Genomic DNA, 57038 nt, shown 5'->3' with positions numbered 1-57038 from the left:
GGCGTACCGGCTCCTGGAGCAGGCCGGTCTCGTCCAAGGCCGTCGGGGCCAGGGGACTTTCGTACTCCGCTCCCTCGGCGCCACCCCCGTCGGCAGTCCCCTGCGGGACGAGCTCGACGACTGGGGGCGCCGCGCGACTGCCGCCGGCCTCGGCCGTGACGATGCCTCGGCTCTGTTCAAAGCCGTACTCGACACGCACTTCCCCATCAAGGAGCAACAGTGACCGCCCTCCAGGCCACTGGCCTCACCCACCGACACCGCCGCCGCGGCCCGGCCGCACTCGACTCCGTCGAGTTCTCCCTGCCCCAGGGCAGCATCTGCGCTCTGGTCGGACGCAACGGCGCAGGCAAGTCCACCCTGCTGGAGCTCGCCGCAGGCGTCGACCGCCCCAGTGCCGGCAGCCTCACCGTGCTCGGCGGACCGGTCGGCGCCACCCGCTCCCGCGTCGGATACCTGGCACAGGACCAACCGCTCGACCCCCGCTGGCGCATCAGCGATGTGCTCCGGATCGGCGCCCAACTCAACCCCGGCCGCTGGGACGCCGCGTGCGCCGCGGGCATCGTCGAGCAGGGCAACCTGTCGACGCGTACGCGCCTCGGCGCGCTGTCGCGCGGCCAGCACACCCGCGTCGCCCTCGCCCTGGTCCTCGGCAAGCGGCCCGACCTGGTCCTGCTCGACGAGCCGATGGCCGACCTCGACCCGCTCGCCCGCCACGAACTGACCGGGACACTGCTCGGCCACGCCACCGAGCACGGCGCCACCGTCCTGCTCTCCTCGCACCACACCGGCGAACTCGCCGATGTCTGCGACCACCTGCTGTTGCTCGACGGCGGCCGACTTCGCCTCTCAGGCTCCATCGACGACCTGCTGGAAGCCCACCTCAATGCCACCGGCCCCGGCGGCATCGACGAACTCGCCCCGCACACCCTGGTCACCCACCAGCGCTCGGGCCGCGGCACCGCCGCCCTCCTGCGCCCGGGAGGACCGCTGCCCCGTACCTGGCACGGCACCGCCCCCACGCTGGACGAACTGATCCTCGCCTACCTGGGCAGCCCAGACGCCCCCGCGCTGCACCTCAGCCCCGCCGCCGACCCCGGCCCACGCGAAAGCCAGCCCACGCCATGACCCTCGCCCTCGACCACCACCAAGCCGACACCGCCGTCCAGCGCCGCATGCTGCGCCTGACGCTGCGTCAGCACCGGCTTGGCCTCACCCTGCTGGCGGTAGCCCTGCTGCTGCCCTCGCTCGCCGTGATGCACTGGCTCCGCACCGGCGAGTACGCCCTCACCCAACTCCCGCCCGCGCTGTACGGCAAGGCTTCCCCGAACTCCTACTGGGACACCCACTGGGACCACGTCGCCGGCTTCGACAACGGCCTCTACGACCTGGTCTACGCCGCCGACGCCGTCTGCCTCCTGCTGCTCTTCCCCGTCACCTCCATGGTCCGCCGCGACCTGGCAACGCGGGTGCACGTCACGCTGTGGACGCAGGGCGCCTCCCCCACCCAGTGGCTGCTGGCCAAGGTGGCCGTGCTCGCCGCTGTCACCGTCGCCTGTTTCGGCACCGTCACCGCCCTCGCATGGGTGCTGCTGCGCTGGGCGACGGGCCGGCAGGTGGTGTTCGACACCACCCACGACGCCTGGCTGCTGCGGAACGTCGGCCCGTCCATGGTCACGACTGCCCTGATCTTCGTCTGCCTGGGCGCACTGTTCGCGGTCGTCCCCGGCAGCCTTCCCACCCGCATCCTCAGCCGCCTCGGCCTGCTCGTCGCCCTCGCCGGACTCGACTTCATCGCAAGGGACCTCTTCAGCGGCACCGCCGGCCTGAGCCGCACCCTGGTCACGGACCGCTTCTCCGGCACCAGTCTCTCCAAGTCCGTCCTCACCGGCATCAACAGCACGGACTACTGGCAGGGCCAACTCATCACCTGCACCTACGATCTGGCCATCGCCGCCGGCGCCCTCCTGCTCGCACTCCACCTGCTGCGCCGCCGCACCGCCGACCGTGCCGGATGAGGCTCCGGCCGACTCGCGGTGTCCAAGGCCCGGCGGAGCGCGGGAGTCAGCTCGCCTGCTGGGCTGTGCGGGTCCGGGAAGCACAGGCTGCCGTGGTGTCAGGGGCGAAGCCGAACACCGCGGCGGTCGATGTGAGGTCGAACAAACGGCGGACCTCGTGGGGCAGGGGTCCGGCCAGGACCAAATGTCGGCGCGAGCGTGCCAGCAGCAGGGTGTTGAGCAGGGAGCAGTCGGCGAACTCCACGCCGCTGAGGTCGCCACGCCCGGTCAATCGATCCGTGAGCGACTGCTGACCGTCTGCCCCGTCGTCGAGGCCCCATGCCCCGGCCATCGGGGTGGCCGGGGGCGGGGGTGCCGTGCGCTGCCGTTGTAACGCTTTGCGGCATCTGACACTAGAACGCTCTGTAAGGCATCGCACCTGTGATCAATCGTGAGGAGTCGTCTGTGCCAGCGGAGCGTGCGTCAGCGCCGCCGACCAGGGATCCGGCCGGGTTCGCCGTGTTCTACGAGCAGCAGTTCGACACTGTGCTCAGCTTCGTCACCCGGCGCGTGGACAGCGCCCACCAGGCCGCGGATCTGACCGCGGACATCTTCGTGGCAGCCCTGGAGGGAGCGCACACCTACGACCCGCGGCGCGGTGCGCCCACCGCGTGGCTGTACGGCATAGCGCGCAGCGTCCTCTACGCGCACTACAACGGCACGGCGCGGGAGCGGAGCACGCTTGCCCGCATCAGCGGGCAGCGGCTGTTGGGCGAGGAGGCGATCGGCGCCATCGAGGCCCGGATCGACGCCGCCCGGACCGCCCGTCAGCTCGGGGCCGCCCATGCGGCGCTGTCACCGCCGCTGCGCGAGGTGCTTGATCTGGTGGCCCTGGACGCACTGTCCGTCAGCGAGGCGGCGCAGGCGTTGGGAATCACCGCGGCCACCGCGCGCGTGCGGCTGCACCGTGCTCGCAAGGCCCTGCGCAGTGCCGCCTGGGGCCACCGCGCCCCCCGTGAGACCACTCTTCTGGAGACTGCCCCGTGAACGCTCTGGACGACTTCAAGAAGCAGCTCGCCGACGAACTGCTCGACCACGCCACCTCCCTGCCCCCCATGCCCGGCGGTCGCCGCATGCGGCCTCGCCCGGCCACGCACCGGATCGCTCTCACCTTCGCCCTGGCGACGGCAGCCGCTGCCGCTGTCGTTGCGCTGCCGCTGTCAGCGCCGACGCACGGCCCCGGCCAGGCCGCCCCCACCCCGCGCGGCAGTGCGTACTCGGCCGCGCCCTCGACCACGCCACGCCCCTCGCACAGCACGGACTTCGGCGGCCTGGACATCGTCACCGCCGACTACGCGGTGCGGTCCAGGCCCGGCGGTGTGGTCACCGTGCAACTGTTCACCCTCAAGGGCCAGGCCGGACTGCAGGCCACCCTCAACCGGGCCGGAATTCCCGCAGCCGTGATGGTGGCCTCGCCCGCGTGCCACGCCACCGGCCCCGCGCCGAAGAGCACCGGGAAGGACACACTCCGGCGGCTGCTGAAAGTGCTGCCGCCGCCAACCCCGGGCAGCTACGACTCCAGCCACGGCATCCGCGACATCCACCCCGCCGCGATGGCCCCCGGCGATCACCTGCTGTTCATCGCCCCTGCCGAGGGCACCCCCCTGAACTACCTGGTGGTGAGACTGGTCCGGCAACTGCCCAGCTGCATCGCCTCCACCCTGCAACCCGTCTACTAGACACCCTCCCCCGCACGGCTGCCCGGCCGGCGGGCGTCGAACACACCACAGAACCAGAGGCTGAGCTACACCGTGACATCTGTGCCCAAGACAATCGCAACGGCGGTGCTGGCAGCCACGACGGCGTGGGGCCTGTGCGCCTGCACCAGCCAGTCCGCCTCCGCGTCAGCGTCGGCAACGTCAGCGGCTGCCGCGACAAGCGCAGCCGGGCAGGTCCCGGGAGCAGGTTCCCCACCCGCTCCCGGCGCGAGCGCGAGCAAGACAGCGCCCCACGGGCCCGCGATGCTGCTCGACAGCATCGCCCCCCAGAGCGGGAGCACGGTGGGGGTGGCGATGCCGATATCCGTGGTCTTCAGCAAGCCGGTCGCCGCCTCCGCCCGCGCGGAGATCGAGAAGCACCTGAAGCTGACCACCTCCGTCCCGATCACCGGCGCCTGGCACTGGTTCAGCTCCAGCCGGGTGGACTTCCGTCCCAAGTCCTACTGGCCCACCGGCACCAAAGTCACTCTCGACGCGCAGCTCACCGCGGTCGCGGACGGCAACGGCCGCTACGGCGTCCACTCCTACCTGCACACCTTCACCATCGGCGCGGACGACGAAGCCCACGTCTACGCCGACCGGCACCTGATGAAGATCTACCGCAACGGAACGCTGGTCAAGACCTTCCCCATCGACGCAGGCAGCGCGGCCTACCCCTCATGGAGCGGCACGATGGCGGTCATCGACAAGTCCCGCGAAGTCCTCATGGACTCCTGCAGCGTCCACATCGCCTGCAGCAAGAGCGACCCGAACTACTACCACGCCTACTACCCGCTCGCCGTCCACCTGACAGCCTCAGGCACCTACGTGCACTACTCCGACGGCGACCCGCAGCCAGGACACAGCGCTGGCTCCCACGGCTGCATCCACCTCTCCATGACCAACGCCCAGTGGTTCTACGACTTCGCCCGCGAGGGAGACCCGGTCACCATCACCGGCACACCCCGGCAAGCCGCCCCGGCCTACAACGGCTACGCCGACTACAACATCAGCGACTGGACCACCTGGACCTCCCCCACCAGCAGCGGCTTGGGCCAGATCACCACCACCGTCACCCCGCCGGCTTGACATGCAACTGATCGACATCGCCGTGCTGGACGACCTCTGGTTCGAGGAACCGGTCTCCTCCGACGACCTGCCCTACTCCGGGCAGCTCCCCGCACGCCCACCGTGGGAAGGCACTCCCCGGGCCGCAGGCACCGGGCCGATCTGGGTGCCAGTGGCCGGAACCTCGCCCGTGCGACCGACCTCCCACGATGGTGCTGCGGGGTGGGCCGTCAGTCCTTGAGTGCGTCCTTGGCTTTTTCAACGGCCTGCTTGGCGTCGCCCTTGACCTGGTCGACCTTGCCTTCGGCCTGCAGGCGCTCGTTGCCGACTGCCTTGCCGGCCGCTTCCTTCACCTTGCCCTTGAGCTTGTCCGCGGTGTTCGCTGCCTTGTCGTCGGCGCCCATGGTCATCTCCTTCGTCGGTGTGAGGCAGGTCCTGCCTCACAGGCTCGCCTACCCCGTGTTGCGTCACCTACGGGTGGAATGCACCGGGCACCCGTGTGCCGCGGGCCTCAGGCCCGCACGGCGCTCAGCGGAGCGGCGAGCGATTCCAGGCTGCGCCGTTCCGCCTTGACCCCGATGGCGGCCTCCACCAGTCCGGCGGCGACCATGAGCGCGGCGCCTATGCAGAACGCGAGCGTGGTGTCACTGGGTTTGCCGCTGTTGACCAGGTCGTTGAAGACGAGCGGTCCGGTGATGCCGCCGAGTGCGGTGCCGATCGCGTAGAAGAATGCGATGCACAGTGCCCGGGTCTCCAGCGGGAAGATCTCACTGACGGTCAGGTACGCCGAGCTTGCTCCGGCGGAGGCGAAGAAGAGCACCGCGGTCCAGCAGGCGGTCATGGTGGTGGCGCTCAGTGAGCCGTTCTGGAACAGCGCGGCGGTCCCGAACAGGAGCACACCGGAGAGGATGTAGGTGCCCGCGATCATGGGTTTGCGGCCCACGGAGTCGAAGAAGTGCCCGAGCAGCAGCGGGCCCAGGAAGTTGCCTACCGCGATCACCGCGAAGTAGTAGCCGGTGCTGCCCTGCGGAACCTTGAAGAAGGTGGTCAGGATCACCGCGTAGCCGAAGGTCACCGAGTTGTAGAGGAAGGCCTGTCCGACGAACAGCGACAGGCCGAGCACGGTGCGCTTGGGGTAGGTGCGGAAGACCGTTTTGGCGATGGTGGTGAAGCTGATCGGGCCCAGTTCGCGGACCTTGATCCGGTCCGCGGGGTCCACCGCGGGGAGTTCTTCGCCGGTCTGCTCGCGCACGGTCCGCTCGACCTCGGTGACCAGGTCCTCCGCTTCCTGGACCCGGTTGTGGGTGAACAGCCAGCGCGGGCTCTCCGGGACGTGCCGGCGGACCAGCAGGATCACCAGGCCGAGCACCACACCGATGCCGAAGGACAGCCGCCAGCCGATGTCCGTGGCGAACAGCGAGGTGTTCAGCAGCGCGATCGAGGCGAACGCGCCCACCGCGGCGCCGATCCAGAAGCTGCCGTTGATGACCAGGTCGATCCGTCCGCGCACCCGGGCCGGGATGAGCTCGTCGATGGCCGAGTTGATCGCGGCGTACTCCCCGCCGATGCCGAAGCCGGTGAAGAACCGGCACAGGAAGAAGAACCACGCGGTCCAGGCCAGACCGCTGACCGCGGTCGCCGCCAGGTAGACCACCAGGGTGACCATGAACAGCTTCTTGCGCCCGTACCGGTCGGCCAGCCTGCCGAAGAAGAGGGCGCCGGCACAGGCGCCCGCCACGTACAGGGCCGCAGCCCAGGTCGTCACCTGACCCGTGCTGATCGCCAGACCGCTGCCGTGCTCCGACAGCCGCCCGGCGATGTTGCCGACGATGGTGACCTCAAGCCCGTCCAGGATCCAGACCGTGCCCAGGCCGATGATGATCCGCCAATGCCACCGCGACCACGGCAACCGGTCGAGCCGTGCTGGAACGTCCGTCTCCACGACTTCGCCGCCACCGCCGCCGACCGCTGCGCTGGTGCTGCTCATGGCACGCCTCCCGGTGGGCTCCGCTTTCCACGACCGCCCCGTCCCTTCCGGGCGGCTTTGGATTCGTCTGCCCGGGTGGCCGTGACTGAACCCAAGCGGCCGGGAAAGATCGACATCCGCATCAGCTCAGCCCGTGCGCCCGTGCGCCCGTCGACCGTCGCATCGAGACGTAGCACCTGCGCCACGGCCAGGCACACCGGTGCCGAGTCGGACCGGCGCGGCGGACAGCCCAGCCACCGCGTTTTCGGATCGTGCCCCGTCGCGGTGGCGGTCAGTGATCACCGGATCACCGTCGAGCACTGACCGCCGAACCGACGTGGGCCAGGGCCAGGGTTCAGCCGAGGCCCAGGGTGCCGGCCACCTGGGCGGCCATCTTGGACTCGCCGAGGGCGTTGGGGTGGACGGGCACGTAGTTGGTTCCGAACAGCAGCGGTTCGATCCAGCGGGTGCCGACCGGCTGGCAGGCGTCGTGGCCGTTGGAGGCGGACGACACGTCGACGTAGGTCGTCCCGGTGGCCTGGGCGGCGCGCTGGATCGCGGAGTTGAGGTGTCCCTCCAGCTCCCGCAGGTAGGGGATGTCACCCGAGGCGATCGGCATCTTGGCGAAGCAGCCGGGGACGGCCGCGGCCGGCACGATCCACGGGTAGCCGATGATGGCGACCCGCGCGTTCGGCGCCTTGGCCTTCACCGCGTTCAGCGCGGCCACCAGGGCCGGGTAGGTGGTGGAGTCGATCTGGTTGTCGAAGGTGGAGCCGTAGAGGGACGAACACGGGTGGCCGAAGCCGAGGGTCACCACGCCCGCCGAACCGCAGGCGAGGATCGCGTCGATGAAGGTGTTGTTGTCATTGCCGCCGATGGTCATCGTGACCAGGTTGGTGCTGCTGCTCAGCGCGTTCAGCTGCGGTGCGACGCCGGGGTACTGCGATCCGGCGAAGTCCTTGGTCTCCGCGCCGCCGCAGGTGACGTCGGTGAGCTTGGCCCCGATCTGGGCGGCGAGGTCGTGCGGGTAGTTCGCCGTCGATCTGGCGCACTCGAGCGGAGCACTCAGGTCCAGCGGGAGCACGCCCGAACCGGCGCTGTAACTGTCGCCCAGAGCAACGTAGTTGACGGTGGAGGCGGCGGACGCCTGGACCGGCGCGGCGATCGCGAGACCGCTGGTCACAGCGGCGGCGACGGCGAGGGCGGCGAGCCGCCAGGGACGGGAGGCAGCACGGATCGACATGGGGGTCTCCTGATTCCGGGGGTGGTCCGTACAGGGGGTGCGGGGGGGTGCGGGGGAGGTGCGGGCATAGCGGATCGACGCCGGGCACAAGGAATGCCCGGCGTCCGGCAGCTGTCAGGGACGCTTCGGCGAAGTTACCGATCGGAAAGTTACTCACGGGTCAGAACATTGACAAGGCTTCTGACACGAATGGCGCATGCCGCTCGCACGGTCGATCCGACACCCCGGAATTGACCCGGGACAGCCGATCAGGCCGAGGTGGTCAGGGCAGCAACACGTCCAAGAGGTGCCGGAGTGCCGGCCTACGCCACGTCCGGGCGTGTCATCAGCGGTGACCGCACGTGCAGTTCCAGGCTGGGGCCGGTCAGGGGCACGGTGCTCCAGGTCGCTGTCGCGGTTCCCGCGTCGGCGTCGACGCTCAGCCGAACGCGGTGGGGGGTGGTGATGACATACAGGTCGGCGACGTAGGTGCTTCCCTGCCACGCGCCCGCGCTGACGATCGGTCGGCCGAGCGGAGCGCTCTCCCGCCAGTCGCCGTGACCGACCTCGACCTCGAGGAGCGATTCGAACCGCACGAGCCATCCGCCGTCGGCGGGATCGACCGTGACCGTGGTGCCGTCGGGCAGTGCCGACCCCTCGGCCGAGGCGTCGAGTCTCGCGCTGACCGCACGTCCCGGTGCGGCCGAACCCGGCACCGGCTGCAGCGACAGTCGCCGCAGCCGGTCGGCGAGGACAGCGTCGTCCTGGGCGCTGTCCGGGTGACCCACACCGGGCAGCAGGCACTGCCACACCGCGTCGAACACCTCCTGGGACTCTCCTTCGGCGGTCACGGCGACGACGAGACCGTGCGACGGGACCACCATGCACTGCTGCCCGTAGGAGCCATGGCCGTGGTAGCCGTGACGCGACATCCAGAACTGGTAGCCGTAGCCGTAGGAGAAGTCCCTCTGGTCCGATCCGTCCAGGATCCACTCACTGGCGATGTGCCGCCTGGTCGCCCGCTCCACCCAACCGCGGGGGACGAGCTGCTGGCCGCCCCACGCGCCTGCGCACCGCAGCAGCTCACCGAAGGCGGCGACGGCCTCGGTCGTCAGATGCAGCCCGTGGAATCCGAAGGCGGCACCGCTGCCCACCCGGTCCCACTCGGCGTGCTCGATGCCCATCGGCGTGAACAGCCGCGCGTCCAGGAACTCCGGAAGACCACGACCCGTGACCCGCTCGACCATCCGGGCCAGGAGGTAGGTCGTCGAGTTGTCGTAGACGTGCCGCGTTCCCTCGACCGCAGCGAACGGCAGACCCAGGAAGCCCTTCGCCAAGTCGTCGGGTTCCCGCTGCCACGCCTCGGCGAGGCTGTCGGCGCGATGCCCGGCCGTCATCGACAGCAGGTGGTGAACCGTGATGCGGCGTCCCTGTTCCGAGACGTCGGCCGGGACGTGGTCGGGCAGCACGTCCACCACGCGGTCGTCCAGCGAGAGCAGTCCGTCGCCGATCGCGAGCCCCACAGCGGTCGAGGTGAACGACTTGGTCAGCGAGTAGAGAAGGTGCGGCCGGTCGGCCGAGTATGGCGCCCACCACCCCTCGGCCACCACGTGACCGCGGTACACGACCATGACGGAATGGCTCTCACCCGATCGCGCTTCGAGCATGTCCAGCATCGCGGCGATCGCACGAGACGATATCCCCGACGCAGACGGCGCCGAACGCGGAAGCAGGATGCGCTGAGACGACATCCCGGCTTTCTAACACACCCGCACAGGGACGCTGAAACGAGTTTCGGCGACACCGCCGCCCGACACCACGTCTGTCGCGGCGATCGGAGGGCAACTCCGACGCCGGGGCCGCCCTCCCCCGCGCGCCCGGTCCCACTCCCCGGCTCGGCGCGCCGGGGAGTGGTGGGTTCCGGGGCGGGTGCGGGGCGGTTCAGTACGCTGTCCGGTGTCCCCCAGCCGTACCGTCCGAGCCCGGAGTCACCTTGGCGCTGTTCCGCCCGCCCTTCCGCCGACGTGCGGACGACGAGCGCTGGAACACGCTGCCCGTGGACGGGGAGGTCCTGGCCGTGGCGCGGACGCTGACCTCGGCGACCCGGGTGCTGGACGCCCTGCTGGTGCTCCCGTCCCGGGTCAGCCTCTACTTCACGGTCAACCCCGGCTCCGCCTTCACCGCCGGTCTCGACGCCTACGCGCAGGCGCTGGAACGGGAGGGGGTCACCGTCCTGCCCTGGCCGGACGCCGTCGCCCGGAGCTTCGACGTGGCGGTGGCCTGCGCGGTGCACCGTTCCATGAGCCGGCTGCGGGCCCCGCTGGTGATCATGCCGCACGGGGCCGGCTACAACCGGCTGGTGCGCCAGTCCACCGGGGACGGCTCCTCCGCCGCCGGGCTGTCGCGGCGCGAGCTCACCCACCGGGGCAAGGTGTTCCCCGCGGTGGTCGGGCTCTCCCACCCGGGGCAGTTCGAGCAGCTGCGGCGCTCCTGCCCGGAGGCGGTGACCCGGGCACAGGTCGTCGGCGACCCGTGCTTCGACCGGATCAGGGACAGCCTGCCGCAGCGCGACCGCTACCGCGCCGCGCTGGGCGCCCTGGACGGGCGCAAACTCGTGGTGGTGAACTCCACCTGGAGCGGGCACTCGTTACTGGGACAGCACCCGGACCTCCCCCTGCGGCTGGTCCAGGAACTGCCGGCCGACGAGTTCGCGGTGGCCCTGGTGCTGCACCCCAACATCTGGGCCCGGCACGACCCGCACAAGCTGATGCGCAGCGCCGAGGCGGCCGGGCTCATGGTCATCCCGCCCCAACGCGGCTGGCAGGCAGCACTGGTGGCCGCGGACTGGGTCGTCGGAGACCATGGATCGGTCAGCTTCTACGGGGCCGCCCTGGACCGGGTCACCCTGCTGGCGGCCACCGGGGAGGCGGAGTTGGACCCGCACTCCCCCACCTACGCCTTCGGGCGGACCGCCCCGCCGCTGGACCCGGGCCGCGACCTGCACGCCCAACTGCTGCTGGCCGCCGAGCAGTACGACGGGGCGGCGCTGCGCGCGGTCACCGACCTGTCGCTGGGCGAGCCGGGACAGGCCACCCGGAACCTGCTCAGGATCCTGGGCCCGTTCGTGGGAGCCGTCTCCACCCCCAAGGACCAGGACTCCCCCGTCCCCTACCCCGACCCGCGTCCGGTCACCGGCCGTCCGACCGCCTACGACGTCACCGGCGAGCGGGACGGACGCGCGGTGCGGATCCGCCGCTACCCGCTGAGCACCGAGCCCGTGGCGGCCCGCGGCTTCTACACCGTCACCTCCGAGGAACCCCGGCTGGGGCTGCGGGCGGTCGCCGAAGTGGTGGTGCGCGAACACCCGCACGGAGAGCTGCCGCCGGCGGCCTGGCTCGCCCTGACGGCGGATCAGCTCCCCGGACTCAACCTGGCGGTCACCGCACTGGACCGGGACTGCGCCCTGGTCCGGCTGCGCTCGGGACTGCTGCTGGAGGCCACCGCGGTCAGGCCCTGGGGCTCCCCGGAGACCGCGCTCGACCCGACGCTGCTGGGCGCGGCGCTGGGTGTGTGGCTGACCCGGGGCGGGTCCGGAGCCGAACTCACCGAGCAGGAGCTGACGGTACACACCGGTGATCGGGTGGCGGTGCGGGTGCGCTTCAGCGCCCGCCCTGGAGACCGGGACTGTCGACCCATCAGCTGACCGATCATCAGCTGGGATTCGGCGGTGCCGGGTCGTCTCGGGGTGCCACCCCCGCCTCCCGGCGCAGTTGCCGCCGCCTGGTCTCGGCGGCCTCCCGGACGGCCGTGTCCCCACTCCCCGTCGCCAGTTCGAGCACCAGCTCGACCGCCTGCGCCTCCTTCGCGATCTGGCCCAGCTCCGCGGCGATCGCGACCGCGTCCCGCGCAGCCGCCAGAGCCTCCGCCGACTCCCCGGTGGCGTGCAGGACCCGGGCCCGGACCAGGGCCAGCCGCATCAGCATCGGCTCGTCGGCCCCGTCCTCGGCGGCGGCCACCGCGCCGTCCAGGACCCGCAGGGCCTCGGCGTGGCGGCCGGCCGCCAGCAGGGCCTGGGCCAGGTTGTAGCTCTGGACCACCAGGCCGTGCGGGTCCCCGGCGTTCGCCGCCAGCGCCTCACCGAAGTCCCGTACGGCCTGCTCCGGGTCGCTCTGGGCCAGGCGCAGCAGGCCCTGCGACTCCCACAGCACCCCGGCCAGGCGCGGGTCGCCCACCAGGCCGAGCTTCTCCTGGGCCAGGTCCAACTGCTCCTGGGCGGCCGGGTAGTCGGCCATCTCGTAGTGGGCCCGCGCCAGTTGGTTGCGCATCCGGATCTCGGCGTCGGCCCGGCCCTCCCACTGGGCCGCCTCCACTCCCAGCCGGTGCGACTCGATCCAGTCCGCGAAGTGCTTGCGGGAGTGGTAGAGCGCCCACAGCGACTCGCACAGCTGCCAGACCTCCTCGTGCCAGCCCCGGTCCGCGGCCGTGTGCAGCACCGCCAGCAGGTTGCCGCGCTCGGCCTGGAGCCAGGCCAGCGCGGCGGCCCGCCCGGTCGGCGCCCGCTCCACCGACCCGGCGTCGGGGGCGGGCTGCAGCCGGAACCGCTTCCCCAGCACCTGGCGGTCCGCCGCGGCTGCCTGGTCGCGGTAGAACGCCACGATCTGACGCAGCACCAGCTCGCGCTGCTCCGGCGGCCAGGCGTGGTGCGCCCGGCGGCGGGCGTGCAGCCGCACCAGGTCATGGGCGCGGTAGCGGTCCTCTCCGCTGTCGTCGTCGACGCTCTCGTCGATCAGGTGGGCGTGCAGCAGCTCCTCCACCGCCTGCTCCACCGACCGGACCCCGGCGGCCCGAGCCAGCTCCGGGGTGAACAGCGGACCGGGGTGCGTCCCGATCACGTAGTACAGCTCGCGGGCCGGATCGGACAGGTGCGCGTAGACCGACTCGAACGCCTCCTCCACCCCGGCCTCCCTCCCTCCGACCTGCCCCGCCTGCCCCGCCTGCCCCGCCTGCTCCGCCGACACGGGCCCGGCCGACCCGACGCCCCCAACGCCTCCGGCCGCTCCGGCCTCCCCCGCCGAGAACGGCTCCGGATTCCGCTGCCGTTCCGCGAGTTCGGCCACCACCCGGCCCATCCGCATCCGGCTACGGGTGATCATCTGCGCGCCGACCGCCTGCAACGCCAGCGGCAGCCCGCCGCACAGCCGGACCAGCTCCAGCAGCTCGCCCTCGCTACCCCGCTCCTCCCCCAGCCAGCAGCGCACCAGCTCACTGCCCGCGTCGGCGCTGAGCGGGCCGACGGCCACCGGCCTGGCGCCCTCCAGCACCAGGGCCTCCAGCCGGGTCCGCCCCGCAGCCACCACCAGCCCCGAGGAGGGCGTCAGCGCCCTGGCCTCGGCGGCGTGCTCCACCCCGTCCAGGAAGACCAGCAGGCGCCGGTCCGCGGTCACCGTCCGGTACAGGTTGGCGCGTTCGCCCAGCGAGGCGGGGATGAAGTCCTCGCGCACGCCCAGGGCGCGGACGAAGCCGCCCAGCACCTCGCCCAGGTCCACCCCGCCCGCCCGCCGGACCGCCCCCAGGTCCGCGTACAGCTGCCCGTCCGGGAAGCGCTCCCGCCGCTGGTGGGCCCACTGGGCAACCAGCTCGGTCTTGCCGACCCCGCCCAGCCCGGTGCAGGTGACCACGACGGGCCGGTCCGCACTGCGCTCCAGCGCCTCGTGCAGGGCCTCGTTCAGCGCCGCGATCTCGGCCTGCCGGTTGACGAACACGGCGCGCGGCGCCCGGATCTGGCGCGGTGTCAGCGGCGCCGGCGGCGGGGCGGGGGCCGGGGCGGCGTGGACGTGGACCTGGTCGATGGAGCCGGCCTGGACGAAGGCCCCCTCGAACACGCCGCCGGAGACGGTGTTGTCGACCGCGCCCCGACCCACCGCCCCCAGACCCACCGCGCTCCCACCCGCATCGCGGCCCACGGCCATCCGTTGTCTCCCTCCGGGCGGCGCGGCGCTCCCCGCACAGTTCACCAGCAGTCAGCCTACGGTGTCGGCACGGCCGGACGGCTCCCTTGGCGAAGACCCGACACGCGGTGTCCCGGGCGGCGGCCCGACGCGGCAGAACGGGCCCGATGGCCTAGGTTTGGCCTTTGGTAACCTGCTCCGGTCCCGTCGGGGCCCCGAATCGAATGGTGACGGCTCAGCTGTATGGGTGCTGGAAGCATGGCCGCGAGCCGCGAGCGGGCCTGATGTCGACACCTCCCCTGATGCCGACACGTCCGCGGGGCCGCTGTGCGCGCTGACGTCGCCGAGTGGAGGGGCCTCGGCGCCGACGCGCCGCGGTGGCGCACGTTCACACCCGAACGCCGACTGCTGGTCGCCGCCCGGACGGTGACCTCCGCGGTCCGGGCGCTGGAGGTGCTGCCGCTGCTGGTGCGCGGCGATCCGCGGGTCGACGTCGTCTTCGCCTACGACCCGGGGTCGGCGTTCCACCACGGCGTGCTGGACCTCCTGCACGAGCACCGCTGCCGGGTGCTCCCCTGGCACCAGATCGGTGAGGCGGACCCGCACCTGGTGCTGAGCGCCAGCGAGAATCTGGACCTGCCGGACGGCGACTGCCCGCTGCTGGTGCTCCCCCACGGCATCGGCTTCCAGAAGCAGGTGCCCGACTCCCGCGGGCCGCTCACCCGGCTCTCCGGGCTGGTGCCGGAACGGCTGCTGCCGCGCACCTGGCTGGCCGTCTCGCACCCGGACGAGCTGCGGCAGCTGGCCGCGCTCGACCCCCGCGCCGCCGAACGGGCGGTGGAGCTGGGTGATCCGTGCTTCGAGCGGCTCCGGGCCGGCTTGGGCAGCCGACCGGCCTACCGGGCCGCGCTCGGCGTCCAGGACCGGCAGCGGCTGGTCGTGCTCAGCTCGACCTGGGGCCCCACCTCGCTGCTCGGACGCGACCCGGCCCTGCCGTCCCGGCTGCTGGCGCAGCTGCCGCTGGACGGGTACCGGGTCGCCCTGGTCACTCATCCCAACGTCAGCTCCTGGCACGGCAGTTGGCAACTGGACTCGCTACAGGCCGACGCCGTGGCGGCGGGCCTGGCGCTGGTGCCGCCCACCGCGGGCTGGCAGGCCGCGGTCACCGCCGCCGACGTGCTCGTGGGCGACCACGGCTCGGTGACGCTGTACGGGGCGGCCCTGGGCCGACCGGTGCTGCTGGCCGCCTTCGGCAGCGACGCGGTCCCCGGCACGGCCGGCTCCCTGCTCCGGCACACCGCGCCGCACCTGGACCCGGACCGTCCCCTGGCCGGACAGCTCGCCTCCGCCGTCCACGACCACCGACCGGAGCAGGGGCGGCGGCTGGCCGAGCGCGCGTTCGGCTACGGCGAGGGCGCCGTCGACCGGCTGCGGGAGACCCTGTACGGGCTGCTGAAGCTGTCCGAGCCGGACGCCCTCGTCCCCCGGCTGGCCTTCCCGGTGCCGCGGCTCACCCTCCCGCGGCCCCCCGCCGCACTGGTCGACACGACCTGCGCGCCGTCGGCCCAGGACCCGCTGGACCAGGGCCGGGCCGTGGTGGAGGTACGGCGGCGACCCGCCGCCGTCTCGGCCGCGGACCGGGAGCCACCGCCCCGCGACGGGTTCCGGCACCTGTCCTGTGCCCAGGACGAACCCGACCTGCAACTGCTGCACAGCGCCTCGGTGGTGCACCGGGCCGCCCCGGCCGCCACCGCGGTCGCGGCCAGGCGCTGGGCCCTGGCGGTGCTGGAGGACTTCCCCGGGTGCAGGCTGGCCGCCGTGCCGGTGGACGGCGGCTTCCTGCTCTCAGTGCGGGGCGGACGTCTGGTGCGGGCCTCGGTGACCGGAGGCGGGGCGGATCCCGGGCTGGTCGCCGCGGCCCTGTACAGCTGTCTGCGGGCGGGGATCCGGGTCGACGACGTCACGGTGGAGCTGCGGGTGGGCGACCGGGAGCTGGACGTGGCGCTGCGAGCCTTGCCCTGAAGGGCACCTGAACGGCCGTCAGGCCCATGCCCCCGAACTAACGTCAGCCCGACCGTGTCTGAATGGCCGTCAGCCTTCCAGCTTCTGACCAGCCGTCAGCCCTCCACCGCACCGCCGTCGGCGGCTGGACCGCTGTCGGCCGTCGGCGGCAACGCGTCCAGCCGGGTGCGCAGCACCGCGGCCTGGGGGCTGCCGCCGTCGCGGTGGACCTGCCAGGCCCGCTCCAGCTGGAAGCGGACCTCGGCATCGGCGCTGCCCCCGGCCTCCAGCAGGTCCGCCAGCTCCACCCGGGCCTGCGCCTCGTAGTGGGTGGCGTCCAGGGCGCACAGCCGGTCGGCAGCCGCCGCCAGGTCAGCGGCTGCCGCCCCGACCTCCCCGGTGCGGATCCGGGCCCGTCCGCGTGCCGCGATCGCCCGTGCCGTCATCCGGGCGTCCCCGCAGGCCTGGAGCCCGGCGACGGCCTGCTCCAGCGTCGCCACCGCCGCTGCGCCCCGGCCGGCCGCGCTCTGCGCGCCGCCGAGGAACAGCAGGGCCAGCGCCGCACCGCGCGGCTCCCCGGCCTGCTCGCTCAGTTCCAGGCAGCGGACGAAGGCCTCCTGCGCGCGCTCCAGGTCGTGCCGCTCCAGGTAGCGGCCCCAGAACTCCTGCACCGATGCCCGCAGCAGCAGATGCCCGCTCAGTTCGGCGCAGAGCAGCGCGCGTTCCAGCTGGGTTCGGGCCTCGTCGTCCTGCCCCAGGTCGAGCAGCGGGCGGGACAGCATGCTGCGCAGGCGCGCCTCGGCGTCGGGGCGACCGTCCCGCGCGGCGGCGGCTGCGCCGGTCCGCAGCACCTCCTGCCATTCACCCAGGTGGCGGTGGTGCAGGTAGAGCGCGGTGACGACCTCCGCCAACTGCCAGGCGGGACGGTCCCAGCCGTAGCGCTCGGCCTCGCGCAGGACCGCGAGCAGCGCCGGGCGCTCCGCCTCCAGCCAGGCCAGCGGGCTCCTCGTGCCGTCGGCGAAGGGGTCAGGGGCCGTGCCGACCAGCGCGCCGAGGTCGGCGACCCGCAGCCGGTCGGCCCGGATCGCGCGGTCAGCCAACGCGCTGAGCTGCAGGTAGTGGGCCAGGACCCGGGCCGGGACGGCGGTCCGCTGCTCCGGGTCGTCCTCGGCCTCGGCCAGGGCGCGGGCATGCAGCCGGACCAGGGAGTGCAGCCGGTAGCGGTCGTCGGGTTCGGGTTGCAGCAGCCCCGCCTCGACCAGCTCGTCCAGACCCCGCCGGGCGGCGGAGGGCGCCAGCCGGAGGGCCGCGGCAACCGTCCCGGCGTCGAACAGGGGGTACGGCAGCAGGCCGAGCAGCCGGTACAGGCGGCCCTGCCCGGCGGACAGGTCACGATAGGCGAGGTTGAACGCACCGGACACGCTGCTCTCCTTGTCGCCCGCGACACCGGAACCGCCGCTGCGACCGGACAGCGCCGCCAACCGGTCCGACTCGTCCGCGAGTTCGTCCGCCAGCGTGGCCGGGGTCAGCCAGCGGTGCCGGTTCAGCCGCGCGGCCACCACCCGCAGTGCCACCGGCAGGCCGCCGCACAGGTCGACCAGGCGCTCGGCCTGGTGCGGGTCCGCGTCGAACGCACCCGCGCCCGCACCGGCGAGCCGGGCCAGCAGCCGGGCCCCGGACACCCGGTCCAGCGGCGCCAGCGCCAGCAGCCGGGCCCCGTCCAGGGAGAGTTCCCCCAGGACCGCGGTGCTGGTGGCGAGCACCGCGCTGCCGGGGCTGCCCGGAGCGAGCGCGGAGATGTGGCCGGGCTCGGTGACGTCGTCCAGGACGATCAGCAGCCGCCGCCCGGCGCACTGGGAGCGGTACAGCGCCAGGCGTTCGGCCAGGGTGGACGGGAGGTAGTCCTCGGCCACGCCCAGCGCCCGCAGGCACCAGGCGGCGGCCTCGGCCAGGTCCCCGCCGATCTGGTGCCTGCGCAGCGCGGCGAAGTCGACGAACACCTGGCCGTCCGGGAAGCGGTCACGGGCCCGGTGCGCCCACTCGCACGCGGTGGCCGTCTTGCCGACCCCGGGCAGCCCGCTCAGCAGCCCGACGGCGTCCTCGTCCGCGCGGGTGTGCTGGTCGAGCCAGCCGTCCAAGGACGCGAACTCCGCGCTGCGGTTGACGAAACTCCTGGCCCGGGGGATCTGGTCGGGCTTGGCGCGGCCGGCCTGGGCGGCATGGTCACAGGCGAAGACGATCCCGCCGTGGTTGTGCCCGATCTGGACGTGGGCCCCGTGGACCGTGGCCGACGACTGGTTGGTGATCTCGTCGCTGCCGTGCTCGTGCCCCATCGAACCCCCGATTCGTGATGGCCTGTCAGGGGCCGGTTCCCACGCTACCGGACGGCCGCGACCCGGGCGGGTCGAAGACCGGACGGCGCGAGGGGCGTGTCCCCCGCCCTCCTCCTGCGCCGCTACCGCGCGGCGGGTCCCGGTCCCGCGTGGAAGACCTGGCCGCCGTGCATGTCCCGACCCATGATCACCGTGCCGTGCACGACACCGCCGCTGAGCGTGTTGTTGACCACCGTGCCCTGCTGCTCCGCCGGACCCTGGCCGACCTCGTCCAGCAGTGCCCGCAGCTCCGCCGCCGCGGCCGGGTCCGACTGGAGCACGCGGCGCAGCCGACTGCGCCACTCCGCCTCCACGTCCGCGACCGCCGTCTCGTCGCCCGCCTGCCGGGCCGCGACCAGCTCCGTGCGGGAGGCCTCCAGATCCGCGGTGACCGCGGCCGGATCCGCGCCACGCGCGAACAGCCGCCCGATCCGGTCCCTGGTCTGGGTCCACAGGTCGGTCGCCATCAGTCCGACGATCGTCGTGGCCCCCGACCCCACCAGCCCGGCCAGTTCCGCGTCCATGCTGTCTCTCCCCCTGTGAGTACGTGTCGCCGACCAACCGTAGGCGCTGGTGGCGCCGTTGGGGAAGAGTGCCCGGGGCCGGGCCGGGGCCGGCCGCGAACCGGCGGATGCCGGGGTTGTGGTCGGTGGTGTCGATGCTGGCGAGCCGCCCGTCGGCGGAGATCCGCCCGTTCCAGGCCTCGTCCGGCGAAGTGAACAGGCGCTTCGGCGCGTTGGCGGCGGCGGTGCTGACCGGTCAGAGGCCGAAGTGATCGGGTGCGGCGGCGGTGATCACGGCGCGGTCCCCCCGGCAGGCGGTCCCGATGCCGCGCAGGGTGTAGGTGCGGCAGGTCCGGGGTGAGGTCGCGGCTGTCGCCGCCGTCCAGTGAGGTAGCCCAGACGTGGCCGAGCCTCCGAGCAGCCGAACTGGCCAAGGCAGCAGGACGACAGGCCACCGCCGACGCGGTTGCGCGACGCGATCAGGCCGGAGGCCGCGGCTGACCCGCAGCTGTGGAGGGCCCCGTCGGCCCGCGCTGTCAGCGACGCCCCGCCGCACTGGAGTTGGCGAGGTGGGCGACTCCGGAGAGGAAGACCTCGATGCCGAGGGTGTAGAAGGCGTCCGGTTGTTCGCAGGTGGTGAGGGCCGGAGCGGCGGCGACCAGGTGCGGGTAGCGGGTCGGGTCGAGGGAGAGGAACGCGGCCCGTCGGGAGCGTTCCTTCTCGGCCTGTTCGTCGGCGGCGACGCCGGGCTGCGGCGCGCCCGGTTCGCTGCCGACCAGGGAGATCAGGGTCCACAGCGCCTGGAGGCTGAGCTGGGCGCCCTGCTCGGGGGTGAAGCCCAGCCGGTCGAAGACCCCCAGCGTGGTCTCGGTGACATCGAAGCACGGCTTGTTGCGCCCCGCGCCGGTCCGGGTGAGCAGCGGGGCGGCCTGCGGGTGTGCGCGGAGCACCGCCAGCATCGCGGCGAACAGTGAGCGGAGCTGCTCCAGGGGTTCGAGGCCGGGATCGGTGTCGACGTCGGCAAGGCTCCAGAGGCGTTCGGACACGGCCAGCAGCAGTTCGTCCTTGTTCTTGACGTGCCAGTAGACCGCCATCGGCGTGAAGCCGAGCGACTGGGCCAGCCGCCGGATGGTCAGCGCCTCCATGCCTTCGGCGTCGAGCAGCCTGAGCGCGCCGTCCACCAGCGTGTCCTTGCTGAGCTTCGGCTCCACCACCCGACCCCACCTCCGTCCGACCGCGCCGATTGACAACTGTACGGCATACAGGGTTTCCTGGGCCGCGTAACTATACGTCGTACAATAACGCTGTACAGGAGCCGGGCATGCCGCTGCCGTCCAGGCGCTGGGGGACCCTCACCGGAGTCTCGCTGGCGTCGTTCATGACCTTCCTCGACAACAACGTGGTCAATGTCGCGCTCCCCTCCGTCCAGCGTGACCTGCACCTTTCCCTCTCCGGCCTGGAGTGGGTGGTCAGCGCCTACATCCTGGTGTTCTCCGGCCTGATGCTCGTCGGCGGCCGTCTGTCCGACCTCTACGGCAGGCGTCGGATGTTCCTGACCGGACTGGCCGTGTTCACCGCGGCCTCGCTGCTGAGCGGGCTGGCCGGAAGCGAGTCCGTGCTGATCCTCGGCCGGGCCCTCCAGGGCGTCGGCGCGGCGATGACCATGCCGTCGACGCTGGCGATCATCTCCGCGACGTTCACCGACCCGAAGGAGCGGGCCCGCGCGATCGGCATATCGTCGGCGTCCGGCGCGCTCTCGCTCGCCCTCGGCCCGCTCACCGGCGGCTTCATCAGCCAGCACTTCCCCTGGGGCTGGATCTTCCTGATCAACGTGCCGATCGGTGTGGCCGCCATCGCCGTCGCCGCCTACTCGATGCCCGCGCAGCGTCCGGTCGGCGGACGTTCGCTGGACGTCCCCGGGCTGCTGGCCTCGACGCTGATGCTGTTCCCGCTCACCTACGCGCTCATCGAGGGCCACGACCGGGGTTGGTCCTCGCCGCTGATCCTGGCCGCGTTCGCCCTGGCCGCGGCGGCCTTCGGGACGTTCCTGGCGGTGGAGGCCCGCACCGCCGACCCGATGGTGGACCTGTCGCTGTTCCGGTCCGCGGTGTTCAGCGGCGGCAATGCCGCGCTGGTCCTGTGGGGCTTCGGGGTGATGGGGGTGTACTTCTTCACCGCGATGTACCTGCAGAACGTGCTGGGCTTCTCCCCCACCCGGGCAGGCGCGGCGTTCGTGCCGATGGCGCTGCTGATGGCGGTCACCGCGGCGATCGCCGCCCCGGTCTCGCACCGGTTCGGGGCGGCCCGGGTGGTCGGCTCCGGCCTGACCCTGATCGTGGTCGGACTGCTGCTGGCCGCACGGGTCGGCGAGCACGGGAGCTTCCTGGACCTGATGCCCGCGTTCGTCGCCCTCGGGATCGGCTCCGGATTCACCATGATGCCGCTGAACGGCGCGGTCATCGCGGTACTGCCGCCGGAGCGGGCGGGCGCCGCCTCGGGCATCCTGAACACCGGCCGCGAGGTCTCCGGGCTGCTCGGCGTCACTGTCATCGGCGCGATCCTGACCGGGCGTCAGTCCTCGTCGCTGCGCGGCGGCGCGACCCCGCTGCACGCGTTCCTGGACGGCTACCGGTTCGCCATCGTCATCGCCGCGGTGATCGTGGCGATCGGCGTCCCGGTGGCGCTGACCACCCTCCGCGGCGCTCCCCGCCGCAGGCAGCCGACACCACCGCTCAGCACCGCCCCCAGCCCCGGCCTGGAGAACGCGGGCTAGAACCCCCGGGCGGGTGGGCAGGTTCGTCTTCGTGGCGGCGAGCAGGTAGAACTACTCACATGCGCGAACCTCAGCCCGCACCGGATCTGGTCGACGTCGACGAGGTGGTGGACGCCATGGTGACCGCCTCCCGGGTGCTGGTCGCCGTCTCCGCCCGCTCGCTGGCGGCGATCGAGGAGGCGCTGACCGTCCCTCAGTTCCGGATGCTGGTGGTGCTGGACAGCGGCGGCCCCACCAATCTGACCGGGTTGGCGGAGCAGTTGGCGGTCAACCCGTCCACCGCGCTGCGGATGGTCGACCGGCTGACCGCCGCCGGGATGGTCGCCCGCGACCACGATCCCGCCGACCGGCGCGTGGTGCTGCTGACCGCGACCGCCGCCGGACGCCAGGTGGTGCGCCAGGTCACCGACCGCCGTCAGGCGGAGATCACCAGGATCGTCTCGACCATGCCCGCCGAGAGCCGCGGCCCGATGGTCGCCGCGCTACGGGCGTTCGCCCGGGCCGCCGGGGAGGAGCCGGTCGCTCCCGGCAGCGGCGGCTCCGGCTCCGCCGGCGGTTCCGGCACCCGCCCCGGCTCAGACTCCGGCCTGGGGCTGCCCGGCTGGACCTGACGGAACCGGGACGACGGCGGCGACCGGGCCAGCGGGGTTCAGGCCAACGACCGCGTCGTCCTGCTCCGGCGCGTCCAGGTCGACGCCCCTGCGGCGCAGCTTCGCGGTGTAGACGGTCTCGTGGGACAGGGCCCGGCTGACGCCGGTCGCCAGCACGATGGCGGTCATCAGCGGCAGGATGATGCTGTACTCCCCGGTCAGCTCGAAGAGGATGATCACCGCCGTAATCGGCGCGCGGGCCGCACCGGCGAAGACCGCGCCCATCCCGACCAGGCCGTACGCGCCGACCGGTCCGGCGACGTCCGGCAGCAGGTCGTGGGCGGCGATCCCGAAGGCCGAGCCCAGCATCGCGCCCATGAACAACGACGGGGCGAAGACGCCGCCGGAGCCGCCGATGCCGATGGTCAGGCTAGTCGCCACGATCTTCCCGACCAGGAGCAGCAGCAGGAAGCCGATCACGTACCTGCCGCCCACCGCGTTCTCCAGCACCGGGTAGCCGACCCCGTACATCTCCGGCAGGAGCAGCAGCAGCACGCCCAGCAGCAGGCCGCCGACCGCGGGGCGGGCCCACTCGGGGCCGCGCCAGAGCGCGTCGCAGGCGTCCTCGATCCGGTAGAGCACCTTGCTGAAGCCCACCCCGAGCGCCCCGGCGACCACGCCGAGCAGGGCGAACAGCAGGTACTGGGACAGGTGGTCGACCTGGAGCGCGGGCAGGTGCAGGAAGGGGTGGTTGCCCAGCGCCGCACGGCCGATGACGCTGGAGGTGACCGACGCGAGCACCACCATGCCGAAGGACTCGGCGGTGAAGTCGCGCAGGATCAGCTCCATCGCGAAGAACACCCCGGCCAGGGGCGCGTTGAAGGTGGCCGCGATACCGCCCGCCGCTCCGCAGGCGACCAGGATCTTCAGCCGGTCCTCGGCGACCCTGACCCACCCGCCCAGGCTGGACCCGAGCGCGGAGCCGATCTGCACGATCGGCCCCTCCCGCCCCACCGACCCGCCGCCGCCGATGCACAGCGCCGAGGCCAGCGACTTGACCAGGGCCACCTGCGGCGCGATCCGGCCACCGCGCCGGGCGACCGCGTACATCACCTCGGGCACCCCGTGGCCGCGGGCCTCGCGGGCGTAGCGCTGCACCAGCGGCCCGTAGACCAGTCCGGCCAGGACCGGCGCCAGCAGCACGAACCAGCGCCCCAGCCAGGGCACCTGCGGGTTGGCGGCGTGACCGGCGGCGGAGTAGTCGGCGTGGCCGGACAGCAGCAGCGTGAACGTCTTGATCATCCAGCGGAACGCCACCGCGCCCAGCCCGGCCCCTGCGCCCACCAGCAGTGCCAGGGCCAGCAGCCCGCCTTTGGACTCCTGGAGCAGCGTCAGCAGCCGAGCCGGGGAGGGCCTCACCGGGGAAGGGTGCACGGTGGCGTCGTCATCCATATTTGCATTATGCAATGTTTGCATGGACAAAAGGAAGCCGGGGCGCCCGCCACCGCCGCTGGGAGGTGGCGGGCGCCCCGGCAGGCGTGCCCCGACCGGTCAGTCCGCGACGGGGACGGTGACGCTGTAGTGGTAGTAGCCCAGGAGCGGGTGGCTGGAGTTGTCGGCGTCGCTGACCGGCTCCTCGCGGACGTTGGTGCCGGTGTCGAAGGCGTTGTACATCATCGGGACGCCGCTGACGGTGCCCGCGTAGATGCCGACGTGGTCGGTGTTGCCGGTGCTCAGACCGAAGAAGATCAGGTCACCGGGGACCGCCTTGCTCAGCGGGACCAGGGTCGCCAGCGGGTTGGCGATCTCGTTGTCGGTGCTGCCGGAGCCGAGGACGTCCCGGTTGGCGGCCTCCGCGTACATCAGCCGGGCGAAGCCGGAGCAGTCCAGGCCCACCGTGTGCGAGCCGTAGCAGACGCCGTTGTCGTAGCCGGCGTCCGGCGCGATGCACTGGCCGATGCCCGGTCCGGGGGTGGTCGCGTGTCCGCCCGCGTAGGAGTACGGCATCGGCGGGCTGGTGGCGATCATCGCCTTTGCCGCGGCGACCACGTACGGCTGGATCGGCTGGCCCTGACCCGGGCAGCCGGTCGGCGGGCAGTAGTACGCGCCGTCGTTGTAGAGCGCGGCCTTGGTCTGTGCGCCGACCTGGCCGTCCACGCCGATGCCGCGCGCGGCCTGGTAGGACTCCACCGCGGCGACGGTGTGCACGCCGAAGTCGCCGTCGACCGCGAGGTGCGCGCCCCAGGAGTTCAGGAAGCTCTGGAGCGTGGTCACGCAGCCGTCGTGCTCGTTCGCGGCCATGTTGGCCGGGCAGGAGGACGACCGCAGGTTCAGCGGGGCCGGTGCGCCGGGCGCGGTGCTGACGCCGCCGTAGAGGGCGGCCTTGGTCTGCACGCCGACCTGGCCGTCCGGGTGCAGGCCGTTGGCGGTCTGGAAGGCCTTCACCGCCGCCAGGGTGTTGGCGCCGAAGTCGCCGTCCACCGAGATGCTCGCGCCGTGCGCGACGAGCAGGCTCTGCAGCGTGGTGACGCAGCCGTCCAGCTCACCCCCGGCGATGTTCGCCGGGCACTGCGAGGACTGCAGGTTGATCGCCGGCGGCCCCTGGGTGCTCAACCCGTAGAGGGTGGCCTTGGTCTGCGGGCCGACCTGGCCGTCCACGCCGATGCCCTGCGCGGTCTGGAAGGCCTTGACCGCCGCCACCGTGTCCGCGCCGAAGCCGCCGTCGATCGACAGGTGCGCGCCCTGGCGGTCCAGCAGGCCCTGGAGTTCGGTGACGCAGCCGTCGTCCTCGCCGGTGACCATGTTCGCCGGGCACTGGGCCGAGGTCAGCGTGATCGGGTCGGGGACGGAGCCGGAGCTGACGTACAGCGCGGCCTTGGTCTGCGGGTCGACCTGGCCGTCCACGCCGATGCCGGTCTCGGACTGGAAGGTGCGGACCGCGGCCACGGTGCCGACGCCGAAGCTGCCGTCCACGCCGAGGCCGAAGCCGTGGGTGTTGAGCAGCGTCTGCAGCTCCACCACGCAGCCGTCGTTCTCGCCGGTGACCAGCTTCGTGGGACAGGAGGCGGAGTTGAGGTCGATCGGGGCCGGGGTCGCCATGGCCGGCGACGCCAGGCCGCTGACCAGGACCGCGCCCAGGGCGACCGGGAGCAGGGCGCGGCGCGCTGCCCTCAGGCGGGATCGGCTGAGTTTCACAGGGGTCTCTCTCGGGTCGTCGGATGCCGGAGTTCGGAAAATCGGTTCTTTTTCAACAAGGCTGACGTTGTGTCAGAAGTCCTCGGAGTTGCTCCAGGCCGTGTCGGTGCCGTTCGCGTAGTGCATCGAGACGCCCGCGAACAGGCCGCGCCCGCTGGCGCTGTACTCGTAGGTGGTCACGCTCGACGTGCCGTACTGCTCGTGGACGCTGGACACGTTGTAGTCGACGTCGGGCGTGGAGTTGTTCGCGGCGAAGAGCACCCCGGAGCAGTAGTAGCCGCTGGGCAGGCCGCTGGCGGTGATCGTGACTGATGCTGTGTCAGCCGCCCCGTCCACGTTCAGGGTTGCCTTGCAGGAGCCGCCGCCGCCGTACTGGGTGGTGCTGAGGTTGCCGATCAGGTAGTCGAGGGTGCCCTTGGTAATCGGCCCCACCTGGCCGTCCACCGAGACGTTGGTGATGAAGCCGTGCATCGTGGTCTGGTACGACTCGACCGCGGCGAGGGTGTGGGCGCCGAAGTCCCCGTCCACGCTGAGGCCGTAGCCGAGGGTGTTCAGGCGCTCCTGGAGGTAGGTGACACAGCCGTCGTTCTCGCCGTCGGTGAGGCTTTTCGGACAGGACGTGCTGTTGTAGTTGATCGCGGACGGGGTCGCGGACGCGGTCGGCGCGGCGATCAGCAGCAGCGCGACGGTGGCGCCGGTCGCCAGGGCGGCTCTGAACACGGTGGCTCCAGGGGGGTTGAATGAACGGCAAGAGGTGGGTGAGAACATCCCGGCGGGACGTCTCCCGCAGCGGAGGGACGGGCCGAGCCTGACGGCTGCCGGTCCGACCCACCAGCCCGATCGGACATCTGCCGGGTTCACGGGTCGTCAGCCACTCTGACCTGCGGCTGAGTTGACCCGGACGACGGTGTGACGGGTCGTCGGCAGCGGTTCCCGAATGACAGGTTCCACACAAAACCCGGGCTCCCCGCACATCCCGACACCTGGTGGCGCTACGATCCCGGCCGAGGCCTCAGGGGAGTCTCGTTGGGGGAACGGAGTGGTGGGAATGGCGCGTTGGAAAGCACTGCCTGCTGAGCTCGACCCGGCAGCGGTGGAGTTCGTCGGGGAACTGCGCCGCTTGAAGGACGGCAGCGGACTGACCCAGCGGCGCCTGGCGGCCCGCACGGGCTACAGCGCGTCCTCCTGGGAACGGTATCTGGGCGGCAGACTGCTGCCCCCGCGCGAGGCGGTCGAGGCACTGGCCGCGTCGGCGGGAGCGGACCCGGTGCCCCTGCTGGCCCGGCACGAGGCCGCGGCGGAGACCTGGCGCCGCGGGACGGCCACCGCAGCGGAGGACCCGGTCACCGTCGGGGCCTCCCCCGCCGAAGCCTCCGTAGTCGCCGGAGCCACCGCCGCCGCCTCGACTGCCGACGACGCAACGGGCGGTGACCTGGACCCGGCCGAACCGGACCGAGGCGCACCGGCGGTCGCCGCACCGGCGGCCCCCGCGGCAGTCGCCAGGCGCGGGCTGCGGGCCCGGTTCGTCCTCACCGCAGTAGTGTCGGCGGCCCTGGGCGCCACGGTCTCGGCGCTGGTCGCCAATTCAGGTCCGGTCAGGACCACCCCTCCGGCCGCGCACAGCACCGTAGTGGTGGCCTCGCAGATCCCCTACACCTGTACCTACGCCCGCCGGGACGGGCTCTGGTACGCGGGGAACAGCAGCACCGTAACCGACCCGCTGCAGGTCGACATGTACGGGCCCAAGGTGGCCGAACTGCAGTGCCTGCTGCAACGCGCCGGGTTCTCCCCCGGCGGCGTGGACGGCAACTTCGGCCCGCTCACCGAGACCGCGGTGCTCCAGGCGCAGAAGGCCCTCCACCTGGACATCGACGGACAGGTGGGCCCCAAGACCTGGGCGGCGCTGCGCGGATGAACCAGCCACCCGCTGAATGCACCCGCCTCGCCGTCGAACTCCAGGCCCTGCGCAAGCGCTCCGGCCTGGCCCTGGCCGCATTGGCGGCCGACTCGCCCTACAGCAAGTCGTCCTGGCAGCGCTATCTGTCCGGTCAGTCGCTGCCGCCCTGGTCGGCCGTGCTGTTCCTGTGCCGCGCGGCCGACCAGCCGGAGGCGCGGGCTCGGGCGCTGTGGGAGCTGGCCGAGCGGGCCTGGAGCCGCCGCACCGCGACCCATCCGCATACCGCCGCGGTGCCGCCGGGAGCGGCCGAGCCGACCGGGGCGCCGACCCCGGTGCCCGGCGCGGCCGAGCCGCCGACGGCCGACCCGGCCGCGCCGTTGACCCCGGCCCCGGCCCCGGCCGACCCTCCCCCCGCCCGCCCCCGGCTCCGGGCCCGCATCGCCGCGACCTCAGGCCTCGCCGCGCTGCTCGTCGGCGCGGCCTTCAGCCTGGCCGTCGCGAACAACCAGAGCGATCACCGGACCTCGACCGGGTCCCCCTCCGCCGGGGCCTCCTCCGGTTTCCACGTCGGCTGCACCGGCACCCGCTGCACCGCGATGGACCCCGGGACCACCGGCTGCGGCGTCTCACCGGAGACCCTGCTGCACCAGCAGATCCCGGGCGGGTTCGGCCTGGAGATCCGCTACAACCCGCTGTGCCGCGCGGCCTGGGCCCGAGCATGGAACGCGGCCCCGGGTGACGTGCTCACCCTCAGCATCCCCGGTCAGCCGACGCAGCGGCTCACCGTCGCCCACCCCAGCAACCTCGACCCCTTCGTCTACACCCCGCTGATCGCCGCGCCCACCAGCGGCGCGACCCTGACCGCCTGCATCGCCGCGCCCAGCGCCGCACCCAGGTGCTACTCCACCCGACGGCCCTGACCAGCGCCGACGCGGACGCCGACGCGGACGTGGACGCATAGGCTGGGCGAATCGCCGTCCATCGGGGCCGACCGGAGGGAATCGCCATGGCCGCCGCTGCCAAGACCGTCGCCGAGAAGCTCGTGATCAAGCCAGGGCACACCGTCTGGCTGTCCCACCCGGACCGGGTCGGCCTGCTCGGCCCGCTGCCCGCGGGCGTCGAGGTCGGCACCCGGCTCGGGGACGCGGACGTCGCCGTCCTCTTCGCCGACGACGCCGCGTCGATCCGGGCGGTCCTCACCGAGCACAGGGCCGACGTCGCGACCCGGCCGGTGCTGTGGGTCGTGTATCCGAAGGCGAACAGGACCGACGTCAACCGCGACTCGCTGTGGCCGATCCTCGCCGGGTTCGGGGTCCGTCCGGTCTCCCAGGTCGCCGTCGACGCGACCTGGTCGGCGCTCCGCTTCCGCGCCTACAAGGAAGGCGAAGCGCCGTTCGCACCCGGCTCGTGACGAGCGTCGCAGACCGGAGCGCCCCAGTGACGGGGCGTCAACTCCCGGTCTCCGCAACCGCCTCCGCCCTCAGCGCGGCCCGCTCGTCGGCCTCGGGGCGGGGCGCCGACGCCCGTGGCAGGCCGGTCCTGCGCACCGCCGTCGCCGCGGTCGCGCCGACCAGGGCCAGCCCCGCCGTCACCCACATCGCCGCGGCGAAGCCGTCGGTGAAGGCGCGGGTGGAGGCGTAGCCGCCGTTCCGGGTGAAGACCGCAGCGCACAGCGCGATGCCGAAGACCCCGCCGAGCTGGCGGAGCATGTTGAACGCGCCGGAGGCCTGGCCGATCTCCCGCGGGGCGACCGCCCCGACCGCGGCCTTCTGCGCCGAGGGCATCGCCATGGACAGGCCGCAGCCGCTGATCAGCAGCGGTGCCACCAGCCGGTCGTAGGGCAGGGTCGGCGTCGCGGCCAGCGCCAGCCAGACCCCGCCCACCGCCTGCAGCAGCATCCCGGCGGCCAGCAGCCGCCGCTCGCCGAGCCGGTCGGCCAGGCTGCCCGCGATCGGGGCGCAGACCATCAGCGTCCCGGTCCAGGTCATCATCCGCAGCCCGGCCGCCAGCGGTCCGTGGCCGAGCGCCACCTGCAGGTACTGGGCCAGGAAGAACAGGGTCCCGTAGAGGCTGGCGGTCAGGCAGAAGTTGGAGGTGTTGGCGGCGGCGAAGGTCCGGTCCCGGAAGAAGCGCATCGGCAGCATCGGGGCGGCGGCGCGCAGCTCCCAGCGGACGAAGCCGACCGTCAGCACCGCTCCCCCGGCCAGCGCGCCGATGATCTCCGCGCTGCCCCAGCCCGCGTCATTGCCCCGGACCAGGCCCCAGACCAGGCCGAGCGCCCCGCCGGTGGCGAGGAGCACGCCGCCGACGTCGAAGCGGACGCCGGGCCCGGTGCTCTCGTCCAGGCGCAGCCGGACCAGCAGCACGGCGAGCAGGCCGATCGGCAGGTTGATCCAGAAGATCCACTGCCAGGCCAGCCCCTGCGCGACCGCCCCTCCGATGAACGGGCCGCTGAAGGTGGCCAGCCCGGTCAGCCCGCTGAACAGGCCCAGCGCCCGCCCCCGCTGCCGGGGCGGGAAGGCGGCGCTGAGGTGGGTCATCGCCAGCGGCAGCACCAGCGCCGCCCCCGCGCCCTGGACCGCGCGGGCGGCGATCAGCACGCCGATGCCGGGCGCCAGCGCGCAGGCGGCGGAGGCCGCGGTGAACAGGCCGAGGCCGAAGCCGAGCATCCGGCGGCGGCCGTAGCGGTCGCCGAGGGCGGCACCGGTGAGCAGCAGCACGGCGAAGCTGAGGACATAGGCGTTGACGGTCCACTGGAGCGTCTCCAGGGACGCGCCGAGATCGCGCTGGATGGTGCTGAGCGCGGTGGCGACGGCGGTGGTGTCCAGGGCCATCATGAACGAGGCGGTGGACGCCAGGGCGAGGACCCAGCGCTGCTTGGGTGTGCTGACGACGGAGGCCATACGGACTGCTCCTCGGTACGGGACGGATCGGATCAGGAATCACCCGGTACCGATCCGGGGCGCCGGCCCGATCCACCGATGAGTTCCGCTCACCGCCGGGGTCAGTACTCGTCGAGAGGCGACAGCACCGAAAGCGACAGGGCAGGGGATGGCGATGGCGGACACCGTGCAGCGCAGCGAGGACTTCGTCCGGCTCACCGATCCGTTCCGGCGGGAGCTGCTGGCGCACTGCTACCGGATGCTCGGCTCGGTGCACGACGCCGAGGACCTGTTGCAGGAGACCATGCTGCGGGCCTGGAACTCCTTCGAGCGCTTCGAGGGCCGGTCGTCGCTGCGGACCTGGCTGTACCGGATCGCGACCAACGCCTGCCTGCGCGCGCTGGAGAACCGCAGCCGTCGGCCGCTGCCGTCCGGGCTGGGGTCGGCCAACGGCGAGCCGGAACGGCCGCTGGCCCGGCCGCTGCCCGAGGTGCCCTGGCTGCAGCCGATCCCCGACGCGCTGCTCGGCGTCGGGAGCGGGAGCGGCTCCGGGCCGGGGGGCGTCGACCGGACCGATCCGGCCTCCGTGGTCGCGTCACGGGCCGGGGTGCGGCTGGCGCTGGTCGCGGCGCTGCAGCATCTGCCGCCCCGGCAGCGGGCGGTGCTGATCCTGCGCGAGGTGCTGGACCTGCGGGCGGCCGAGGTGGCCGAGCTGCTCGGGGTGTCGGTCTTCGCCGTCAACAGCCTGCTGCAACGGGCCCGCACCCAGATCGACCGGGCGGCGCTCGCGGAGGACCAGGTGCGGGAGCCGAGCGACCCGCGCCGCCGGGCCCTGCTGGACAGCTACACCGCCGCCTTCGAGGCCGGGGACGTGGCCGCGATCAGCAGGCTGCTGACCGACGACGTGGTGCTGGAGATGCCGCCGCACCCGGACTGGTTCAGCGGACGCGACGCGGTGACCCGGTTCCTGGCCACCAGAACCTCGATCACCTCGGGCCGCACCGCTGTGCTGCGGACCGCCGCCAACGGCCAGCCGGCCCTGGCCACGTACCACCGGGAGGCGGACGGCGTGCTGCACGCCCACTCGATCCACGTGCTGACGCTGAGTCAGGACGGCACGGCCGTCAGCCGGATCAACGCCTTCCAGGACCTCTCCCTCTTCCCGGTGTTCGGGCTGGAGCCGAGCCTGGGCACGGGGCGGGAGCCCGACCGCACCCGCCCGTCAGCCCGCCGATGACCCGCCGACAGCCCCCGCCGTCGAGGGCTCAGGCGGTCCCGCTCGGGTCCTGGTACACCGCGTCCAGGGCCAGGTACGCGCCGCCCCGGGCCGGGGCGGTGAAGCCGAGGGTCGACGGCAGCACCTCGCAGCCGCCGGAGTCGGCGGCGATCACCCGGCGGGCGACGCCGTCGCGGACCCGGGGCAGCAGGTAGTCGGCGAAGACCGCGAAGTAGCCGCCGAGCACGACCGCGCGGGGGTTGAGCACGTCGACCAGCAGCGCGACGCCGAGGGCCAGGTCGTCGGCGATCCGGGTGAGCGCGTCGAGGGTGCGCGGGTCGCCGCCGTCGGCGCGCCGGCGCAGGTCGGCCAGCCGGGATTCGACGTCGAGGGACGGGTCGTGGACCGGGTCGCCGGCGTCGGCGGCGTGCCGGAGCAGCGTGCCGAGGCCGACCATGGTCTCCCAACAGCCGACCCGGCCGCAGGCGCACGGACGGCCGCCCGGATCCAGCGGCATATGGCCGATCTCACCGGCGAACCCCCGTGCGCCGCGCATCAGTTGGCCGCCGGAGATGATGCCGCCGCCGACGCCGGTCTCGCCGGTGATGTAGATCAGGTCGTGGATGTCGGAGGCCGAGGCGACCAGGTACTCGGCGATGGCGCCCAGCTTGGCGTCGTTCTCCAGCCGCAGCGCGGGGGCGTCCCGGCCCAGCCGTCGGCGCAGCCCGTCCACCGCGGCGACGTCGCGCCAGCCGATGTTGCTGGCGAAGGCCACCCGGCCGGTGCCGAGGTCGACGTTACCCGGGGCGGCCAGCGCGACGCCGACCACCCGCGCGCCGGTCGCCTCGACCGCCGCGCCCGCCTCCCGGATCAGCGCGGCGGCGCGGTCCAGGACCGCTTCGGGCCCCGCGGTGCGGACGTCGACGGCGATCCGCCGTTCGAAGGCCACGTCGCCGCGCAGGGTCAGCGCGAGCACCGCCAGGTAGTCGACGTTGATCTCCAGGCCGACCCCGCAGATGGTCCGCCCGTCGATCTCGACGGCCTGGCTCGGGCGGCCGACCGAGCCGTCGCGCTCGGACTCCCCCTCCGCGACCAGGCCGAGCTCGACCAGTTCGGCGATCAGGTTGGTGATGGTGGGCCGGGGCAGTCCGGTGTCCGAGGCGATCCTGGCGCGCGAGCGCGGTCCCGAGTCGCGCAGCAGGCGCAGCACCAGGCCGAGGTTGGTCCGCCGGATCGAGGCCCGGTCGCTCGGCCTGGACGGACCGGCCATCACCACCTCGTGCACGGTGCCGCCGCGCAGGTCTGCCTTCACGTGCTCTCCCTACCCTTCCGCATCAAAAGTTCCCAAGGTGTTGACTTTGGCTCCCTTAGTTCTGATCCTACTTTAATTAATAGCGCGAATCACTACCCTCTCAGGAGAACTTCGGATGAGACGTCGTCAGATACAGGCTGCCGTGGCACTGTCCGCCGCCCTCGCGACCCTGACCGCGCTGACCGGGTGCGGCTCCAGCGGAGGCGCGGGCAGCTCGCAGAGCCCGTCCGCCGCCGCCGGCCCGGTGAAGCTCGACTTCTGGGGCTGGGCCCCCGGCTACGAGCAGTCGGTCGCGCTGTTCGACAAGTCGCACCCGGACATCCAGGTCACCTTCGACAAGACCCCGTCCGGCTCCAAGGGCGGCTACACCAAGATGCTGACGGCGGCTCAGGCCGGCAACGCCCCGTGCCTGGGCATGGTCGGCTACGAGACCATGCCCAGCTTCGCCGCGGCCGGGGCGATGATGGACGTCACCCAGTACCTGGCCCCGGCGAAGGACCAGTTCGCCGCCTGGACCTGGAACCAGGTGACCATCGGCGGCAAGACCTACGGCGTCCCGGTCGACACCGCGCCGATGGGCCTGCTCTACCGCAAGGACCTGTTCGCCAAGTACGGCATCAGCAAGCCCCCGGTCACCTGGGCCGAGTACGCCGCCGACGCGGCCACGGTGCACGCCGCCGACCCCAGCGTCTACCTGGGCGACCTCGGCAACGACGCCTACAACTACGCCGGGCTGGCCTGGCAGGCCGGCGCCCCGTGGTTCGGCACCAGCGGCGGGCAGTGGCAGGTCTCGGTGAACAACGCCGCCAACCAGAAGGTGGCCGGCTTCTGGCAGGGCCTGCTGGACAAGAAGCTGCTGAAGACCGACCCCAGCTACGACCCCACCCTCTACAAGGACATGGCGGACGGGAAGATCCTCTCCGACGTCAACGCGGTCTGGGACACCCCGATCCTGGCCTCCAGCGTCAAGGGCACCTCCGGCAAGTGGGCGGTCGCGCCGATGCCGGTCTGGGACGCGGCCAACCCGGTCTACGGCAACGACGGCGGCTCGGCCACCGTGGTGCTCAAGGGCTGCGCGCACCCCAAGGAGGCCGCCGAGTTCGCCGCCTGGATGAGCACCGACCCGGCCAGCGTCAGCAACCTGATCAAGGTGACCGGCATCTACCCGGCGGCCACCTCGGGCCTGTCCAACCCGGCCCTGTCCGCGCCGGACCCGTTCTACGGCGGCCAGGTCGTCTTCGACGTGTTCAAGGCGGAGACCCCGCACATCGACACCTCCTGGATCTGGGGACCGACCATGACCCAGACCTCCACCGACCTCGGCGACGGCCTCGGCACCAGCGCCTCGGGGAAGACCACCCTGCCGGACGTGCTGAACACCGTCCAGGCCAAGACGGTCGCACAGTTGAAGCAGCAGGGGATGAGCGTCTCCGGATGAGCACTGTCGCCACCACGCACCACGCGCGGCGGCGGGCCAGGACCGCCGCCGCGTTCCTGCTGCCCTTCGCGCTGCTGTTCGTCGTCGCCTACCTGCTCCCGATCGGCTACACCGTCTACCAGAGCATGTTCAGGCTGCACCGGGACGGGCTCGGCCTGTCCGCGCCGACCAAGGTCTTCGCCGGGCTCGGCAACTACTCCGACGTGCTGCACGACCGGGACTTCCGGGCGGCGCTGCTGCGGGTGCTGCTGATCGGCGCGGTCCAGGTGCCGGTGATGCTGGGCACGGCGCTGGTGCTGGCCCTGCTGCTGGACGCCAAGAGCACCCTGTTCAAGCGCTTCTTCCGGCTGGCCTTCTTCCTGCCGTACGCGCTGCCCGGGGTGGTCGGCGCACTCATGTGGTCCTACCTGGTCGCCCCCGGCCTCAGCCCGATCACCTCGGCCGGGCACGCGCTCGGCCTGCACCTCAACCTGACCTCGGACTCCATGCTGGCCCCGACCATCGGCAACATGCTGACCTGGGGCTGGACCGGCTACAACATGCTGATCATCTACTCCGCGCTGCAGGCCATCCCACCGGAACTGGCCGAGGCGGCCCGGATGGACGGCTGCTCGGCGCTCGGCATCGCCTGGCACGTCAAGATCCCGATCGTCCGCCCGGCACTGGTGCTGACCACCGTCTTCTCCATCATCGGCACCGCCCAGCTCTACAACGAGCCCGCCGTGCTGCAGCATGTCGCGCCCAACCTCAGCAGTAGCTACACCCCCATCTTCGCCGCCTACAACGCGGTCGACGACAACAACTTCGGCTACGCGGCCACCGAATCGGTGATCCTGGCGCTGCTGGCGTTCCTGCTCTCGTTCGGCTTCCTCAAGCTGGTCCAGCGACGGGGGGCGGCACTGTGACGGCCGTTCAGCCGAACGTCGCCCATCAGCCGACCCCCAGCCGTGAGCCGACCGGAGCCCGTCGGTGGACCGCCCCCCGTCGGTCGACCACGCCCGGGAACCCCGCTGCCGCGGCGAGCCGCTGGCTCACCCTCGGGGTGCTGGGCATCGCCTCGGTCTACTTCCTGGCGCCGGTGTGGTGGCTCGTCGTCTCCTCCACCAAGACCAGCTCCGGGCTGTTCAGCGGCAACGGCTTCTGGTTCGGCGACCGGTTCGCCCTGTTCGCCAACGTGCAGGACGTGTTCACCCGGCAGGGCGGGATCTACCCGCGCTGGCTGCTCAACACCGCCCTCTACGCCGGCGGCGGCGCGGCCGTCAGCACCCTGGTCTCCGCGCTGGCCGGCTACGCCCTGGCCAAGTACGCCTTCCGGGCGCGGGAGTTCACCTTCAACGTGGTGCTCGCCGCGGTGCTGGTGCCGCAGCCGCTGCTGGCGGTGCCGCTCTACCTGCTGTTCTCGCCGGTGCACCTGGTCAACACCTACTGGGGGGTGCTGATCCCCAGCATGGTCAGCCCGTTCGGGGTCTACCTGTCCCGGATCTACGCCGCCGCGTCGGTGCCGGACGAGCTGATCGAGGCCGGACGGGTGGACGGCGCGGGCGAGGTCCGGATCTTCACCACCATCGGCCTGCGGCTGATGTCCCCGGCCCTGGTCACGGTGTTCCTGTTCCAGTTCGTCGGGATCTGGTCCAACTACCTGCTGCCGGCCCTGATGCTGGCGAACGACCAGTTGCAGCCGGTCACCGTGGGCCTGGTCGGCTGGCAGGCCCAGCGCGGCATCGGCGACGCCGTCCCGTTCAACGTGGTGATCACCGCGGCGACCGTTTCGGTGATCCCACTGGTCGTCATGTTCCTCTCCCTGCAACGGTTCTGGCGCTCCGGCCTGACCGCGGGGAGCGTCAAGTGAAGGGGGAAGGGATGCGCGCGCGCTACCACCTCAGATTCCAGATCCAGCCCGACCCGGACCCGGCCCGCGTCACCGCCGACACCATGGCGCTGGCCAAGGCCTGCGCCGAGGCCGGGGTGGCCGAGGTGGTGCTGCTGACCGGCGCCGAGGAGTCCTTCGCCGGGCACCTCGCCGGGGCCGAGGAGGACGCCTGGTTCGAGACGGTCCGACTGGCCGGGGAGATCCTCGCGGCGGCCGGACTGGAGGTCAGCCTCAACCCCTGGGTCACCGTGGGCCACGCCGACCGCGGCCGGCGGGGCGCGCTGGAACGGCTCGGCTTCGCCCCGATGGTCGCCCCGGACGGCGAGGCGGCCACCGCGCAGGCCTCCTTCGCCTGCCCGCGCTGGCGCGCCTGGATGGTCGCCCACTACGGGCGCTTCGCCGAACTCGGCTTCCGGGTGCTCTGGCTGGAGGACGACTTCCGCTTCCACAACCACACCCCGCTGCGCTGGGGCGGCTTCGAGCCGCCGATGCTGGCGCGCTTCGCCGCCCTGGCCGGACGCACGGTGGAGCGGGGAGAACTGGTGGCCGCGCTGACCGCGCCCGGACCGCCGCACCGCTGGCGGGCACTGCTGCAACAGGTCTGGCGCGAGGCGCAGTTGGAGGTCGCCACCGCCGTCGCGGCCGAGGTCGACCGGCGCTCGGGCGGGCGCTCCCGGCTCGGCCTGATGAGCTCGGGACTGGACGCCGCCTCGGTGGAGGGCCGCGACTGGGCCGCCCTGTTCGACGCCCTGGCGATCGGCGGCCGAGCCGTCCAGCGCCCCCACTTCGCCCCCTATTCCGACTCCCCCGGACGGGAGTTGAGCCGACAGGTCTGGTCGCTGGAGCTGCAGCGCGGGCTGCGGCCCGAGTCCGTGGACAGCGAGCCGGAGATCGAGAACTGGCCGCACACCGCCTGGTCCAAGTCCGACACCCAGACCTGGTCCGAGCTGGCCGCGGCGCAGTTGGCCGGGTCGGACGCACTGCTGCTCAATGTGCACCCCATGCACGGCCGCCGGGCCGACCGCTTCCCCCGGGTGACCGGGCTGCTGCGCCGCTCCCGGCCCGCGCTGGACTGGCTGGCCGAGCGCTACCACCGGGAGCAGGCCACCATCGGGGTGGGCCTGCCGTTCCGTCAGGACGCGGCGGCGCATGCCCGTCTCCGGGAATCCGCCGGGGCGCATCCTCTGGAGGCGCTGGCCGTGGACCCGGGGCCCGCGGCCGACCTGCTGCTGCGCTACGGGGTCCCGGTCACCGCCGCGCCCGACGCCCCGGTGCAGGCCCTGTTCGGGCAGCTGGCCTGGGCCTTCACCGACGACGAGGTGCGGCGCCTGCTCGGCGGCGGGCTGCTGCTGGACGGCGTCGCGGCCGAGGCACTGACCCGGCGCGGCTTCGGCCCGCTGCTCGGCCTGGACCGCGTCGAGCTGGTCGAGCGCGAGCAGCGGGACCCGACCGGGCCCTACGCGGAGGAGCACGTCCTGGAGTCGGGCGCGGACCTGGGCGGGGACGCGGGCGCGGGCGGAGATGCGGGCTCAGGCGGGGACTCGGGCGCGGTGTTGAGCGTCAACATGCAGCCGGTGCTGGCCCGGTTGGAGCCCACCCCCGGCACCGAGGTCTGGACCGAGGTCAGGACCCCGGACGGACGGCCGTGGGGTCCCGGCCGCACCGCGTTCCGCAACCGGCTCGGCGGCCGGGTCATGGTCCTCGCGGCCACGGCGATGGACCAACTGCCGTACGACGACTGCGGGCAGCGGCTGCTGCACCGCGCCGTGCGCTTCCTGGAGGGCGACCGGCCGCTGCTCCCGCTGGTCAGCGGCGGCCCGCACCTGATCCCGCACGCCTCGCGCACGGACGGGGTGACCCGGCTCGCCGTCGCCAACGGCAGCGCGGACCCGGCCCGGCCGTCCGTCGACCTGCCCGGGGCGCCCGCCGACCCCCGCGCCACCCTGCTGCACCCGCTGGCCGAACCCGCGCCCGCCACCGCCGCCGTCCGGACGTCGTCCGGCGGTCCGGACGGGCTGCTGCTGGAGACGGACCTGCCGTACCGGGCCTGGCTGGTCCTCGAATGGTGAGCGTTCACTCACCGGTGCCCGCACCCCTAACCCCGCACGAGCCCCCACACCAGAAGGAGCAGTCGTGAAACCACCCCGGATCAGGTCGGTCGCCGCAGTCGGAGCCGTCCTCCTGGCCCTGCTCGGCGGCAGCACCGCTTCGGCCTCGGCGACCCCGCCGACCAGCGGATACACCGTCACCATCGGCTCCACCGGCTCCTACCCCTACCCCACCGACACCCCGGCCGCCCCGTACCTCGACAAGGACGGCGCGTTCTACTTCCAGCAGTCCGCCTCGCTCTACGGCAGCACCGACCCCCGCTACTGGGACTTCTACACCGGCAGCGACTTCGACACCGCCACCCGCTCCAGCGCGATCAGCAACGCGGTGAACCCGGCCAACCCGGCCGACAAGAACAACGACACCACCTACCGCTGCAACAACAGCCCCACCGGCAGGACCGCGACCGCGGCCCCGGCCGGCTCCGGCTACTCCCAGAAGAACTTCTGCGACCTGATGGGCGTCTGGGTCGACCCCGACACCGGCGACTGGTACGGCCTGGTGCACAACGAGTTCACCCCGGAGCCGTTCGGCGCCAACTCCTTCTCGCACTACGACGCCATCGACTACGCCGTCTCCACCGACCAGGGCAAGGTGTGGACCATCACCGGCCACGCCATCACCAGCCCCTACAGCACCGTCCGCGGCGACACCACGGCCTTCCCCAACGGCACCTTCGACTACGGCGACGGCGACCCGCGCCTCTACGTCGACTCCGCGTCCGGCTACTTCTACGTCTACTACGGCTCGCGGATCGTCCCCAAGGCCGGCACCGCCGGGAGCACCGACAGCCTGGCCCACGTCGCCCGCGCGCCGATCTCCGGCAAGATGGCGACCGGCACCTGGCAGAAGTGGTACGACGGCTCCTGGTCGCAGCCCGGCGTGGGCGGCCTGGAGAGCAACATGGTCCCGGCCACCGCGGCCGACCCCAGCGGCTACACCCCGGTCGCCCACGACTACAACCCGGCCAACGCCGGCACCGTCGACCAGCAGATCGCAGCGAACCAGCTGCCGCCCAAGTCCAACCTGCTGGTCATGAACATCACCTACGACGCCTACCTCGGCCTGTACATCGGCGAGCCCGAGACGGTGCAGCAGTCGGGCACCGAGCCGCAGCAGTACTACGCCACCGACGACCTCGCCACCCAGAAGTGGTACCTGATCGGCGACTCCGGCAGCTACACCTCCGGCTCCTGGTACCGCTGGTTCCTCGACAGCGCCAACCTGACCAGCTCCACCATCGTCGGCAAGTCCTTCCGCTCCTACTGCTCGATCGCCTGCGCCAGTTCGGACGGCGAGTACGCCAACACCACCATCGACTCGGCCACGCCCGCCGCGTCCCCGTTCGACCCGGCCAAGACCTACCGGATCAGCAACGGCAACGGCCGGGTGCTGGCCCAGGTCTCCGGCGGCACGGCGACCACCTCGGACCCCACCGCGACCGGATCGGCCCTGGAGGGCTGGCAGTTCAGCGCCAACGGCGACGGCTCGTACCGGATCGCCAACGCCGCCACCGGCCAGTCCCTCGGCGTCGGCTCCAGCTCCGACGCCGGCCGGGCCTGGGGTGCCAAGCCGACCGTCAGCGCGTCCAGCTCCGCCGTCGGCCAGCAGTGGTTCCTGGTGAAGAACAGCTCCCCGGCCGGGAGCTACCGCTTCGTCAACCGCTACAGCGGCCTGGTCCTCGGGCTGTCCTCGGACAGCGGCCGTGCGGCCGAGACCACGCCGGTCCGCACTTGGACCAACACCACCGGCAACGCGGTCGGCGGCACCCGCAGCGCCGCCGAGCAGACGCTGACGGTCACCCCGGTCAGCAGCGCCGGCAGCCTCAACGGCAGCCACGTGCTGTCGGTCTCCGGTGAGGCGCTGGACGACCCGGACTGGTCCACCGGCACCGGCGTCCAGCTGGACACCTGGAAGGCCAACGGCGGGGCCAACCAGAACTGGGTGTTCAGCCAGCAGCCGGACGGCTCCTACGCGCTCAAGAACGCCTACTCGGGGCTCTGCGCCGACGACGACGGCGGCAGCACCGCCGTCGGCACCCCGGTGATCCAGTGGACCTGCACCGGCAATGACAACCAGCACTGGAAGGCGACCCGGCTGGCCTCCGGCGCCTACACGTTCAGCAACGTGCACACCGGGCTGCTGCTCACCACCTCGAAGGGCGCCGACGGCGGGCTGCTGACCCAGCGGCGCGACAACGGCTCGACCCTGCAGCAGTGGACCGTCAGCTGACCTGACCCGCCCACCCGCGATGCCGTCCCTGTGACCCGTCAGACCGTCACCAGGGGCGGCATCGCCGCAGGTCAAGGCCGGTGCCGTCCCACGGCTGCGGCAGTTGTGCCGGGCCCGTCGACGCCCGGGGAGCGGGTGGCCGAGGATCGGGCCGGGCCGCGACGGCCCGCAGCACCCACCACCACCCATTGCGAGGCAACTCCATGCGGATGCACAACGTCGTCAAGCTCGCCGTGGTCGCGGCCGCCGTGAGCGCGATCGGCGGGCTGAGCGCACCGGCCGCCAGCGCGGACCCGATCTACCCGCTCTCCGGCTGCCCCAATCTGACCCAGGGCATGAGCAGCACCTGTGTCACGGGCCTGCAGTACGAGTTGGACCGCTACTTCGGCTTCTCGCTCGCGCAGGACGGGAACTTCGGCCCGGCCACCGAGGCCGCGGTGGTCGCCTTCCAGCAGAAGGCGGGCATCGGCGTCGACGGGCAGGCCGGACCACAGACCCAGGCGGCCCTCTACAACGACTCGCAGGCGCCGGCCACCAACTGCCAGCCGGTGCTCAAGCTCGAACCCAACTTCTCCAACGGCGGGCTGAACGACTTCGGCGCGCAGATGTACGTGCAGATCACCGATCCGCTGGACTTCGGCAGCACCTGCACCGGCTGGCTGGAGCGGCTGGAAAAAGGGAAGTGGACCCAGATCTCGGGCTACCACACCATCCCCGCCAACGGCGGCTCCGCGACCTCGGACTTCTACTGGGACGGGATCGGCGCCAAGGCGAAGGCCTGCGCCTCGGCCTACGGCTCCACGGTGTGCACCGCAGCTTTCTGACGCAGCGTCAGCAGGGTGAACGAGGAGGGGTGTGCGCCGTCCGGAGCCGATCCGGACGGCGCACACCCCTCCTCGTTCACCCGGTTCAGTCGTCGTCGGTCCAGGGGCGGAGCTTCTCCGGGTTGCGTACCGCCCAGATGTTCCTGATCCGGCCGCCCACGACCTCGAACGCCAGCACCGCCACGGTGACGCCGTCCAGCTGGGCCACCAGGCCGGGCTGGCCGTTCACCGTACGCTCCAGCACCACCAGGTCGGGGGCCAGCAGGGCGAGCTCGATGACCGAGCGGGCGACCTGCTCGCCGCCCTCGACCGGCAGCAGCCGGGCGGCGACCAGGCCGCCGCCGTCGCCGGTCGCCGTGGCATCGGGATCGAGCAGGGCGATCAGGGCGTCGAGGTCCTTGGCCGCCCACGCCTCCTTGAACTCCCGGACGGTCTCCGCACGCTGCGCCGCCGGGGTCGCTGGGCCCTGCGAGTCGCGGATCCGGCGCCGGGCCGAGGAGGCCAGCTGGCGGCAGGCCGCCGGGGTGCGGCCGACGATCTCGGCCACCTCGGCGAAGGAGTAGCGGAAGACGTCGTGCAGGACCAGCGCCACCCGCTCGGCCGGGGTCATCGACTCCAGCACGACCAGGAAGGCCATGGTGATCGACTCGTCCAGGGTGACCCGGTCGGCCGGGTCGGCGGTGCTGCCGCCGGACCATCCGTCGAGCCACTCGGTGCCGTCCGGCAGCGGCTCCGGGATCCACTCGCCGACGTAGCTCTCCCGTCGGACCCGCGCCGAGCGCAGCAGGTCCAGGCAGATCCGCCCGGCCACCTTGGTCAGCCAGGCGCCCGGGGAGTCGATGGCCTCCTGCTGCGGCCGGGTCATCGCGTACCAGCGGGCGTACGTCTCCTGGACCACGTCCTCGGCGTCGGACAGCGAGCCGAGCAGCCGGTAGGCGAGGTTCGTCAGCTGGCGCCGCTCGTTCATGATCGCGCTCAGGCCCGGATCGAGCCCGGCCCCTCCCGGCTCGGACCGGGCCCCCGGCTCTGACCGGTCGCCCTGCTCGGACTGGCTGCTCATGGTGTCGCCGGACCCCTTCGTCGCGTCTGCCGTCTGCCGTCACCACTACCGACGGGACACCGCCCCGGAATGTCAGGTCGCGGTACCGCCTGACGATTCGCGGGGCTGCGTCGTCGGACTGCTGGAACGAAGACCGACGACACCACTCAACCCGGGGAGAGACCCTCGATGCATGTGTTCCTGTGGATCGTGCAGGCGGTCCTGGCCGCCCTGTTCGCCATGTCCGGGCTGGCGAAGGCCACCCAGCCGAAGGACAGACTGGTCGGGAAGTATCCGTGGATGCGGGACACCTCCCGGACCACGGTGCTGTTCATCGGTGTGATGGAGCTGCTCGGTGCGATCGGGCTGATCGTACCGGGCGCCACCGGCATCGCCCCGGTGCTGACACCCGCCGCCGCGACCGGACTCGCCGTGCTGATGGCGCTGGCCGCGGTCACCCACATCCGCCGTGGGGAGGCCTCGGGGGTGATGGTCAACGCCGTGCTGCTGGCACTCGCGGTGCTCGTCGCCTGGGGCAGGTTCGGCCCCTACAGCTGGTGAGCCGAGGCCCCTGGATATATCGATTCAACACGAGGAGGGACACCATGACCGACCTTCGGAACGTCAGCGGCGGCATCGCCGACCGGTTCGAGATCGAGGCGCTGCGCGGCGAGTTCACCGACGCCGGGATGACCCGCGACTACGACCGCTTCGCCTCGCTGTTCACCGCGGACGGGGTATGGCGGATCCCCCAGGCCGGGATCGGCTTCACCGGCCGGGCGGAGATCCGGGCCGGGATCGAGCGGCTCCAGGACACCTGGGACTACTTCGTGCAGGCGATCCACCCGGGCGTGATCCGGCTGGCGGACGACGGCACCGCGACCGGGCGGACCTACGTCGCGGAGTTCGGGCGGATGCGGGACGGCAGCTCGCACCGGAACCACTCCGTCTACCACGACGGCTACCGGCGCACCGGGGACGGCTGGCGGTTCACCGAGCGGGTCTACGGCGTCCTGTACGTCGACACCGCCCCGCTGACCGGCTCGGCGCCGGGGTCCGAGGAGTACCTCGGGCCCCGGTGACCGGACGGGCTGCGGTGACCGGGGCGGGCTGCGGTGACCGGGCGGGCCTCAGCCGCCGGTCGGCGCGGACGCCCGGCCCAGCGCGTCGGCCGCCTCGATCGCGTCCGCGACCATCCGCGGGTCGACCGCGAACGGCTCGTTGTGGATGGTCTCGCCCTCGGCGGTGGCGCGGGTCGCGATCGTCTCGACCACGGCCCGGTCGGCCTCGGCCAGGCCGAGGCCGCCGAGGGTGACCGGGAGGCCGACCCGGCGGCAGAACGCCAGCACCTCGGCGATCTCCGCACCGGCCGCGCCCTCCAGCACCAGCTGGGTCAGCACGCCGAAGGCGACCTTCTCGCCGTGCAGGTAGGGGTGCGTCTGCGGGACCGCGGTCAGGCCGTTGTGGACCGCGTGCGCGGCGGCCAGTCCGGAGGACTCGAAGCCGAGCCCGGACAGCAGGGTGTTGGCCTCGATCAGCCGCTCGACGGCCGGGGTGACCAGCTGCCGCCGCACCGCGGCCAGCGCGTCCGGGCCGTCCGCGAGCAGGGTGCGGTGGCACAGCTCCGACAGGGCCGCCGCGGCGGCGGTCGACGCGCCGCCGCGCATGTTCCGCACCCGACCGGCCACGCAGGTCCGCGCCTCGAACCAGGTGGCCAGCGCGTCGCCCATGCCGGCCGAGAACAGCCGGGCCGGGGCCCGGACCACCGCGCTGCTGTCCACCAGGACCAGCGCCGGGTTCCGCCGCACCAGCAGGTAGCTGTCGAACGCGCCCTGCTCGGTGTAGAGGACGGACAGCGCGCTGCACGGGGCGTCGTTGGAGGCCGTGGTCGGGCAGCTGACCATCGGCAGGTCGAGCCCGTGGGCGGCGGCGCGGGCGGCGTCCAGCGCCTTCCCGCCGCCCGCGCCGACGATCACCGCGGCCCGGTGCAGGACGGCGGCCTGCTTGATCCGCCCGGTCTCGGCGACGCTGCACTCGCCGCCGAAGCGGTGCACCGCGTAGTCGGTCCCGGCCTCCTTGAAGGTGGCCGACCAGGCGTCCCCGAGCAGCCGCCCGGCGCTGGGCGCGGCCACCACCAGCACCGGGCCGGTCAGCCCGAGCCGGACCATCTCCGCGCCGAGGACGGCGGTGGCGTCGCGGCCCTGGACGTAGTGGCCGGGCGAGGAGAAGACACTCAACATGACCGGGCTCCGATTCGTCGTCAGGTTCGCCGTCAGGCATCGCGCAAGTCGCGGCAAGTCGCGGTAAGGAGTCTGCCGCACTCCGGCCGCCCCGGCGCGGAATGCGGAGGTCCGGCCGGTGGTTGACAGCCGATGCCGTACCCGACCGTCCCAGGAGCCCTTGACGTGACCCCCGAATCCCCCGCCGTCCGCGCCGCCCAGATCCTCGCCCGGCCCGCCTCCCTGGGCGGTCTGACCGTCCCGAACCGCATCGTGATGGCGCCGATGACCCGGCAGTTCTCCCCCGGCGGGGTCCCCGGCGAGGACGTGGCCGGGTACTACGCCCGCCGCGCCGCCGCCGGCGTCGGACTGATCGTCACCGAGGGCACCTACGTCGGCCACCCGTCGGCCGGGCAGAGCGACTCCATCCCGCGCTTCCACGGCGAGGAGCAGCTGGCCGGCTGGGCGAAGGTGGCCGAGGCGGTGCACGCGGCGGGCGGCCGGATCATGCCCCAGCTGTGGCACATCGGCATGGTCCGCAAGGCCGGTCAGCCGCCGTTCGCGAACGCCCCGGCGGTCGGCCCCTCGGGCATCCGGCTGGACGGCACCGAGGGCGCCGGGCTGGCGATGACCCAGGCCGACCTGGACGACGTGGTGGCCGCCTTCGCCGAGGCCGCCGCCGCGGCCGAGCGGATCGGCTTCGACGGGGTCGAGCTGCACGGCGCGCACGGCTACCTGATCGACCAGTTCCTGTGGTCCGGCACCAACCGCCGCGCCGACGCCTACGGCGGCGACCCGGTGGCCAGGACCCGCTTCGGCGCGGAGATCGTGGCCGCGGTGCGGGCGGCGGTCGGGCCGGACTTCCCGGTGGTCTTCCGCTTCTCGCAGTGGAAGTCCGACAACTACGACGCCCGGCTCGCCACCACCCCGGCCGAGCTGGACGCGCTGCTCGCCCCGCTGGTCGCGGCCGGGGTGGACGCCTTCCACGCCTCCACCCGGCGCTACTGGCTGCCGGAGTTCGACGGCTCCGACCTGAACCTGGCCGGCTGGACCAGGAAGCTCACCGGCAAGCCGGTGATCACCGTCGGCTCGGTCGGTCTGGACGGCGACTTCATCCGCGGCTTCCAGGGCGAGCACGCCCCGGTCAAGGGCATCGACGACCTGCTGGACCGGCTGGAGCGGGACGAGTTCGACCTGGTCGCGGTCGGCCGCGCGCTGCTGCAGGACCCGCAGTGGGCCGCGAAGGTCCTCGACGGCCGCTTCGGCGAGCTGTCCGCGTACGACCCGGCTGCGCTGCGCAGCCTCAGCTGACACGGCGGCGACCGCGTTATGCTGGCCGTATGCATCGATCGTCGTGTCTGAGCTGGTGGCGCTCCTCCTGAGGAGCGGCCGCCTTTCTCTCGCATGACCAGGGCCGTTCGGACGAACGGCCCTTCGTGCTGCCTGGCCTGGGGTCTGTCCGAACGGGACGTCACCAACGACCCGCCAGGAGCAGCCATGATCGACACCTTTGACGCCACTGCCACGCTGGAAGCACGAATCCGGCAGGACCCCGCGCAATTCCGCGTCCTCACCGGGGACCGGCCGACCGGCCGCCTGCATCTGGGCCACTACTTCGGAACCCTGCACAACCGGGTCAGACTCCAGGACCTCGGCGTCGAGATGAACGTGCTCATCGCCGACTACCAGGTGCTGACCGACCGGGACGTCGCCGACAACCTCGGCGAGCACGTCGAGAACCTGGTGCTGGACTATCTGGCCGTCGGCATCGACCCGGCCCGGAGCACCGTCTTCGCCCACAGCGCGATCCCCGCGCTCAACCAGCTGCTGCTGCCGTTCCTCAGCCTGGTCTCGGTCGCCGAGCTGGGCCGCAATCCCACGGTCAAGGACGAGATCGCGCACTCCCGGCAGGCCGCGGTCAGCGGGCTGATGTTCACCTACCCCGCCCACCAGGCCGCCGACATCCTGTTCTGCAAGGCCAATCTGGTCCCGGTCGGCCAGGACCAGCTGCCCCACCTCGAACTCACCCGCACCATCGCCCGCCGCTTCAACGACCGCTACGGCAACGGGACTCCGGTCTTCCCCGAGCCCGAGGCCCTGCTGTCCGCCGCTCCGCTGCTGCTGGGCACTGACGGCACCAAGATGAGCAAGAGCCGTGGCAACGCCATCGCCCTGTCCGCCACCGCCGACGAGACCGCCCGGCTGATCCGCGGCGCCACCACCGACAGCGAGCGCCGGATCGCGTACGACCCGGTCCGCCGACCCGAGGTGTCCAGCCTGGTCCTGCTCGCGGCGCTCTGCCTGGACGCCGATCCGCAGCAGGTCGCCGACGGCATCGGTGACCAGGGGGCGGCGGCCCTGAAGCGCACCGTGACCGAGGCGGTGAACGAGCGGTTCGCCCCGATCCGCGCCCGCCGCGCCCAGCTGGCCGAGGACCGGGGCGAGCTGCGCCGGATCCTGGCCGAGGGCAACGAGCGCGCCAACGCCCTCGCGGACATCACGCTGAGCCAGGTCAGGGCCGCGATGAAGCACTGTTGACCCGGCGTATACTCTCAGTGTAGACATGCAGGTATGACAGTTCCCCTCGCACTGCTGGGGCTCCTCGAACGGGAGCCGAGCCACGGGTACGACCTCAAGCACAACTACGACACCTACTTCGGCCGCGGCAAGCCGCTGCCGTTCGGCCAGGTCTACGCGACCCTCGGTCGGCTCGCCCGCGACGGCAAGGTCGTGGTCGGCGAGGCCGAGCCGGGGGCCGGACCGGACCGCAAGCGCTATGTGATCACCGAGCTGGGCGTCACCGAGGTCGAGAGCTGGCTGGCCGAGCCGGTCGAGGCCGAACCGCACCTGCAGACCGTGCTCTTCACCAAGGTCGTGCTGGCGCTGATGCTGAACCGCGACGCGGAGGCCTACCTCGACGCCCAGCGCGCGGCGCACCTGCAGCGGATGCGGGAACTGACCGAGATCAAGCGCACCGGCCCGCTGGTCGACCGGCTCCTCGCCGACCACGGCCTGTTCCACCTGGAGGCCGACCTCCGCTGGATCGACCTGACCTGCGCCCGGCTCGGCGCGCTCGCCGAGGAGGTGCGGACATGACCCCGCCCAGCGGCTCCCGCCGGTCCGACGGGTTCCTGGTCGAGGCCCGCGACGCGGTGCTGTCCTTCGGCCAGACCCCGGCCCTGCGCGGGGCGGACCTGTCGGTGGCCGAGGGCGAGATCGTCGCCATCATGGGCCCGAGCGGATCGGGCAAGTCCACCCTGCTGCACTGCCTGGCCGGGATCCTCACCCCCGACTCCGGGGAGATCCTGTTCGCCGGGCGGCGGGTCGACACCCTGCGCGAGACCGAGCGCAGCGCGCTGCGCCGGGACAGTTTCGGCTTCGTGTTCCAGTTCGGCCAGCTCGTCCCCGAACTGACCGCCGAGGAGAACGTCGCCCTGCCGCTGCTGCTGGGCCGGGCCCGGCGGGCGAGCGCGCTGGCGGAGGCACGCGCCTGGTTCCCCCGGCTCGGCCTGGAGGGGATGGAGCGACGGCGGTCCGGGGAGCTGTCCGGCGGGCAGTCCCAGCGGGTCGCCATCGCACGGGCCATGGTCGCCCGGCCGCAGGTGCTGTTCGCCGACGAGCCGACCGGCTCGCTGGACTCGCTCACCGGCGAGAACGTGATGGACCTGCTGGTGGCCGCGGCCCGGGAGCACGGCACCACCGTGGTCATCGTCACCCATGAGCCGCGGGTGGCCGCCTACGCCGACCGCGAGGTCGTGGTCCGCGACGGCAAGGCCACCTCGCTCTCCGCCGAGCGGCGGGCGTCATGATCCGGCTGGGCCTGCGGCTCACCGTGGGCGGCGGCCGGGAGGCGCTGGTCCGGCTGATCATCATCGCGGCGGCCGTCGCGCTGGGGGTCGGCCTGCTGCTGAGCGCCCTGGCCGCGATGAACGCCACCAACACCCAGAACGACCGCAACGCCTGGCTCAACACCGGGCGGGACCTGACCGCGTCCAGGTCCGCGACCTCGACCGCCGACCCGGTGTGGTGGAAGCTCGCCGCCGACAGCTTCCAGGGGAAGGTCATCGGCCGGGTCGACGTCGCCGCCACCGGGCCGCACGCACCGGTCCCGCCGGGCATCCCACAGCTGCCGGGGCCCGGCCAGTTCTACGCCTCCCCCGCGCTCACCGAGCTGCTCCACTCGGTCCCGGCCGACGAGCTCGCCGACCGCTACCCGGGCAGGCAGATCGGCACCATCGGGAACGCCGCGCTGCCCGGCCCCGACTCGCTGATCGTGATCGTCGGACACACCCCGGCCCAGCTCTCCGGCGATCCCGCGGCCGATGAGGTCAATGCGATCACGACGGTCTCCCCGGCCCAGTGCGACGGCCCCAACTGCTCGGTCGGGATCAGGAATTCCGGCATGGTGCTGATCCTCTCGGTGGTGTCGGTCGCGCTGATCTTCCCGGTGGTCATCCTGATCGGGACGGCGACCCGGCTGGCCGCCACCCGCCGGGAGCAGCGGTTCGCCGCGATGCGGCTGGTCGGCGCCACGCCGCGGCAGGTGTCCGTGGTGTCGGCGGCCGAGTCGACGGTCGCCGCGGTGATCGGCGCCGCCGCGGGCTTCGCGGTCTTCTTCGGGTTCCGCCCGGTGCTGGCGCGGGCGAACCTCACCCAGACCAGCTTCTTCACCGGCGACCTGTCGCTGACGCTCACCGACGTGCTGCTGGTCGCCGTCGCCGTCCCGATCGCGGCGGCGGTGTCGGCCCGGATCGCGCTGCGCCGGGTCCAGATCTCCCCGCTCGGCGTGACCCGGCGGACCACGCCGAGCCCGCCCCGGGTCTGGCGGGTGGTCCCGCTGGTGCTGGGCCTGCTCGAACTCGGCTACTTCATCGGCCGGCGCCCCGCGACCGTCTCCGGGCAGCAGCTGGCGTTCCTGCCCGGGGCCTTCCTGGTGGTCGGCGGGATCGTGCTGGCCGGGCCGTGGCTGACCATGTTCGGGGCCCGGCTGATGGCCCGTCGGACCGGGCGTCCGGCCGTGCTGATCGCCGGACGGCGGCTCTCCGACGACCCGAGGGGTGGTTTCCGCGCGGTCAGCGGCCTGGTCCTGGCGCTGTGCGTGATGAGCGCGACGGTCGGGGTGATCACCGCACTGGTCGCCGAACGCGGACTGCCGCCGGCCGGCGCAGCCGCGGGCAACGCCGTGATCGGCGACTACGTCCGGTTCGCGCCGATGGACCGGGTGACCTTCCCGGTCGGGCCGCCCTCGGATGCCCTGCTGACCGGGCTGCGCGCGATCCCCGGGGTCCAGGGGGTGACCGTGATCCATCCGGATCCTGACTACGTCCAGCCCTCCGGTGCCGGTCCCGGCATGGGAGGCGGCCTGGCCTCCTGCGCCCAGCTCGCCACCATGCCGGTGTTCGGCGCCTGCCCGCCCGGGGCGACCACCGCGAAGGTCAACCGGACCTTCTCCGACTTCGGCCTGAAGCAGGACAACTGGCCCGCGACCTGGCCCGCCGCCGACGCCACCGCCGCGGCGATCGCGACCACGCCGGTCGCGCAGATCGTGGTGGCCACGGACGGGTCGGCACCGGCCGTCGAGCGGGCCCGCACCCTGCTCGCCACCACCTATCCCGGCCAGGACCCTCCGCTCACCGTCGACGAGAACCGCTCCTGGAACCAGCAGACGCTCAACGGGTACGTGCAGCTGGCCAATGTGGTGATGATGGTCAGCTTCCCGATCGCCGGCTGCAGCCTCGCCGTGGCCGTGGCCGGGAGCCTGAGCGACCGCAAGCGCCCGTTCAGCCTGCTCCGGCTGACCGGGGTGCAGCTGGGGGTGCTGCGGCGGGTGGTGCTGCTGGAGAGCGCGGCGCCGCTGCTGATCGTGTCGGTGGTGGCGATCGGCACCGGGATGCTGGCCGCGCAGCTGTTCCTCAAGGCGCAGTTGGGCTACTCCCTGCACGCGCCGGGCGGCTCGTACTACGTCATGGTGGGCTGCGGGCTGGTCGCCGCGCTCGCGGTGATCTGGTCCACCCTGCCGCTGCTCCGGCGGATCACCGGTCCTGAGGTCGCGCGCAACGACTGAGGCTTGACGGAGCGTCAGCTTGGGTCGGGCATCGGGTCGGTGCCGGGACCGGCCAGGAAGTCGAAGTCGCAGCCCTGGTCGGCCTGGCTGACGTGCTCGGCGTAGAGGGCGCCGTAGCCGCGTCGGAACCGCGGCTCCGGCGGCTGCCAGGCCGCCCGGCGGCGAGCCAGCTCCTCGTCGGACACGTCGAGCCGCAGCAGGCGGCGCGGGACGTCCAGGGTGATCGGGTCGCCGCTGCGGACCAGCGCCAGCGGGCCGCCGACCTGCGACTCGGGGGCGATGTGCAGCACGCAGGTGCCGTAGCTGGTGCCGGACATCCGCGCGTCGGAGATCCGGACCAGGTCCTGGACCCCGCGCTCCAGCAGGTAGGCGGGGATCGGCAGCATCCCGTACTCCGGCATGCCGGGGCCGCCCAGCGGTCCGGCCCCGCGCAGCACCAGCACCGAGTCCTCGGTGATGCCGAGCGACGGGTCGTCGATGTCGCGCCGCAGCTCCTGGTAGGAGTCGAAGACCACGGCCGGCCCGGTGTGGGTGAGCAGGGCGGGGCTGGCCGCGAGGTGTTTGACCACCGCGCCGCCGGGCGCGAGGTTGCCGCGCAGCACCGCCACCCCGCCCTCGCCGGCGACCGGGTCCCGCGCGGTCCTGATCACCTTCGGGTCGTGGGTCTCGGCCTCGGCGTAGTAGCTGCCGAAGGGCTTGCCGGTGGCGGTGGGCCGGTCCGGGTGCAGCGCGCCGGGGACCTCGGCGAGCTGCCGCAGCAGCGCGGGCAGGCCGCCCGCGTAGTGGAAGTCCTCCATCAGCGCCGACCCGACCGGGCGGACGTCCGCCAGCACCGGGACCCGGCGGCCGATCGCGTCGAAGTCGTCCAGCGACAGCGGCACGCCGAGCCGTCCGGCCATCGCGACCAGGTGGATCAGCGCGTTGGTGGAGCCGCCCAGGGCGAGCACGGTCGCGGCGGCGTCCTCGAAGGCCTCCCTGGTCATGATCTGATCGGGCGTCAGCTGCTCGCACACCATCTCCACCACGCGGGCGCCCGCGGCGGCGGCCATCCGCTGGTGGCCCGAGTCCACCGCGGGGATCGACGAGGCGCCCGGCAGCGCCATGCCCAGCGCCTCGGCGGCGGCGGTCATGGTGGAGGCGGTGCCCATGGTCATGCAGTGGCCGGGCGAACGGGCCAGGCTGCCTTCCAGCTGCGCCATCTCGCACTCGCCGATCCGCCCGGCCCGGTACTCGTCCCAGTAGCCCCACAGGTCGGTGCCGCTGCCCAGGGTCCGGCCCCGGTGGTGGCCGCGCAGCATCGGCCCGGACGGCACGACCAGGGCCGGCAGGCCTGCGCTGGCCGCGCCCATCAGCAGCGCGGGCACGGTCTTGTCGCAGCCGCCCATCAGCACCGCGCCGTCCACCGGGTAGGAGCGGAGCAGTTCCTCGGTCTCCATGGCGAGCAGGTTGCGGTAGAGCATTGGGGTGGGCTTCTGGAAGGTCTCGGAGAGGGTGGAGACCGGGAACTCCAGCGGAAAGCCGCCCGCCTGCCAGACCCCGCGCTTGACCTGATCGGCCCGCTCGCGCAGGTGCATGTGGCAGGGGTTGATGTCGGACCAGGGGTTGAGCACGGCGATGACCGGCTTGCCGAGGTGCTCCTCGGGCAGGTAGCCGAGCTGGCGCATCCGGGAGCGGTGGCTGAAGGCGCGGAGGCCGCCGCCGGTGGGGTCCGCACTGTCGCCGAACCAGGCAGTGGAGCGGAGCGGGGGCGATCCGGTCACAGCCAGCCCTCCGTACGCCAGCCGGCGGCCAGCTCGGCGATCCGCGCTCTGATCCCGTCCGGCAGGGTCCGTGACGGTGGGCGCACCGGTCTTCCGGACAGGCCGAGTTGGGCCAGCGCCTCCTTGACCACGCTGACGTTGTCGGCGGCGTCGTCCGCCGCCCGCAGCTCCTCGAAGACCCGGGCCGACTCCCACACCCGCATCGCCGCGGCGAAGTCACCCTCCCGCAGCGCCCGCAGCAGCCCGAGCGACAGCCGAGGCACGACGTTGACCAGGCCGGAGGTGAAGCCGGTTGCGCCGAACGCCCAGTAGCCGGGGGCGGACAGCTCGGCCAGCCCGGCGATCCAGGCGAAGCGGTGCAGCCCGGCGTCCCGGGCCACCGAGGCGAAGCGGACCGGGTCCGGCACGGCGTACTTCACCCCGATCACATTGGGGCTGCGGTCGGCCAGCTCGGCGATCCGCCGACCCTCGATCCGGGCATCCCTGAGATAGAGGACCACGCCCAACTCCGGTACGGCGTCCGCGATGGCGCGGTGGTAGTCGATCCAGCCCGCGGCCGAGCGGTAGGGGTGCACCGGCTGATGCACCATCAGCGACCGTGCCCCGGCGCGTTCGGCGGCGAGCGCCGCGGCGACCGCGCTCGCGGTGTCCAGGCCGACCCCGGCCATCACCTCCGCCCTGCCGTCCACCGCGGCGACCGCCGACTCGACCGCCCGGCGGGCCTCGGCCGGGGTGAGGGCGTAGAACTCGCCGGTGTTGCCGTTGGGGGTGACCACCTCGACGCCGTGCTCGACCAGGCGGCGGATCAGCTCCGCGTGGTTGTCCCAGTCCACGCCGCCGTCCGGCAGGAACGGCGTCACCGGGATCGCCACCAGAGTCGCCAGCCGGTCGCGCAGCGCCGCCAGGGCGGCGGTCTCCGCGGCGGTCCCCGGAGCAGCGGCGTCGGCTCGGGTCTGCGGCGTCATCGGACGCCGTCCTCGGGGAAGTTGCGGGCGGCGAAGGCCCCGATATGAGCCCGCATCAGATCCCGTACCTGATCCGGCTCCTGGGAGCGGACGGCGGCCAGGATGGCCCGGTGCTCGTGCGCCTCCTGTTCCCAGGAGGGCTGTCTGGCCCAAGCCGCGCTGGACAGCAGCGCGGTCTGGTCCCGCAGTTCGTCCAGCGTCGCCACCAGCAGCGGGTTGCCGCAGCCCGCGTAGAGGGCCCGGTGGAAGTCGCGGTTGGCGAGCGAGCGCTCGGCGGCGTCCCCGGCGCGGTCCGCGCGGTCCAGCGCCCGGCGCGCCTCCTTCCAACCGCCCACGCCCGCACCGGCGTTCACGCCGACGGCGCTGCGCGCGGCGGCGACCGGCTCCAGCAGCAGCCGCAGGTCGTAGACGCAGCGGGCGTGGGCCTGGTCGACGTCCCGCACCACGGCGCCCTTGTAGGGGCTCATGACCACCAGCCCGGAGCCGGCCAGCGTCTTCAGCGCCTCCCTGACCGGGGTCTTGGACACCCCGAGCCGCTCGGCGAGATCGGTCTCCACCAGGGCCTGACCTGGCGTCAACTCCCCGGACAGGATCGCGTACTTGATGGCGTCGAGGACGGCCTCGGAACGCGAGGGCAGCGCCCCCGGGCGACGGGGCGGCGAGGTCTGGCCGGGTATCGCGGGCATGCCCCGGATCATATCTCATATATGACCGGGCGACAGGCCCCGGACGCGGACCCCGGGCGGCCTGGCCCCGGACGCGGACCGGCCCTGCCGCGCGTGGACGGCAGGGCCGGAGTGTTACCGCCCCCGGATCGGCGACGACCCGGGGTGACCGGTCGGGATCAGTCGACGTTCAGCGACGTGTCGTCGATGACGAAGCTGGTCTGCAGGCTGATGTCCTCGCTGCCGGTGAACTTGAGGGTCACCGTCTGCCCGGCGTAGCCGGACAGGTCGAAGGAGTGCACCGCGTACCCGGTGTTCTTGTTGAGGTTGGAGTAGGTGGCCAGGGTGGTGCTGCCGACCTGGACCTTGAGGGTGTCGTAGGCCGTGGTCCTGGTGGTCTCCGAGGTGTCGATGTGCAGGTAGAAGCTGAACGTGGCGCTGGTGCAGCTCGCCGGGACGGTGACGGTCTGGGACAGGGTGTCGGTGTGGGTGGTGCCGTAGCCGTCCAGCCAGGCCTTCCAGCTGCCGGAGTGGGCGGGCTCGGCGCTGCTGCTGTCGATGACGCCGGTGCTGGCGGTCCAGGGGCTCGCCTTGCCGGTCTCGAAGCCGGGGTTGCCGAGCAGTTGGGCCGCGGTGCAGCCGCCGCTCGCCGCGCTGACGGTCCAGCTGAAGCTGGTGCTACCGGAGGCGCCGGTGCCGTCCGTCGCGGTCACGGTGACACTGGAGCTGCCGGACGCCGTCGGCGTACCGGAGATCAGACCGGTCGAGGAACTGATCGAGAGCCCCGCCGGAAGACCCGTCGCGCTGTAGCTCAGGGTCTGACCCGACGCCGAGTCCGACGCGTGGATCTGCAACGACGCCGCCGTACCCACCGTCCCGGTCTGACTGCCCGGGTTGGTCACCGTCACCGTGTTGCCGGTGGAGCTGCCGCTGGAGAACGCGGCGGTGCCGTTCGGGGTGCCCAGGCCGGTCGGGCCGTCGTAGCCGACCTCCGCGGTGCAGAGGTAGGCCGGGGAGCAGGTCGCGGTCTTGCCCGTGGTCACGTCGTAGAGCGAGGAGGTGTGGGCGTACGGGTAGGAGGCCGCGGTGGTGCCGGACGCCGGGTTCCCGGCCAGAGCGAAGACCGAGGCGATGATCGGCGAGGCCACCGAGGTGCCGCCGTAGACGTTCCAGCCGCCCTCGCTGTTGTAGGTGTCGTAGACGGCCACGCCGGTAGCCGGGTCGGCGACGGCCGACACGTCGGCGACGGTGCGCTTGGCGCAGCCGGTGTCGGTCTGCCAGCTCGGCTTGGCGTCGTCCTTGGAGCAGCCCGAGCCCGCGCCCTCGCTGGAGGAGGTCGACCAGACCGACTCGCTCCAGCCGCGCGCGTTGGACGCGGTGGACAGCGCGGTGCCGCCGACCGAGGTGACGTACTGCGAGGCCGCCGGGTACTCGACCCCGTAGCCGCTGTCACCCGAGGAGGCGGTGACCGCTACGCCCGGGTGGTTGTAGTACTCGGAGTCGTAGGTCGGGTCGTTGGTCGCCTCGGAGCCGCCGTAGCTGTTGGAGACGAACTTGGCGCCCGCGTTGACCGCCGCGTTCACCGCCTTGCCGAGGTCGTCGCTGGTCGGCGAGGTCGCCTCGACCAGCAGGATGTGGCAGTTGGGGCAGATCGCCGAGACCATGTCGATGTCCAGCGCCTCTTCGCCGGTCCAGTCGTCGCTGGCCGGGGCGGGCGAGGGCAGCGGGCTGGCCTGGCCGTTCTCGTTGATCTTGCTGAAGCAGCCGGTGCCGCAGGCGGCCAGGCCGAACTGGCTGCGGTAGGTGTTCAGGTCGCTCTGCGCGCTGGGGTAGTCGTAGGCGTCGACGACAGCGACGGTCTCCCCCGCGCCGTTGGCCGCGGCGGCCGAGGCGAGGTTGTAGGCGGACTGCAGCTGGGTGGGTCCGTAGCCGGACACCGTGGCCAGCGGCACCGCGTTGGGGTGCGCGAGCTGGGGCTTGACGTCGGTGCGGACCAGCGCCTGGCAGCTGGCGTAGCCGACCGGCTCCGCCGCGCAGGTGTGGCGGTAGTCGACGCCGCTGCCGGCGGTGCTCGCGGCGGACGCGGGACCGGCTGCCGCCAGCCCGAACATCGCCAGCGTCGCGACGGTGGCCGAGGCGGCCACCGCCTTGCGGAACCCGCGGACGAGGCGGGTGAATCGTGGGGACCGCTGGGATCGCGGAGATCGTGGAGTCTGCAACGTACAGCCCTCTCCTGGGACGAGGGGAGGCACGGGGCGCCACGGTCCGACGGACCGCGGGGAACGCGCAACGTGCCGTCCGGATACGGGGGATGCAGCGCACGTACGGGAAGGCCCGGCACCGGGAGCAGCGCCCGGGTGACCTCTGCCGAACCTCGGGGTGAACTGGCGGAACAGCTGGGCCGTCTGACACCCCGTCGGGTGGTGACTGGCGACGCAAACATAGCCATCCGACAGCAAGAGCGCTAGTGGACATGTCAAGATTTATTACCCGCACAGGTCAGCAGTAGCACCACAGCCGCCGTCCCGGCGCTTGGCACGCCCGGACGACGGCTGTCCCGGTCCCCCCTCAGCCGCTCAGGCGGGGCAGTGGGCGTCGGCGATGACGTAGTAGCCGGCCGAGGTCTCCTCCAAGGTGTGGCTGTAGAAGACGTTGTCCAGGCCCATGCTCTGGTTGGAGCCGTTGGCGTAGGCGATGCCGCCGCTCTGGTGGGCGCGGCCCGCGGCGACCTGGCTGTAGTTGTTGTCGGTGAAGCACTGCGGGGTGAAGCCGGCGGCGGTGGTGACGCTGACGGCGCTGGACGGGGCGCTCTCCCCGGCCGAGTTCACCGCCGTGACGGTGTAGCTGTAACCCGTCGACGCGGTCAACCCGCTGTCCGTGTACGACGTCCCACTCGCACTGCCCACCTTCACCCCACCCCGGTACACGTTGTACGAGGTCGCACCCGACACCGCCGACCAGGACAGCGCCACCGAGGTACTGGTGACCGTCCCGGCGGCGAGCCCGCCGGGCGCGGCGGGAACGCCGGACCCCGAGCCGGCGGCGGTGGTGACGCTGACGGCGCTGGACGGGGCGCTCTCCCCGGCCGAGTTCACCGCCGTGACGGTGTAGCTGTAACCCGTCGACGCGGTCAACCCGCTGTCCGTGTACGACGTCC

Annotated in this window: 47 protein-coding genes and 1 pseudogene (1 of these 48 only partly in view); 27 read left to right on the top strand and 21 right to left on the bottom strand. The window is 72.6% G+C overall.

Annotated features, from left to right (window positions below; translation table 11 throughout):
- The 3 genes in view from ACEZDE_RS15995 to ACEZDE_RS15985 are tightly spaced (each overlapping or abutting the next) and all read left to right on the top strand, a layout consistent with a single transcriptional unit that may run on beyond the window.
- A protein-coding gene (locus ACEZDE_RS15995) for a GntR family transcriptional regulator (protein WP_380536892.1) crosses the window boundary here: on the top strand, positions 1-223 show its 3' portion. The gene continues 179 nt to the left of window position 1, outside the view; 223 of the gene's 402 nt are visible here — the last part of the coding sequence; its start codon lies beyond the left edge, outside the window; its stop codon occupies positions 221-223.
- Positions 220-1125, top strand: a complete 906-nt coding sequence (locus ACEZDE_RS15990; RefSeq protein WP_380536891.1) for an ATP-binding cassette domain-containing protein — start codon at positions 220-222, stop codon at positions 1123-1125. Before ACEZDE_RS15995 ends, ACEZDE_RS15990 begins: the two co-directional genes overlap by 4 nt.
- On the top strand, positions 1122-2015 hold the full coding sequence (locus ACEZDE_RS15985) for a hypothetical protein (protein ID WP_380536889.1): 894 nt from the start codon (positions 1122-1124) through the stop codon (positions 2013-2015). Before ACEZDE_RS15990 ends, ACEZDE_RS15985 begins: the two co-directional genes overlap by 4 nt.
- 46 nt (positions 2016-2061) lie before the next feature.
- Here the strand turns inward: ACEZDE_RS15985 and ACEZDE_RS15980 are convergent, their stop codons facing one another.
- Entirely contained in the window at positions 2062-2286 is a 225-nt protein-coding gene (locus ACEZDE_RS15980; RefSeq protein WP_380536888.1) for a hypothetical protein, read from the bottom strand.
- Between the two features lie 173 nt (positions 2287-2459).
- Here ACEZDE_RS15980 and ACEZDE_RS15975 point away from each other — a divergent pair, with 173 nt between their 5' ends.
- The 3 genes from ACEZDE_RS15975 to ACEZDE_RS15965 all read left to right on the top strand — a co-directional run bounded on the left by ACEZDE_RS15975 (position 2460) and on the right by ACEZDE_RS15965 (position 4840).
- On the top strand, positions 2460-3041 hold the full coding sequence (locus ACEZDE_RS15975; protein WP_380536887.1) for an RNA polymerase sigma factor: 582 nt from the start codon (positions 2460-2462) through the stop codon (positions 3039-3041).
- On the top strand, positions 3038-3733 hold the full coding sequence (locus ACEZDE_RS15970; RefSeq protein ID WP_380536886.1) for a hypothetical protein: 696 nt from the start codon (positions 3038-3040) through the stop codon (positions 3731-3733). Before ACEZDE_RS15975 ends, ACEZDE_RS15970 begins: the two co-directional genes overlap by 4 nt.
- 282 nt (positions 3734-4015) lie before the next feature.
- Entirely contained in the window at positions 4016-4840 is an 825-nt protein-coding gene (locus tag ACEZDE_RS15965; RefSeq protein ID WP_380536885.1) for a L,D-transpeptidase, read from the top strand.
- 209 nt (positions 4841-5049) lie between these two features.
- Here the strand turns inward: ACEZDE_RS15965 and ACEZDE_RS15960 are convergent, their stop codons facing one another.
- The 4 genes from ACEZDE_RS15960 to ACEZDE_RS15945 all read right to left on the bottom strand — a co-directional run bounded on the left by ACEZDE_RS15960 (position 5050) and on the right by ACEZDE_RS15945 (position 9758).
- Positions 5050-5223: a CsbD family protein gene (locus ACEZDE_RS15960; RefSeq protein WP_380536883.1), complete on the bottom strand. Its 174-nt coding sequence runs from the start codon at positions 5221-5223 to the stop codon at positions 5050-5052.
- Between the two features lie 107 nt (positions 5224-5330).
- Entirely contained in the window at positions 5331-6806 is a 1476-nt protein-coding gene (locus tag ACEZDE_RS15955) for an MFS transporter (protein WP_380536882.1), read from the bottom strand.
- A 334-nt stretch (positions 6807-7140) separates the two neighbouring features.
- Complete coding sequence (locus tag ACEZDE_RS15950) at positions 7141-8028, bottom strand: SGNH/GDSL hydrolase family protein (protein WP_380536881.1); 888 nt, start codon at positions 8026-8028, stop codon at positions 7141-7143.
- A gap of 302 nt (positions 8029-8330) precedes the next feature.
- Entirely contained in the window at positions 8331-9758 is a 1428-nt protein-coding gene (locus ACEZDE_RS15945) for a serine hydrolase domain-containing protein (protein WP_380536880.1), read from the bottom strand.
- 242 nt (positions 9759-10000) lie between these two features.
- On the opposite strand from ACEZDE_RS15945, the gene ACEZDE_RS15940 reads away from it, so the two are divergent.
- The gene (locus tag ACEZDE_RS15940) at positions 10001-11710 is read left to right on the top strand and encodes a hypothetical protein (protein ID WP_380536878.1); all 1710 of its coding nucleotides are present in this window, start codon (positions 10001-10003) and stop codon (positions 11708-11710) included.
- A 7-nt stretch (positions 11711-11717) separates the two neighbouring features.
- Here the strand turns inward: ACEZDE_RS15940 and ACEZDE_RS15935 are convergent, their stop codons facing one another.
- Positions 11718-13976 (bottom strand): NB-ARC domain-containing protein, encoded by a 2259-nt coding sequence (locus ACEZDE_RS15935; protein WP_380536877.1) that lies wholly within the window; start codon positions 13974-13976, stop codon positions 11718-11720.
- A gap of 306 nt (positions 13977-14282) precedes the next feature.
- Between ACEZDE_RS15935 and ACEZDE_RS15930 the strand changes: the two genes are divergently transcribed.
- Positions 14283-15977 (top strand): hypothetical protein, encoded by a 1695-nt coding sequence (locus tag ACEZDE_RS15930; protein ID WP_380536875.1) that lies wholly within the window; start codon positions 14283-14285, stop codon positions 15975-15977.
- A 95-nt stretch (positions 15978-16072) separates the two neighbouring features.
- Here the strand turns inward: ACEZDE_RS15930 and ACEZDE_RS15925 are convergent, their stop codons facing one another.
- The 3 genes from ACEZDE_RS15925 to ACEZDE_RS15915 form a co-directional block, all read right to left on the bottom strand.
- Entirely contained in the window at positions 16073-18289 is a 2217-nt protein-coding gene (locus tag ACEZDE_RS15925; protein WP_380536873.1) for a hypothetical protein, read from the bottom strand.
- A gap of 122 nt (positions 18290-18411) precedes the next feature.
- Positions 18412-18852, bottom strand: coding sequence for a hypothetical protein (locus tag ACEZDE_RS15920; RefSeq protein ID WP_380536871.1), 441 nt, complete (start codon positions 18850-18852; stop codon positions 18412-18414).
- A 515-nt stretch (positions 18853-19367) separates the two neighbouring features.
- Positions 19368-20045 carry a TetR/AcrR family transcriptional regulator gene (locus ACEZDE_RS15915; RefSeq protein ID WP_380536869.1) on the bottom strand — a complete coding sequence of 226 codons (678 nt, stop codon included), beginning with the start codon at positions 20043-20045 and terminating at the stop codon, positions 19368-19370.
- Positions 20046-20152: 107 nt separating this feature from the next.
- Between ACEZDE_RS15915 and ACEZDE_RS15910 the strand changes: the two genes are divergently transcribed.
- Both ACEZDE_RS15910 and ACEZDE_RS15905 read left to right on the top strand, forming a co-directional pair.
- Entirely contained in the window at positions 20153-21604 is a 1452-nt protein-coding gene (locus ACEZDE_RS15910; protein ID WP_380536867.1) for an MFS transporter, read from the top strand.
- A gap of 59 nt (positions 21605-21663) precedes the next feature.
- Positions 21664-22215, top strand: coding sequence for a MarR family winged helix-turn-helix transcriptional regulator (locus ACEZDE_RS15905; RefSeq protein WP_380536865.1), 552 nt, complete (start codon positions 21664-21666; stop codon positions 22213-22215).
- Between the two features lie 65 nt (positions 22216-22280).
- Here ACEZDE_RS15905 and ACEZDE_RS15900 read toward each other — a convergent pair.
- From ACEZDE_RS15900 to ACEZDE_RS15890, 3 genes and pseudogenes are all read right to left on the bottom strand, one after another.
- Positions 22281-23556: pseudogene (locus ACEZDE_RS15900) on the bottom strand (chloride channel protein); the annotation flags it as partial.
- Between the two features lie 189 nt (positions 23557-23745).
- The gene (locus ACEZDE_RS15895) at positions 23746-25389 is read right to left on the bottom strand and encodes a C40 family peptidase (RefSeq protein ID WP_380536863.1); all 1644 of its coding nucleotides are present in this window, start codon (positions 25387-25389) and stop codon (positions 23746-23748) included.
- 72 nt (positions 25390-25461) lie between these two features.
- A complete protein-coding gene (locus ACEZDE_RS15890; protein WP_380536861.1) occupies positions 25462-26109 on the bottom strand; it encodes a peptidoglycan-binding domain-containing protein in 648 nt (215 codons plus the stop codon).
- A gap of 328 nt (positions 26110-26437) precedes the next feature.
- On the opposite strand from ACEZDE_RS15890, the gene ACEZDE_RS15885 reads away from it, so the two are divergent.
- The 3 genes from ACEZDE_RS15885 (at position 26438) to ACEZDE_RS15875 (ending at position 28697) form a co-directional block, all read left to right on the top strand.
- Positions 26438-27304 (top strand): peptidoglycan-binding protein, encoded by an 867-nt coding sequence (locus ACEZDE_RS15885; RefSeq protein WP_380536860.1) that lies wholly within the window; start codon positions 26438-26440, stop codon positions 27302-27304.
- Positions 27301-28206 (top strand): helix-turn-helix domain-containing protein, encoded by a 906-nt coding sequence (locus ACEZDE_RS15880; protein WP_380536858.1) that lies wholly within the window; start codon positions 27301-27303, stop codon positions 28204-28206. The genes ACEZDE_RS15885 and ACEZDE_RS15880 overlap by 4 nt, the downstream gene beginning before the upstream one ends.
- A gap of 86 nt (positions 28207-28292) precedes the next feature.
- Positions 28293-28697, top strand: a complete 405-nt coding sequence (locus ACEZDE_RS15875; protein ID WP_380536856.1) for a hypothetical protein — start codon at positions 28293-28295, stop codon at positions 28695-28697.
- Between the two features lie 37 nt (positions 28698-28734).
- Here the strand turns inward: ACEZDE_RS15875 and ACEZDE_RS15870 are convergent, their stop codons facing one another.
- Positions 28735-30189 (bottom strand): MFS transporter, encoded by a 1455-nt coding sequence (locus ACEZDE_RS15870; protein ID WP_380536854.1) that lies wholly within the window; start codon positions 30187-30189, stop codon positions 28735-28737.
- A gap of 154 nt (positions 30190-30343) precedes the next feature.
- On the opposite strand from ACEZDE_RS15870, the gene ACEZDE_RS15865 reads away from it, so the two are divergent.
- On the top strand, positions 30344-31405 hold the full coding sequence (locus ACEZDE_RS15865) for a sigma-70 family RNA polymerase sigma factor (protein WP_380536853.1): 1062 nt from the start codon (positions 30344-30346) through the stop codon (positions 31403-31405).
- A gap of 28 nt (positions 31406-31433) precedes the next feature.
- Here the strand turns inward: ACEZDE_RS15865 and ACEZDE_RS15860 are convergent, their stop codons facing one another.
- The gene (locus tag ACEZDE_RS15860; RefSeq protein WP_380536851.1) at positions 31434-32696 is read right to left on the bottom strand and encodes an ROK family transcriptional regulator; all 1263 of its coding nucleotides are present in this window, start codon (positions 32694-32696) and stop codon (positions 31434-31436) included.
- 115 nt (positions 32697-32811) lie between these two features.
- Between ACEZDE_RS15860 and ACEZDE_RS15855 the strand changes: the two genes are divergently transcribed.
- From ACEZDE_RS15855 to ACEZDE_RS15830, 6 genes are all read left to right on the top strand, one after another.
- Positions 32812-34134 carry an ABC transporter substrate-binding protein gene (locus ACEZDE_RS15855; RefSeq protein WP_380536849.1) on the top strand — a complete coding sequence of 441 codons (1323 nt, stop codon included), beginning with the start codon at positions 32812-32814 and terminating at the stop codon, positions 34132-34134.
- Positions 34131-35039, top strand: a complete 909-nt coding sequence (locus ACEZDE_RS15850; protein WP_380536847.1) for a carbohydrate ABC transporter permease — start codon at positions 34131-34133, stop codon at positions 35037-35039. The genes ACEZDE_RS15855 and ACEZDE_RS15850 overlap by 4 nt, the downstream gene beginning before the upstream one ends.
- Positions 35036-35983 carry a carbohydrate ABC transporter permease gene (locus ACEZDE_RS15845; RefSeq protein WP_380536846.1) on the top strand — a complete coding sequence of 316 codons (948 nt, stop codon included), beginning with the start codon at positions 35036-35038 and terminating at the stop codon, positions 35981-35983. The genes ACEZDE_RS15850 and ACEZDE_RS15845 overlap by 4 nt, the downstream gene beginning before the upstream one ends.
- An 11-nt stretch (positions 35984-35994) precedes the next feature.
- Entirely contained in the window at positions 35995-38073 is a 2079-nt protein-coding gene (locus ACEZDE_RS15840) for a hypothetical protein (RefSeq protein ID WP_380536844.1), read from the top strand.
- 64 nt (positions 38074-38137) lie between these two features.
- Complete coding sequence (locus ACEZDE_RS15835; RefSeq protein WP_380536842.1) at positions 38138-40345, top strand: RICIN domain-containing protein; 2208 nt, start codon at positions 38138-38140, stop codon at positions 40343-40345.
- A 203-nt stretch (positions 40346-40548) separates the two neighbouring features.
- Positions 40549-41169, top strand: coding sequence for a peptidoglycan-binding domain-containing protein (locus tag ACEZDE_RS15830; protein ID WP_380536839.1), 621 nt, complete (start codon positions 40549-40551; stop codon positions 41167-41169).
- A gap of 85 nt (positions 41170-41254) precedes the next feature.
- Here ACEZDE_RS15830 and sigJ read toward each other — a convergent pair whose 3' ends face one another.
- On the bottom strand, positions 41255-42229 hold the full coding sequence (sigJ, locus tag ACEZDE_RS15825) for an RNA polymerase sigma factor SigJ (protein WP_380536838.1): 975 nt from the start codon (positions 42227-42229) through the stop codon (positions 41255-41257).
- A gap of 168 nt (positions 42230-42397) precedes the next feature.
- On the opposite strand from sigJ, the gene ACEZDE_RS15820 reads away from it, so the two are divergent.
- Positions 42398-42769: a DoxX family protein gene (locus ACEZDE_RS15820; protein WP_380536837.1), complete on the top strand. Its 372-nt coding sequence runs from the start codon at positions 42398-42400 to the stop codon at positions 42767-42769.
- A gap of 44 nt (positions 42770-42813) precedes the next feature.
- A complete protein-coding gene (locus tag ACEZDE_RS15815) occupies positions 42814-43290 on the top strand; it encodes a nuclear transport factor 2 family protein (RefSeq protein WP_380536835.1) in 477 nt (158 codons plus the stop codon).
- Positions 43291-43338: 48 nt separating this feature from the next.
- Here the strand turns inward: ACEZDE_RS15815 and ACEZDE_RS15810 are convergent, their stop codons facing one another.
- Positions 43339-44448, bottom strand: a complete 1110-nt coding sequence (locus ACEZDE_RS15810) for a glycerol dehydrogenase (protein ID WP_380536834.1) — start codon at positions 44446-44448, stop codon at positions 43339-43341.
- Between the two features lie 165 nt (positions 44449-44613).
- Here ACEZDE_RS15810 and ACEZDE_RS15805 point away from each other — a divergent pair, with 165 nt between their 5' ends.
- The 5 genes from ACEZDE_RS15805 (at position 44614) to ACEZDE_RS15785 (ending at position 50491) form a co-directional block, all read left to right on the top strand.
- Positions 44614-45738 carry an NADH:flavin oxidoreductase gene (locus tag ACEZDE_RS15805; protein WP_380536833.1) on the top strand — a complete coding sequence of 375 codons (1125 nt, stop codon included), beginning with the start codon at positions 44614-44616 and terminating at the stop codon, positions 45736-45738.
- 186 nt (positions 45739-45924) lie between these two features.
- Complete coding sequence (trpS, locus tag ACEZDE_RS15800) at positions 45925-46965, top strand: tryptophan--tRNA ligase (protein WP_380536831.1); 1041 nt, start codon at positions 45925-45927, stop codon at positions 46963-46965.
- Positions 46966-46998: 33 nt separating this feature from the next.
- Positions 46999-47523, top strand: a complete 525-nt coding sequence (locus tag ACEZDE_RS15795; protein WP_380536829.1) for a PadR family transcriptional regulator — start codon at positions 46999-47001, stop codon at positions 47521-47523.
- On the top strand, positions 47520-48236 hold the full coding sequence (locus ACEZDE_RS15790) for an ABC transporter ATP-binding protein (RefSeq protein ID WP_380536828.1): 717 nt from the start codon (positions 47520-47522) through the stop codon (positions 48234-48236). Before ACEZDE_RS15795 ends, ACEZDE_RS15790 begins: the two co-directional genes overlap by 4 nt.
- Positions 48233-50491: an FtsX-like permease family protein gene (locus ACEZDE_RS15785; RefSeq protein ID WP_380536826.1), complete on the top strand. Its 2259-nt coding sequence runs from the start codon at positions 48233-48235 to the stop codon at positions 50489-50491. Before ACEZDE_RS15790 ends, ACEZDE_RS15785 begins: the two co-directional genes overlap by 4 nt.
- A 14-nt stretch (positions 50492-50505) precedes the next feature.
- Here the strand turns inward: ACEZDE_RS15785 and araD are convergent, their stop codons facing one another.
- From araD to ACEZDE_RS15760, 5 genes are all read right to left on the bottom strand, one after another.
- Positions 50506-52251, bottom strand: a complete 1746-nt coding sequence (gene araD, locus ACEZDE_RS15780; RefSeq protein WP_380536824.1) for an L-arabinonate dehydratase — start codon at positions 52249-52251, stop codon at positions 50506-50508.
- Complete coding sequence (locus ACEZDE_RS15775) at positions 52248-53216, bottom strand: dihydrodipicolinate synthase family protein (protein WP_380536823.1); 969 nt, start codon at positions 53214-53216, stop codon at positions 52248-52250. The genes araD and ACEZDE_RS15775 overlap by 4 nt, the downstream gene beginning before the upstream one ends.
- Complete coding sequence (locus ACEZDE_RS15770; protein ID WP_380536822.1) at positions 53213-53902, bottom strand: GntR family transcriptional regulator; 690 nt, start codon at positions 53900-53902, stop codon at positions 53213-53215. Before ACEZDE_RS15770 ends, ACEZDE_RS15775 begins: the two co-directional genes overlap by 4 nt.
- A 158-nt stretch (positions 53903-54060) precedes the next feature.
- Positions 54061-55992, bottom strand: a complete 1932-nt coding sequence (locus ACEZDE_RS15765; protein WP_380536939.1) for a putative Ig domain-containing protein — start codon at positions 55990-55992, stop codon at positions 54061-54063.
- 465 nt (positions 55993-56457) lie between these two features.
- Positions 56458-57038: fibronectin type III domain-containing protein (locus tag ACEZDE_RS15760; protein ID WP_380536821.1), on the bottom strand; the 581-nt coding region annotated here is incomplete at its 5' end.

Source organism: Streptacidiphilus cavernicola (genome assembly GCF_042510955.1).
Classification (GTDB): Bacteria; Actinomycetota; Actinomycetes; order Streptomycetales; family Streptomycetaceae; genus Streptacidiphilus; species Streptacidiphilus cavernicola.
The sequence above is the reverse complement of the archived record's forward strand: the minus strand, read 5'-3'. Positions and strand labels throughout refer to the sequence as shown.

Excerpts from the sequence above, each read along its gene's own strand:
- ACEZDE_RS15850 (WP_380536847.1), top strand. The coding sequence starts at position 34,131 with ATGAGCACTGTCGCCACCACGCACCACGCGCGGCGGCGGGCCAGGACC.
- ACEZDE_RS15790 (WP_380536828.1), top strand. The coding sequence starts at position 47,520 with ATGACCCCGCCCAGCGGCTCCCGCCGGTCCGACGGGTTCCTGGTCGAG.
- ACEZDE_RS15875 (WP_380536856.1), top strand. The coding sequence starts at position 28,293 with ATGGCCGCCGCTGCCAAGACCGTCGCCGAGAAGCTCGTGATCAAGCCA.
- ACEZDE_RS15770 (WP_380536822.1), bottom strand. The coding sequence starts at position 53,902 with ATGCCCGCGATACCCGGCCAGACCTCGCCGCCCCGTCGCCCGGGGGCG.
- ACEZDE_RS15775 (WP_380536823.1), bottom strand. The coding sequence starts at position 53,216 with ATGACGCCGCAGACCCGAGCCGACGCCGCTGCTCCGGGGACCGCCGCG.
- ACEZDE_RS15880 (WP_380536858.1), top strand. The coding sequence starts at position 27,301 with ATGAACCAGCCACCCGCTGAATGCACCCGCCTCGCCGTCGAACTCCAG.
- ACEZDE_RS15945 (WP_380536880.1), bottom strand. The coding sequence starts at position 9,758 with ATGTCGTCTCAGCGCATCCTGCTTCCGCGTTCGGCGCCGTCTGCGTCG.
- ACEZDE_RS15960 (WP_380536883.1), bottom strand. The coding sequence starts at position 5,223 with ATGGGCGCCGACGACAAGGCAGCGAACACCGCGGACAAGCTCAAGGGC.
- ACEZDE_RS15925 (WP_380536873.1), bottom strand. The coding sequence starts at position 18,289 with ATGGGGCACGAGCACGGCAGCGACGAGATCACCAACCAGTCGTCGGCC.
- ACEZDE_RS15820 (WP_380536837.1), top strand. The coding sequence starts at position 42,398 with ATGCATGTGTTCCTGTGGATCGTGCAGGCGGTCCTGGCCGCCCTGTTC.
- ACEZDE_RS15910 (WP_380536867.1), top strand. The coding sequence starts at position 20,153 with ATGCCGCTGCCGTCCAGGCGCTGGGGGACCCTCACCGGAGTCTCGCTG.
- ACEZDE_RS15965 (WP_380536885.1), top strand. The coding sequence starts at position 4,016 with ATGCTGCTCGACAGCATCGCCCCCCAGAGCGGGAGCACGGTGGGGGTG.
- ACEZDE_RS15765 (WP_380536939.1), bottom strand. The coding sequence starts at position 55,992 with ATGTTCGGGCTGGCGGCAGCCGGTCCCGCGTCCGCCGCGAGCACCGCC.
- ACEZDE_RS15950 (WP_380536881.1), bottom strand. The coding sequence starts at position 8,028 with ATGTCGATCCGTGCTGCCTCCCGTCCCTGGCGGCTCGCCGCCCTCGCC.
- sigJ (WP_380536838.1), bottom strand. The coding sequence starts at position 42,229 with ATGAGCAGCCAGTCCGAGCAGGGCGACCGGTCAGAGCCGGGGGCCCGG.
- ACEZDE_RS15840 (WP_380536844.1), top strand. The coding sequence starts at position 35,995 with ATGCGCGCGCGCTACCACCTCAGATTCCAGATCCAGCCCGACCCGGAC.
- ACEZDE_RS15905 (WP_380536865.1), top strand. The coding sequence starts at position 21,664 with ATGCGCGAACCTCAGCCCGCACCGGATCTGGTCGACGTCGACGAGGTG.
- ACEZDE_RS15870 (WP_380536854.1), bottom strand. The coding sequence starts at position 30,189 with ATGGCCTCCGTCGTCAGCACACCCAAGCAGCGCTGGGTCCTCGCCCTG.
- ACEZDE_RS15815 (WP_380536835.1), top strand. The coding sequence starts at position 42,814 with ATGACCGACCTTCGGAACGTCAGCGGCGGCATCGCCGACCGGTTCGAG.
- ACEZDE_RS15920 (WP_380536871.1), bottom strand. The coding sequence starts at position 18,852 with ATGGACGCGGAACTGGCCGGGCTGGTGGGGTCGGGGGCCACGACGATC.
- ACEZDE_RS15855 (WP_380536849.1), top strand. The coding sequence starts at position 32,812 with ATGAGACGTCGTCAGATACAGGCTGCCGTGGCACTGTCCGCCGCCCTC.
- ACEZDE_RS15935 (WP_380536877.1), bottom strand. The coding sequence starts at position 13,976 with ATGGCCGTGGGCCGCGATGCGGGTGGGAGCGCGGTGGGTCTGGGGGCG.
- ACEZDE_RS15885 (WP_380536860.1), top strand. The coding sequence starts at position 26,438 with ATGGCGCGTTGGAAAGCACTGCCTGCTGAGCTCGACCCGGCAGCGGTG.
- ACEZDE_RS15985 (WP_380536889.1), top strand. The coding sequence starts at position 1,122 with ATGACCCTCGCCCTCGACCACCACCAAGCCGACACCGCCGTCCAGCGC.
- ACEZDE_RS15795 (WP_380536829.1), top strand. The coding sequence starts at position 46,999 with ATGACAGTTCCCCTCGCACTGCTGGGGCTCCTCGAACGGGAGCCGAGC.
- trpS (WP_380536831.1), top strand. The coding sequence starts at position 45,925 with ATGATCGACACCTTTGACGCCACTGCCACGCTGGAAGCACGAATCCGG.
- ACEZDE_RS15810 (WP_380536834.1), bottom strand. The coding sequence starts at position 44,448 with ATGTTGAGTGTCTTCTCCTCGCCCGGCCACTACGTCCAGGGCCGCGAC.
- ACEZDE_RS15955 (WP_380536882.1), bottom strand. The coding sequence starts at position 6,806 with ATGAGCAGCACCAGCGCAGCGGTCGGCGGCGGTGGCGGCGAAGTCGTG.
- ACEZDE_RS15830 (WP_380536839.1), top strand. The coding sequence starts at position 40,549 with ATGCGGATGCACAACGTCGTCAAGCTCGCCGTGGTCGCGGCCGCCGTG.
- ACEZDE_RS15865 (WP_380536853.1), top strand. The coding sequence starts at position 30,344 with ATGGCGGACACCGTGCAGCGCAGCGAGGACTTCGTCCGGCTCACCGAT.
- ACEZDE_RS15785 (WP_380536826.1), top strand. The coding sequence starts at position 48,233 with ATGATCCGGCTGGGCCTGCGGCTCACCGTGGGCGGCGGCCGGGAGGCG.